This is a genomic window from Pseudorhodoferax sp. Leaf267 (genome assembly GCF_001422405.1).
Taxonomy (GTDB): Bacteria; Pseudomonadota; Gammaproteobacteria; order Burkholderiales; family Burkholderiaceae_C; genus Pseudorhodoferax.
In genome coordinates this window covers 282,737-338,612 of the sequence record NZ_LMMV01000024.1, presented here as the reverse complement: position 1 = coordinate 338,612, position 55,876 = coordinate 282,737, and the positions used below count along the sequence as shown (strand labels likewise).

Here is a 55,876-nt window from a genome sequence, read left to right as displayed (position 1 = left end):
CTTTCGGTGAAGGTGTCGGATCCGCGCATGCCGCATTGTCCTGCGCGCTACCGCTTGCGGATCAGGACACGCGGCAGGGACCTCGGTATTTCAGCAGCCTGCTAGGCCGAAGCGGCCCGGTGCCGCGACCGGGCGCGCCTACGGAGAAGGGCGCTTCTTGAACACGACGTGTCGCGCCAGCGCGTAGTTGACGACGAGGCCCGCCACGCTGCCGACAGCCACGCCCAGCAAGGGTGCCTGGCGGCTGGCGCTCCACTGCAGCACCAGCGAGTAGGCCAGGTAGTTCACCGCCCCGCCGCCCAGCATGGACAGCAGGTAGCGCAGGTATTCCCGCCCCACCGCAGCGCGGGATGTCGCCTCGGCCGCTCCGGCGGCGAAGGTGTGTCGCCGGTTCAGCACCCAGGTGAACGTGGCCGCGCACAGGAACGACAGCACGCGTGCGCCATACCAGCCCAGCACGAGCGCCAACGCATACAGCACGGCCACGTCGACCAGGAAACCGAGCGCGCCGACGATGCAGAACCTGGCGAACGCGCCGCCGGCCAGATTCATGGGCGCGCCCCGCCACGCGGCAGCGCCGGGACCGAGAGGTAGAACAGGCGCTTGGCTTCGCGCCGCCCCGTCGTGACCGTGTTCAGGATCGCGCCGCACACCAGCGACAGCATGGCGCACAGCATCATGCCGGTGGCCAGGATGGCAGTCGGCAGGCGCGGCACCAGTCCGGTCTGCGAATAGGTGATGGCCAGCGGCACGCTGATGCCGACGGCCAGCAACGCCGTGAGCGCGGCCACCATCGAGAAAAATGCAAGCGGGCGCTCGGCGATGAACAGTTTCATGATGGTCTTGAGGATGCGCCAGCCGTCGCGGTAGGTGGACAGCTTGCTCGTGGAGCCCTCGGGGCGCGCGCGGTAGGCCACCGGCGCCTCGGCATACGGCATGCGCAACTCCAGCGCGTGGACGGTCAGCTCGGTCTCGATCTCGAAGCCGTGCGAGATGGCCGGGAACGACTTGACGTAGCGCCGCGAGAACACGCGGTAGCCGGACAGCATGTCGGTGAACATGCCGCCGAAGATGCCGGCCACGGACTGCGTCAGCAGGCGGTTGCCCCAGCGGTGGCCGGGTCGGTAGGTCTGCGCATCCTGGTGGTCGTCGACACGGGTGCCGACCAGCATGTCCAGGCCTTCGTCGCACAGCATGGCAATGTGCTGCCGCAGGCCCGCCGGGTCGTAGGTCGCGTCGCCATCGACCATCACGTAGATGTCGGCTTCCACGTCCGCGAACATGCGGCGCACCACGTTGCCCTTGCCGCGCAGCTTGACGCCGTTGACCTGCGCGCCATGCGCGCGGGCCACGGCAGCGGTGTCATCGCTGGAGTTGTTGTCGAACACATGCAGGGCGGCATGCGGCAGCACGGACCGGATCTCGTCCAGCGTCTGCCCGATCGCCAGCGCTTCGTTGTAGCAGGGGATGACCACGGCGATGCGCACCGCGACCGGTGCATCGGGCTGGGCCGTGGGGCCTTGCGGCGAAAGCTGGAAGTCGGCAAGGGTCTTCATGGGGTGCGGGGTCGTCATGGTGTGTGTTCGGCCGCAGCGGCACAGAATTGGTAGGGCAGCTCCATGCGGCCGATCGCAGCCGCATGCACCCGGCAACTACCGGGCACGAGCCGCAGCCCGACCGCGCGCAGCTGCGCGTCGGCGCGCGTCTGCAGCACCTCGTTCGTGGCTTCGACGGCCTGCAGGTCCAGGGCCGTGCGCGCCGCGCACGTGCCGCGCCCGTCCAGCGCGACATCGAAGCCCCGGTACTGCAGCATGCGGGCCATGAGCCAGCCCGCCCAGCGGCACGCCGGTGCGGGCAACGCCGCCAGTTGGTGATCAATCTGCGCGAGCCGCACCGCATGCCACGGCGTTGCCGCCTGCGCCACCACGTATACCGGGCCCCGACGATCGGCCACCGTGCGCGCCACCTTCTGGTCGAAGGCCGCCGAGCGCGGGAAATTGCCAGAGACCCTCAGGATGGCCACCTCGGCCGGGAACCGCGGAAAGATCCAGGCAATCGGCTCGTCGCCCGCGGCCACCAGCACGCTGGCCGTGGCCGGGCTCTCGATGGGCGGCACCTCCACGCGCATGGCCTGCTCGCCCCATGCCGCACGCAGGCCGAAGTTCGACTGCACCACGCCCAGGCCCAGGCTCGCCAGCGCCAGCCCCACCGTCACAGCCAGCGCCCTGGCGCTCGACAGCCAGCGGCACAGGCAGCCCACCAGCAGCAGCGGCAGCAGGAGCTCGATGGCGATCATGTAGCGCCCGATGCTGAACACCTTGAGCCAGACCAGGTAGCTGGCGGCCACAAACAGCGCCAGCGCCGTGAACGCACGCTGCGGGCCCGGTGCGCCCGGCAACGGCGCGGCCGCCGGGCCAGGCCGCGCGCGCCGCAGCCAGCGCCATAGCAGGCTGCCACCCCAGGAGATGACCACGGCGTAAGCCGGCGCCCACAGGGCGTTGTACATGGGCGAATCGTGGATGCGGTGGGGCCGCAGGCTCATCCACAGCGGCCAGCCCAGCCGCTCCAGCAGGTTCACGGGCCCCCAGCGCGTGTCGATCACGGACGTTGCCGATGCCAGCGCCGACCCGAAGATGCTGTTGAACTGCGGAAACAGCGGATTGCCGAACGCCTGCCATAGCTGCCAGAACCACCAGCCTGTTGCCAACGCGAAGCTGGCCGCCGCACCCAGCGTGTAGCACGCCACGGCCAGCAGCCGGTGGCGCAAGCGGCCGCCAGCCACGGCAAGCAGCACCAGGCCCATCGCCACGGCAAAGGGCGCATTCGTGAGCTTGAGCCCGGCCCCTAGGCCCATGGCGATGCCGATCCACACACAGGACACCGGGAACACGGGGCGCTGCGGGCCCGCCGCCACGCCACGGCACAGCAGCGCCAAGGCCGCCAGTACGAAGACGGCGCTGCTGCTGTCGCCGGCCGACGTGCCCAGCTGGGCCACGAAGGCCACGCTGGCCGCGCCCAGCGCAGCCAGCAGGGCCGGCACCAGCACGCCGGGGCCGGCCAGCACGGTGCGCGCGATCAGGAACACCAGGGCCGCGCACAGCGCCTGGAAGCCGCCCACGGCGAAAGCCACCTGCCGAGGCGACAGCCGGGCCTGCAGCCAGTGCACGGGCAGATCGATGGCCGGGTTGAAGTAGGTCTGCATCTGCGCCGGCGCCAGGTCGAGCTGCAGCCGCCCCGCCAGCAGGGCATGGGGGTTGTAGACGTGGTAGTTGCGCGTGTCCCAGGTCGCGTCCGCGCCGAGGCCGACGGCGAGCCAGCCGAACACCAGCACGAAGCCCATGCAGACGGCAAATGCGCTCCCCGCGCGCGGCGTCATGGACGTGGCTCCGCTGCCGGCCGCAGGCGCTGCAACGCACGCGCGAGCCCGGCGCGCAAGGGGCGTTTGTGCATCTCGCACCAGTGCCCCAGGGTCAGCGCGACCGCGAACGGCGCCAGCACCACCAGCGCCATGGCGGCGGCGCTGTGCTCACCGCGCGCCAGCACGGCATGCAGCGCGTGCAGCACCGGCAGGTGGAACAGGTACAACGCCAGCGTGGAATCGGCTGCCCACTGCATGGGGTGCCGGATCCACTGGAACAGCCGGTCCAGCAAATGCGTGAAGCGCGGCGCGCCGAACAGATGGGCCGCGATGCAGCAGCCGACCAGGTACTGCCACGCCAGGCCGTCGGGCTCCAGACCCAGCACCCCGGCCTTGCCCAGCGACGACGCATCGGCGCGCAGCATCCACAGCAGCAACGCCAGGCCCCCGATGGCCGCCATGGCATCGAGCCAGGCGGGCCGCCGCAGCGTACGGGCGTGGTAGAGGGCCACGCCCAGCAGCCACACCGGCATCAGCAGCAGGATCCTGGGGCCGGCCACGAGCGCGGCCAGCAGCGTGAGCGCGAGCCGCGGCAGGCCCGAGAAGAACGCCCAGGCGCCGAACAGCACGTAGTACCAGAACTCGTAGGGGATGGACCAGTAGGCCCCGTTGCTGCCGAAATGCTGGTCGATGCCCCACGAAGCGTTGAGCATCAGGGCCGACAGGCCATAGGCAACCTGCGGATTTCCATCGGAGAACGCCCGCGCGCCGGCGTAGTGCGCTGCGTTGACGGCGGTGCCCACCACGTCGAGCACCAGCGTGAGCAGCATGGCCGGCAGGATCACCGAGTACAGCCGTGCCAGCCGGGCCATGGCGTAGTCCTGCACGGTCTTCTCGCGCGTGTGGCGCACGTACGCGATGATGAAGCCGGACAGCACGAAGAATGCCATGACGGCCTCGTTGCCCACGTACGAGAACGGCCACAGGTAGGCGCTCACCAGCGGGCTGTGCGCCAGATGGCTCAGGACCACGAGCACCGCGCAGGCGATGCGGACGAGGTCGAGGTAGGCGGAAAAATGCGGCGTCATGCGGTTCTGGTGGACGTCCGTCCACGCACCGGTGCCGCTTGCACGGGCCGTGCCAGCCGGCCGCTGTGCGCCGCGGCGATGGCCAGCCACTGCGGCTCGCCAGCCAATTGCAGCGCCGCGCGCAGTGCCCGCGGGGGCCGCTCGGCCGGCATCCGTACGAAGCCGATCGGCGTCAGCACCTCGGGCGCGGCCAGCGGGCGGGCCTGCAGTGCCCCCTCGCCCTGGAGCGTGCCGACCAGCGCACCGGGCATCACGCTGCACACCTCGCCGGCCAGGACGGCCAGCGCCAACGCGGTGATGGAATTGGTCTCGATGGCCGGGCGCACCGTGGCGCCGGCCTTGGCGAAGGCCTGGTCCACGATGCTGCGGTTGTGCATCTCGGGGGTCAGCAGGCACAAGGGCAGGTGCGCGGCATCGGCCCAGGGCATGGGCGGGCCGATCTGCAGGCTTGGGCCGGGCCGGCGCGCGCGCCGCAGCAGGAAGTAATGCTCGGTGTACTGCGGCAAGGCGGCCAGCCGCCCGCCACCGCCGGCCGGCGCCTGCAGCCGGTCCGTGTAGCCCAGCCCCAGATCCAGTGACAAGCCGTCCAGCCCGGCCTCGATCTCGGGCGAGCTCAGCGACCGCACCACCGGCACGATGCCCGGGTGCCGCGCCTGCAGCAGCGCCGCGAAACGCGCCAGGATGGGCATCGCGGTCGGCACGGCGGCCAGCTGCAGCCGGCCCTGCGGCGCGTCGGCCCCGCTATCGAGCTCCTGCTGCAGATGCTCGCGCTCGTGCAGCATGCGCCGCGCGCTGGCCAGCACCAGGGCGCCCTCGGGCGTGAGGCCGGCGTAGCTGCGGCCCCGCTTGACGATGGCCGTGCCGAGCTCGGCCTCCAGCGCGCGCAGCGCGTTCGACAGCGCCGGCTGCGTGATGTGGCAGGCCAGCGCCGCCCGGCCGAAATGCTGGTGCTCGTGCAGCGCGACGAGGTAGCGCAGCGAGGCCAGGTTCATCGGGCTACGTGTTCTTGGAAACCGTGATCGTCGGAAACTTGGACGAGAAGTCCTTGTTCTTCTGCGCAATGGCCACCGCCACCTGGCGTGCCACGGCCTTGTAGATGCCGGCGATCTCGCCCTCGGGGTCGGCCGCCACGCTGGGCGTTCCGCTGTCGGCCTGCTCGCGGATGGACAGGGCCAGCGGCAGCGCGCCCAGGTAATCCATCTTGTACTCGGCCGCCATCTTCTTGCCGCCGTCGGCGCCGAAGATGTGCTCGTGGTGGCCGCACTGGCTGCACACGTGCACGGCCATGTTCTCCACCAGGCCCAGGATGGGCACGCCGACCTTCTCGAACATCTTCACGGCCTTCTTGGCGTCGATGAGCGCGATGTCCTGCGGTGTGGTCACGATCACCGCGCCGGTCATGGGCACGCGCTGCGAGAGCGTGAGCTGGATGTCGCCGGTGCCGGGCGGCAGGTCGACGATCAGGTAGTCCAGCTCGGTCCAGTTGGTCTGGCGCAAGAGCTGCTCCAGCGCCTGCGTGGCCATGGGGCCGCGCCAGATCATGGCCTGGTCCTGGTCGACCAGCAGGCCGATGGACATGACCTGCACGCCGTGGCCCACCAGCGGGTCCATGGTCTTGCCGTCGGTGCTGGGGGGGCGGCCCGACACGCCCATCATCATGGGCTGGCTGGGGCCGTAGATGTCGGCGTCCAGCAGGCCCACGCGCGCACCCTCGGCGGCCAGCGCGAGCGCCAGGTTGGCCGAGGTGGTGCTCTTGCCCACGCCGCCCTTGCCCGAGGCCACGGCCACGATGTTCTTCACGCCCGGCAGCAGCTGCACGCCACGCTGCACGGCGTGGGCGCTGATCTTGCTGGCGATGTTGACCGACACGTTGGCCACGCCCGGCACGGCGCGCGCGGCCGCGATGAGCTGCTGGCGCAGCAGCGGCACCTGGCTTTTGGCGGGATAGCCCAGCTCGATGTCGAACGCGACGTCGCCGCCCTGCACCGCCAAGTTGCGCAGCGCCTTGGTCGAGACGAAATCCTTGCCCGTGTTCGGGTCGACCACTTCCTTGAGCGCCTGCAACAGCGCCTGCTCCGTCACTTGCATCTTGACTCCTTGGGAGCGCGCGAGTTTAGGGCACGGCCTGTTCCGCGGCAGGCGAAGGGTCCGGTCGCGGCACGGCCTGCAAGGCGCGCAGGGCGGCCACGAAGTCGTAGCCGGCCAGCGCCGCGCCGATCGACGCTGCCGCCTCGGGCCAGGCGGCCTGGATCTGGCCGGCATGGCGCTCCCAGTATCCGATGGCGTCCGCATCGTCCTGCGCCAGCAGCGCGGCCAGCCCGGCATGCACGGCGGCAAGGTCCGGCGGCGGCGCGGCCTCGGCCCCGGCGTCGGCCTGCGCGTCCGCCCCGGCCAGGGCGGCCTGCAGGGCGGCCAGCAGGGCGCCCAGCAGCGGCAAGACGGCCTGCAGCGCGGCGTCCTGCGTGGCGGCATCGGCCTGCGCGCGGACCGCGTCCTCCAGCGCGCCGGCGGCCTGCTGCAGCGCGCTGGCGCCGATGCTGCCGGCCAAGCCCTTCAGGGTATGGGCCAGGCGCTGCGCGCGCTCCGGGTCGCGGTGCAGGGCCTGGGCCAGCTGCGCGCCGGTGTCCTGCTGGCCCTGGGCGAAGCGCACGAGCATGCGGTGGTACAGCCCCTGCTTGCCGGCCATGCGGCGCAGGCCCAGGGCCAGGTCCAGCCCTTCGATGTGCGCTGGCAGCGGCACGCCCTGCGCGTCGGCGTCCGCGCGCACGGCCGAGGCGGCGTCCTGCGCCTGCGCCTGCGCGGGCGCGCGCGTCCACTTCAGCACGGCGGCCCACAGCTGCTCCGGCGCGACCGGCTTGGTCACCACGTCCACCATGCCGGCGGCGCGGCAACGGTCCAGGTCCTGCTGCATGGCGTTGGCCGTCATGGCCACGATGGGCAGGTCCATGCGCCGCAGCACGCGGCGGATCTCGATCGTGGCCTCCACGCCGCCCATCACGGGCATCTGCATGTCCATGAGCACCAGGTCGTAGTCCTGCGCCCGCACGCGGTCGACCGCCTCCTGCCCGTCATGGGCCACCTCGACGACCAGGCCCAGGCCTTCGAGCAGGCCCAGCGCCACCTCCTGGTTGAGTGCGTTGTCGTCCACCAGCAGGACGCGCGCGCCGGCCAGGCGCTGCAGCTGGCGCTCCAGGTCCGACGCATGGGCATGCGCGCCATCGGCCAGCGCAGCGTCCGCCTGGGCCTGGCGCAGCGTGGCGCGCACGGTGGACGCGTTCACGGGCTTGGCCAGGCGCTGCACGATGCCGATCGCCGCGGCGCCGGCCTGCAGGCCGTCGTCGCGGCCGGGCGTGGTCACCAGCACCAGGCGCGGCCCGGGCGGCGGCAGCTGCGCCTGCAGGGCGCCGGCTGTGGCCAGGCCGTCCATGCCTGGCATGTGCGCGTCCAGGAACACCCAGTCCAGCCGTGGCGCTGCCTGCGCCGCCTGCAGCGCCGCGGCACCGCTGTCCACGGCCTGGACCTGCATGCCGGACATCTGCAGCGCCTGCACCAGCACCTGGCGCGCCTGTGGGTTGTCGTCCACCACCAGCGCGCACTGGCCCTCGAAGCCGCCGGCCACAAACATCAGCTCCGGCGCGTCGCGCCAGCCCAGCGCGGCGGTGAACCAGAAGTCCGAGCCCTGCCCCGGCGTGGACGCCACGCCGACCTCGCCCTCCATCAGCTGCGCCAGGCTCTTGGCGATGACCAGGCCCAGGCCGGTGCCGCCGTACTTGCGCGTCGTGGACGCGTCGGCCTGCGAGAAGCTGCGGAACAGCCTGTCCATCTGCGCCTGCGTCATGCCGATGCCGGTGTCGTGCACGTCAAAGCGCAGCAGCACGCGGTCGGCCGCGCGCTCCAGCACGCGCAGCTGCAGCACGATGGTGCCGCGCTCCGTGAACTTGACGGCGTTGTTGCAGTAGTTGATGACGATCTGCCCCAGCCGCAGTGCATCGCCGGCCAGCAGCCAGGGCACGTCGGGCGCCACGTCGACGACCAGCTCCAGCCCCTTGGCCCAGGCCTTGTCCTGCACCAGCACGACCACGTTGTCCAGCAGGCCGGTCAACGCGAACTCGGTGCGCTCCAGCGTCAGCTTGCCGGCTTCGATCTTGGAGAAGTCCAGGATGTCGTTGACCAGCCCCAGCAGATGCTTGCCCGACTGCTCGATCTTGCGCACGTAGTTGAGCCGGCGCGGGTCGGTCTCGGTCTTGGCGGCCAGGTAGGCCATGCCGATGATGGCGTTCAGCGGCGTGCGGATCTCATGGCTCATGTTGGCCAGGAAGTCGGACTTGGCCTGGTTCGCCACGTCGGCCGCGGTCTTGGCCTCGCGCAGCTCCTCGGTCATCTGCAGCAGGTTGCGCTGCATGCGCGCCAGCCGGCCCATCACGCTGTCGCCGCTCGCGGCCGACGCTGCGACCGGCGCATGCAGCTGGCCTTCGGCCACGCGGCCGATGGCCTGCTGCACGTCGTCCAGGCTGCCGCCCATCACGCGCTCCAGGCGCTGCACGAATGCGTTGAAGCTGTGCGCCACCGCGTCGAACTCCACGGTGCGGCTGGCCGGCAGGCGGCGCGACAGGTCGGCGTCGGCCGCGGCGATCGCCTGCAGCGCATCGCGCACGCCGAACAGCGGGCGCAACACGATGACGCGCAGCCCCACGTACAGCGCGGCGATCAGCGTGAGGTTCAGCGCCAGCGTCAGCAGCACCAGGCGCACCAGCTCACGCCGCAGGCTGTCGCGGATCGGCGCGCGGCTGGCGTGGATCACCAGGCTGCCCAGGTTCTGCAGATTGCCTGCGTCGTCGAACTGCAGCGCGAAGCGCCGGCCGATGTCGGCGTCCAGCGGCGCGCCGGCCTGGGTCTGCACGCGGCCGTCGCGGTGCGCGCGCAGCACCAGCGCCTGGGCATCGTCCAGCACATCGATGGCCAGCACCTCGGGCGCGCCGAGTTCGGACACCACGGTCTTTTCGACCTGCAGGTTGTCGAAGCGCCACAGCACGGGCGGCAGGCTCACCGCCAGGCGCGCGGCGATGCCCTCGATCTGCCGGTCCAGCTGCTGCTGCAGCCGCTGGCCGCTGTCCAGGTAGCTGGCCAGCCCGAACAAACCGAGCACCAGCGAGGTGGTCAGCACGATCAACAGCACAAACTGGTTGCGCAGCGACCGCAGACCGAGCATGCGCGACGCCACGGGGCCTCTCTTCTACTTGTCGAACGGCACTTCGTTGCCGTACTTCTTGTAGATGGCCAGGAAGGCCGGGTCGCGGTGCAGGGTCTCCATCTGCTGGTCCCAGATCGTGCGCAGCGCCGCGCCCCTGGGCGTGTCGGCGAACGCCAGGAACAGGCCCAGGTGCATCACGAATTCCATGCGGTACCTGGCCATGTCGACCTTGGCATCGCGGATGTGGTCGGCCAGGTCGGACCTGGCGCCCACGAAGTAGTCGATGCGGTCGCGCTCCAGCATGCCGAAGGCGCTGGCGATGGTGTCGACCTCGGTCACCTGCATGGGCACCTGGATGTACCGGTCCAGCCCGAAGTCGCGCAACCAGGCCACCTTGCGGTGGGCCAGCGAGGCCTGGTCCTTGAACGGGTGGGCCGAACCCGCGCGGTAGACCACCATCTGCGCGTTGCGGTCGAAGTGCCACTTGGGGTAGAGCGGGAAATCCTTCTCGTGCAGGAAGGATGCCACCCAGGCGTCGGCCTTCCTGTCGCGCACCATGGAGACGGCGCGCGCGTAGGGCAGGATCTGCGTGCGCACCTGCACGCCGGCGCGGGCGTAGACGGCGCGGATCAGCTCGAAGTACAGGCCCGTGCCGTCCTTGCGCGTGAGGTCGTGCCAGGCGTCCGAGACCAGGCTGATGTCCTGCGGCCGCTCGGTGCGGCCCAGGGCCGGCGCAGGGACCGCCACGCCCACCGCCAGCGCGGCCAGCAAAGCGCGCCGCGCCTGCGAAATGGCGTTTGGCGTTGTCGTGCCCATGGGTCCCCCGGTCGCTGAAAACAACGGATCCATCCACTAGGAGTTGCCGCTCAATCGTAGCAAACACGTCCGAATCGGCCGCCGCAACCGGTGCCCAGGCTGCACAAATGTGCGGCTCTGCCGGCTTTTTGGTGCAAATCTAGAATCCCAGGCTCTTTCGCAAGCGCCCGCCCATGACCCAACGCAAACTCTTCGTCACCACCGCCCTGCCCTACGCCAACGGCAAGTTCCACATCGGCCACATCATGGAATACATCCAGGCCGACATCTGGGTGCGGTACCAGCGCATGCAGGGCGCGCAGGTGAACTTCGTCGGGGCCGACGATGCGCACGGCGCGCCGATCATGATCGCGGCCGAGAAAGCGGGCCAGACGCCCGAGGCCTTCGTGGGCGCCATCGCCGCGGGCCGCCAGCAGTACCTGGACGGCTTCCAGGTGCGCTTTGACAACTGGCATTCCACGCACAGCCCCGAGAACACCGAACTGGCCCAGGCCATCTACCGCGACCTGAAAGCCGCCGGCCTGATCGAGACGCGCACCATCGAGCAGTTCTTCGACCCCGAGAAGAACATGTTCCTGCCCGACCGGTATATCAAGGGCGAGTGCCCGCGCTGCCACAGCAAGGACCAATACGGCGACAACTGCGAGGTCTGCAGCGCCGTCTACGCGCCCACCGACCTGATCAACCCCTACTCGGCACTGACGGGGGCCAAGCCGGTGCTGAAGAACTCCGAGCACTACTTCTTCCAGCTCTCCAACCCGCGCTGCGTGGAGTTTTTGCAGGACTGGACGCAGAACGGCCAGCATGTGCAGCCCGAGGTGGCCAACAAGGTCAAGGAGTGGTTCGGCACGCGCACCAACCCCGACGGAAGCACCAGCGAAGGCCTGGGCGACTGGGACATCAGCCGAGACGCGCCCTACTTCGGCATCGAGATCCCCGACGCGCCGGGCAAGTATTTCTACGTGTGGCTGGACGCGCCTGTGGGCTACCTTGCCTCGCTGAAGAACCTGCTGGACAAGCGCGGCGAGGATTACGCCGCTTACATGGCCGACCCGGCGCTGGAGCAGGTGCACTTCATCGGCAAGGACATCGTCACCTTCCACACGCTGTTCTGGCCCGCCATGCTCAAGTTCAGCGGACGCAAGACGCCGGACAAGATCTGCGTGCACGGCTTCCTGACCGTCAACAACGGCGAGAAGATGAGCAAGAGCCGCGGCACCGGCCTGGACCCGCTCAAGTACCTGGACCTGGGCATGAACCCGGAATGGCTGCGCTACTACCTGGCGGCCAAGCTGAACGGGCGCAACGAGGACATCGACTTCAACCCCGATGACTTCATGGCGCGTGTGAACAGCGATTTGATCGGCAAGTTCGTCAACATCGCCTCGCGCGCGGCGGGGTTCATCGCCAAGCGCTTCGGCGGGCAGCTCGGCACGCCGGGCGCCGACGGGCAGGCGCTGGTCGCCACGCTGCAGGCCGAGGCCGGCGCGATCGCAGAGGCCTTCGAGAAGCGCGACACCGCGCGCGCGCTGCGCGAGGTGATGCTGCTGGCCGACCGCGTGAATGAATACGTGGACGCCAACAAGCCCTGGGAGCTGGCAAAGAAAGAAGGCGCCGACGCGCGCCTGCAGGACGTGTGCACGACCTGCATCGAAGCCTTCCGCCTGCTGGCGCTGTACCTGAAACCCGTGCTGCCATCGCTGGCCGCGCAGGTCGAGGCTTTCCTCAAGATCGAACCGCTGCAATGGCCTGATGCCAGCCGCCTGCTCAGCGCCGGCCACGGCATCGGCGCCTACCAGCACCTCATGCAACGCGTGGACGTGAAGCAGCTCGACGCCCTCTTCGAGCCGCCGGCCGCGGCCGAGCCGGAGCAGGCCCTGCCCGGTGGCGAAGCCATCGCCGAGACCATCGGGATCGACGACTTCTCCAAGATAGACCTGCGCATCGCCAGGATCGTGGCGTGCCAGAAGGTCGAGGGCTCGACCAAGCTGCTGCAGCTCACGCTGGACGTGGGCGAGGGCAAGACCCGCAACGTGTTCAGCGGCATCGCAAGCAGCTACCAGCCCGAGCAACTGGTTGGCAAGCTGACCGTGGTGGTGGCCAACCTGGCGCCGCGCAAGATGAAGTTCGGCCTCAGCGAAGGCATGGTGCTGGCCGCCAGCCATGCGGACGGCAAGGCCGACACCGGCATCTACGTGCTGGAGCCGTTCGCGGGTGCGCAGCCCGGCATGCGTGTGCGCTGAGTTCTTTACTCCCTCTCCCCCGGAGGGGCGAGGGAGTCAGGCATTCAGGGCCGGGCGCAAGGCCCGTGCCGCCGCCGAAACTCATACGGCCGCTCCGGCGCGGCCCCCGCGAACAAGCCACGCCGCGCCTGCCGCGCCTCGTCCTCCTCGCGCGCATAGGGCCCCTGGTCGCGGCGGTAGCGGTACGACCACGCATGGCCCTGGCGCACCATGGCACGCGCCACGTCCTCGCCACCCACCCACACCCGCGCGAGCAGCCGGCCGTAGTCGTCCACGCGCAGCACCCGCAGCTGCACCTGGCGATCCTTCAACTGCCGCTGCAGCGCTGCCTGCGCCGCCGGCCCATGGGCCTGGCAGCCCTCGGGCGCGTCGATGCCATGCAGGCGGACCCGGCGCGGCGCACCGCCGGTGGAAGGCCGCACCCACAGGGAATCTCCATCGCTGACATGCGTGACCACGCCCTGCCAGCGTTCGGGCCAGGACTTGCGCGGCATGGGTGTGTCGGCCAGTGCCGCCCCGCAGGCGAAGAAAACGGACGACAGCAGGCAACACAGACGCAGCAGCACGGGCATGGGGGGTGACAGAAGACGGAGTGGGAGAATCGCGCGGCCCGAGAGGAGCGGGCCTGCTGCCGATCATGCCCCAACCCCATGCCGCGCCCTGGCGTCGCCTGTTCCCCTTCCTGTCCTGGCCGCGGCCGGACCGCGCCACGCTGCAGGGCGAGGCCCTGGCCGGCCTGACGGTCGGGCTGATGATGATCCCGCAGGCCGTGGCCTACGCCGCGGTGGCCGGCATGCCGCTGGTGACCGGCATCTACGCCTCGCTGCTGCCGGCGCTGGTCGCGGTGCTGTTCTCGGCCTCCACGCGCCTGTCGGTCGGCCCGACGGCGCTCAGCGCGCTGCTGATCGGCGCCTCGCTGACCGGCATGGCCACGCCTGGCAGCCAGGAGTGGGTGAACCTGGCGGTCTGGCTGGCGCTGCTGTCCGGCCTGCTGCAGGTGGTGCTGGGCCTGGTGCGATTCGGCTGGCTGCTCAACGTGGTCAGCGCGCCGGTGCTGATGGGGTTCACGCAGGCCGCCGCCGTGCTGATCCTGCTGTCGCAGTTGCCGGACCTGCTGGGCCTGCGCGCGGGCCTGTTGCCCTGGCCGGGGATCGGCGCTGTGGACCATGTCGCCGCGCTGATGGGCCTGGCCGCGCTGGCGCTGCTGGTGCTGTCCAAGCGGCTGTCGCCGCGGCTGCCGGCCATCGTGCTGGTGGTGCTTGCAGCCTCGGGGCTGTCCTGGCTGGTCGGCTTCGAGGCGGCCGGCGGCAAGGTGGTGGGCGCGCTGCCGGCCGGCCTGCCGCTGCCCCACTGGCCCAACTGGCCGGGCTGGCCGGTGTTCGGCCAGCTGCTGGTGCCGGCGCTGGTGATCACGCTGATCAGCTTCCTGGAGACCGCCTCCAGCGCCAAGGTCGACAGCCAGCAGGGCGGCCAGCGCTGGGACCAGGACCAGGACCTGATCGGCCAGGGCCTGGCCAAGATCGCCTCGGGCCTGTCGGGCGCGTTCCCCACCAGCTCGTCGTTCTCGCGCTCGGCGCTGAACCTGTACGCCGGCGCGCGCACCGGCTGGGCGACGATCGTATCGGTCGTGGTGGTGCTGCTCGCGCTGCTGTGGCTCACGCCCATGCTGCACCATGTGCCGCAGTCGGTGCTGGCGGCCATCGTGGTGGCCGCCATCTACGGGCTGCTCAAGCCGGCCGCCTTCGTGCGGCTGTGGCGCGTCTCGCGCGTAGAGGCCGTCACGGCGGGCGTGACCTTCGGCATCACCGTGCTGTCGGCGCCCGCGCTCTACTGGGGCGTGATCGCCGGCCTGCTCATGAGCCTGTCGCACTTTCTGTACCAGCGGCTGCACCCGCGCATCATCGAGGTCGGCCTGCACCCGGACGGCAGCCTGCGCGACCGGCACCTGTGGCATCTGCCGCCGCTGGCGCCGCGGCTGTACGCACTGCGCCTGGACGGCGGGCTGGACTTCGCATCGTCCAGCGCCTTCGAGCGCGACGTGCTGGAACACCTGGCGGCCGATCCGCGGATCCGCCACGTCTGCATCTTCGCGCTGTCCATCAACCACATCGACGCCACCGGCGCCGAGATGTTCGGCCAGCTGCGCCGCAGCCTGCAGGCTCGCGGCATCTGCCTGCACATTTCGGGCCTGAAGCTGCCCGTGGAACAGGTGCTGCAGCGGGCCGGTGAACTCCCCACACCCGACAGCGGCCCGGTGGACGCCACGCAATTGCGCATGTACCGCACCGATGCCGAGGCCCTGGCCGCGTTCCAGCATCCGGCCATGCAGGCCGGCGCCTGAACAACGCCGCGAAAGCCCCGCTGATCGCGCGTTCGCGCTACACGCTGGACACGCTTTGAACTGTTCAGACTGTTAAACTTTCAACGAAGTTATTAGTTACAGATAAGTGACCAAACCGGCACCCTCCATCCTGGTCGATTTGCATGGCTTGCGTCTGGACGCTGCGCATGCATTGCTCGGTCCGGACAGCGACGGGCTGCGCTCCACGGTGCAGGACGATCCGGTGGCCTACCTGCAGGCGCTGATCGACGGGCTCAGCGAGCTGTCGCTGAAAGACCCGCTGACCGGCCTGTCGAACCGGCGTCTGCTGACGGCCGAGCTCGAAGGCGAGATCGACCGCGTGGCCCGCTCCGGCGAGGCTGCGCTGCTGCTGATGCTGGACATCGACCATTTCAAGTCGGTCAACGACACCTATGGCCACCTGGCCGGCGACCAGGTGCTGCAGGCCGTCGGCAAGGCGCTGGCCGGGTGCATCCGGCCGATGGACACGCTGGCGCGCTACGGCGGCGAGGAGTTCGCCATCGTGCTGCCCAGCTGCCAGCCAGCGTTCGGCCATGCCGTGGCCGAGCGCATTCGCCGCACCATCGAGTCCTCGCCGATCCGGGTCTCGCCGGCGGTGGACCTGCGCGTGACCGTCAGCATCGGCGGTGCGTTCGCGCTGCAGTGGATCCGGTCCACGACCGAGCTGTGGATCGACCGCGCCGACCACCAGCTCTACATCGCCAAGACGGCCGGCCGCAACCGGCTGTGCCTGGAAGACCAGCCGGTCAGCACCGTGAGCGCGGAGGAGAAGCATCTGTTGTTCGGACACCTGTCGGCCCCGGACCCGGCATGGATCGACATGAGTTCCGGCGCCATCCCTGGCGGCGCCGCATAGAGGTACACGATGAGCGACGTCTTCAAGGCCAACCCTGCCGCGCCGGTCACCGGCGCGCGGGTCATCGCCGTCACCAGCGGCAAGGGCGGAGTGGGCAAGACCTTCATCTCCGCCAACCTCGCGGCGGCGCTGGCCAAGCGCGGCCAGCGCGTCCTGGTGCTGGACGCCGACCTGGGCCTGGCCAACCTGGACGTGGTGCTGAACCTGCACCCCAAGATCACGCTGCACGATGTGTTCACGGGCAAGGCCACGATCGACGAGGCCATCGTCAAGGCGCCGGGCGGCTTCTCGGTGCTGCTGGCCGGCTCGGGCATGGTCGAGTACTCCCGGCTCACGCCCGAGGTGCGCGACGAGTTCCTGGACGTGATCCGCAGCCTGATCCCGCGCTACGACGTGCTGCTGCTGGACACCGGCGCCGGCATTTCCGACGTGGTGCTGTTCGCGGTCTCGCTGGCCTCCGAGGTGCTGGTCGTGGCCACGCCGGAGCCGACCTCGCTGACCGACGCCTACGCCGCGATCAAGGTGCTGGCCATGCAGCACAAGCGCCAGCATGTGCGCATGGTCATCAACCAGACCGTGCGCCCGGGCGACGGCCGCGCCATCACGATGCAGCTGCAGCAGGTGCTGGACCGCTTCGTCACCACCGACACCGGGCGCTCCGTGCGGCTGATCCATGTCGGCGACATCCCGGCCGACCCTGCCGTGCGCGAAGCCGTCATGCGGCGCCAGCTGCTCATGACCAACATGCCGGGCTGCCCGGCGGCGATGGCGGTCACCGAGCTGGCGCGCAAGCTGGACGAGTCCGTCATCTCGCGCGCCGACGTCGGCGTCTGATTCAGCCGCCCGGCCAGGGCGCCGTCACGATCCAGCCTTCCAGCCCGTCCATGCCCGCGGGCAGGCCGTAGCGCGGCGCGCCCTCCTCGTGCTGGCGCTGCGCCCAGCCGGCCTGCAGCAGGCACAGCACGGCGTCCAGCAGGTCGCCGCTGGCATCGGCCACGAGTGCATCGTGTTGGGCATGCGTGAGCTTGAGCCGCAGGCCCAGGCGCAGCGGCCCGAGCGGGCCGATGCCGCTTTCGAGTGCCGCGAGCAGGTCCTTGCGCGCGATCAGGCGCTCGGGGGTCTGGCCGGGCCTGGCATCGCTCTTGTAGCTGCGCCGCCCGCCCAGCGCCTCGCGCGCGAGCAGGCCGGGGTAGCCCTCCAGCGCCACGCGCGTGCGGTCGGCATGCGCATCCGGCGACAGGCCCGGCAGGTAGACGCCCGCCTCCAGCAGCAGCGGCACGCCGGCATGCAGCATCCAGGCCACGGGCGGGTTGACCCATTTCATCGAAGGGCTGGAGCCGGCGGGCCCATCGGTGGCGCGGTGCGCGAACTTGCCGCCCGCCGGCCGCGCCGCGCAGAACGCGACGAAGCGTGCGCGCAGCTCCTCGCGGTCCAGGCTGGCGTAGTGCCGCATGCAGGCTTCCCAGTCGGTCGGCCAGCCCTGCGCCAGCACCAGTTCGCGCGGCAGGCCGAACGGCAGGTCGAAGACACCAAGCCACTCGCCCGGCTGCGCAAGCCAGCGGCCGAAGGCTGGCAGCGTCTCCAAGCGCTCCAGGCGCTGCAGCACCACCCGTTCTCCGTGCAGCGCGCCCAGGGCCAGCACGACCGGCTTGCGGCGGTTGGGGGCGCTGCTGAAGTCGCAGCCGAGCAGGAGGCCGGGGGCGGTCATGCGACCGGCCGGGTTCAGCGGGTCCAGCAGCTGGTGGCCGATTCGCTTGCGCTGGCGCCCTCCACCCCGCGCAGGCCGGTGTGGGTGAGGGTCAGCTTGCCGCACTTGTCGGCCGCCTGAGCACCGGCAGGCGTCGCGGTCAACAGGAACGTGGCCCCGTCGGTCGACGCCACGGTGATGCTGTATCGGCCCGACGGCATGGTCTTCAGGGTCGTGGGGAAATCCGCCTGCAGGGGATACCGCCCGGTGGCCGTCGCGGCACGCTCCATCCACTGCGCGCCCTGCAACAGCAAGGCCCGCGCGTCGGAGCGGTGGCCGCGCCGCACGTACTCGTTGTACTGCGGCAGCGCGATGGCCGACAGGATGCCGATGACCGCCACGACGATCATGACTTCGATCAGCGTGAAGCCCTTGGCCATGCGGTTCATGCCTTGCGTCTTTCCTGGTGCGCGCGCGTGCTTCATTGGAGTTGGCGCCAGTTCGGGCGCAGCGGGAGTTCAGGCAGCCGGTTCAGTTCGTCCTTGCGGCCATCGGAGCCCGTGACGATGGTCTTGCTCTTGTTCGTCACGCGGCCCTCCTTGGACGATGCCGTCATGCGCGAGACGCCCTGGTCCGCCGACAGGCTGAAGGCCCCGTCCCCATTCTGGTCCAGGATCTGCACGCTGGGCCGCTTGCCATCGTTGATGTTCAGGAAGGTGCGGTAGCTCCGCTGGTCGCTCGGCGGCGGCGAGCAGCTCTCATCGGCCGACGTGCTGCCGCCCGAGGCCGGGACTTCCGTGATCAGCTCGATGTTGTTGCTCTCGTCGTAAAAGCGCATCTGCGCGAGCAGGCGTTCGCCGCTCTCGGGCAGGTTCATGTACCAGCCCTTCTTGGCGCTATCGCCGGTGTAGGGCACATCGTTCTGGCTGACGGTCCAGAACGTCCGCGCGGCGCTGGTGCCGACGCCGGCGATCTGCGTGCCAACGATCTGCTGTACCAGGTTGGTCACGCCCGTGCCCACGCGCGCGGCAGCCGCCGCATCCGCGTTGTCGAGCACCACCTTGCCGCTGACCAGCTTGTACCGCGTGGTGTCCAGGATGGAATAGATGCTCTGCACGGCGGTGTTGGAGCGGTCGGCCTCGGTCAGGTTGCGGCCCGTGCCGAACGCCACCATGAGGCCGCCCGCACCGCGCGTGTTGGCGCGTACCAGCGGCGGCGCCGTGATCGGCTGCGGCGTGACGGTGCCGCCAGGGCTGGTGTAGGTCGCGGTGTACAGCGGCAGCCAGCTGGACGGCGCCGTGCCAAACGCCGGCTTCCAGTCGCTCGTCGTAGCCGAGGCCACGTTGAACTTCCACAGGTTGCCCTTCAAATCGCCGGCATAGACCACGTCGGGCGTGCCGTCGCCGTTGATGTCCACCAGGCGCGGGGCCGACAGGCCGTTGGCCGTGGCATTGGCGCCGGTCGTCGCGGCCGAGATCTTCAGCAGCTCCTTGGCGCCGTCCAGGTACTGGATCAACAGCACCGGACGCCCGTTCGTGCTGTTGACCCCGTTGCCCATGACCACGGCCCAGCGGCCGTCGTTCATGCGCGTGATCTGCGTGGTCTTTTGCGGATTGTTGTCCTCCAGCACCGGGCCGACCATGATGTGGCCGATGTCCGCGTCCTCGGTGGTCGAGCCGATGGCGCTGGTCTTGTCCATGACCACGAGCTGCGCCGCATTGGTCTTCAGGAAGTTGGACGGCACGGCACTGGCGTCGGTGGCCGTGCTGCCCGGGGTGGTCACATCCAGCACGAAATAGCCCTTGCCGCCTGCACCCAGCGTGCCGACCAGCTGGGTGCGCCACTCTGCCGGGGCGCCGGCACTGGGCGGCACGAACACGTCGCCGCTGAAGGGCGAGCCATCCACGAAGTAGCGGTGTTCGTAGTCGGGCTTGGTGAGCAAGGCCAGGTTGGAGATCACGCCCTTGGGCACATAGGCGATCTTCTCGCTGCCGTCCACGCCCGAGAAACCATGCAGCATGCCGTCGTTGCCGCCCACGTAGACCATGGGCAGCCGCGCCTTGTGCTTCTGCGCGAACGTGAGGTAGCCGGGCAGGCCGTAGCCGCTGACCGGCTGGGCGATGTACCACACGGCCGAGTTCACGATGTCGCCCTGGCGCGAGGCGCGCTGGCGGAAGATGCCCGAGGCGGCCGGCAGTTCCAGGGAGCGATCGCCACGGAGGTAGTTGAGCCGTCCCTGCCCCAGCTCGTTGCTCGCCCCGGCTGTGCTGGTGGTCTCCTTGATGGCATCCTTTTGCGCCGTGCTGAGGTAGGTCTCGTCGCCGGCCCATTCGAACGATTTTGGGCCGCCGCCCGTGGCCTTGTCGCTGAAGGTCAGGATCAGGCGGTTGGCGATGCCGGTCGCGTTCAGCGCGTCCAGCTTGTCGGCCGTCGTGCGGTTGGTCGTGCCCCAGCCGGCGTAGGGCGTCGCCGCGCCCGTGCCCTGCGCCAGGGTGTCGGCGCGTACGTAGCCGCGCCAGCCGTCGGCTTCGTAGCCGGCCACGTACTGCGCAACGTCGGAGCGGTTGACCGAACTGGACGCGTTGACGAAATTGGTCACCGGGCTCGAGTTGTCGATCGCGATCTGGGCAAAGATGGAGCTGAACGCCTTGACCAGGCTGTCTTTGTCGGTCGTGACGATGAAGCGGCCCCGGCTGTTGATCGCCATGTGCCACAGCTCCGTCTTGCGGGCCTCTCCGTTGTTGTTGTTGGGGTTGTTGCCTTCGTCCAGCGCAATGTTCCGCCTGATCGGGTCGGGCCATGTCTTCACGCCCGTGGCCAGCAGATCCAGATCACCGCCAAAGTTGTCGTTGCCGGTCTCATCCCGCGCAGGGAACGCGGCGTAGTACGGGTTGCCCGACGTCTCCCAATCACCCGCATCGCCGAAGCCGATGGTGTAGGTCGTCATGTGCTGCCACGTCGCCGGGTTGTTGCGGGGGTTCCAGTAAGGCTCAAGCTCCACCGTGCGCGGCGGCGTGCCGACCGTCTTGATGGTGCTGGTCAGCGGCTTCAAATCGTTGGCCAGGAGCGGCGCCAGGTCCGTGGCCCAGTAATAGAAGGCCAGGTCGGACAGCGTGCTCAGAGGTACCGCTTTGCCCCCGCTCGTGAAATACGTGTTGTAGTTGGTGCCGGGCAAGACGGTGGGCGCCGAGTACACACCGCGGTAGATCTGGGCGTAGGGCTTGGTCGCGTCGTAGACCGTCTTGCCGTCCCCCAGCGTGACCGTGGTTCCATCCGCGTCGGCATTCCCGGGCGCTTTCGGCCGGGCCACATCCGTGCCGTGCGTCGAGAAACTGAAATTCCACCCGCCATCGGTCATCAACACGTTGTAGGACCTGCGGCAGGTCAGCATCGGCAGGGCAGTCTCGCCAGGCACCTTGGCCCACGGGCTCTCCTTGTCGGTAACCGAGCCGTTGGCCAGGTAGTCGCCTGCCGCAATGAACGCTTGGTGCGTCGGCGTGGAGCCGTCCGCGCTGAGCCTGGAGTTGACGGCCTTTGGTGCACCGGGTGCACCGATCCAGTTCAGGAAATTGGTCCGGTGCGTTTCGTCCAGCACGCGAATCCGGTTCTTGCCTGCACACCCCCCGCCCGAGGTCGCAGAAATGTCGCGGCAGTTGTTCAAGGTGTTCCACGCCAGGCGCATCGAACCATCGGGAATGTTCGCACTGCCCTCGAAGATCTGGCGCAGGGCGGTTTTGAGCTGGAACATGCGCGACGTGTTCTTTGTCTCGTCCTGCTTCGTGCCGCCCCCGTCGTAGTAGCCCATGCTGCCCGAATCGTCGAGCGTGATGATCACGTTCGGTGCCGGCTGGCGGTAGGCCGTGCCGGCGGGAAACTGCGCCAGCGGCGCCGTTGCAGGTTGCGCCTCGGCCATCTGCGGTGCGCCGATCGCACCGATCAGCAGGCTGAGCAGCGTGCGCGTCGTGTTGAGTGTCTTGGCCATGGCTGTACCCGTTCAATCCCTGAGCTTCTGGCGTGCAAGCGTCGACTGGAGCACCGCCTGCGTCCTCGGCTTCTGCCCGCGGGCCACTGCCGTGATGCGGTAGACGACGCCGGGGTTCAGGTTCAGGTCCAGCTTGGCCTTGCCTGCCAGCACTGCCCCTCCCACGCTGGTGTCGTAGGGCATGACCTCGATCCAGTACCACGCGCCCCGCCCGGCTGCGGTGTCTTTCAGGATCGGGTTGCTGGCCGTGCCCACCATGGCGCCCGTGTAGTCGCCATAGCGCGCGCCGTCCGCCGTCATGGCAGTCAACAACGCATCGTCGGCCCAGAAATCCTGCCGGCCGGTGCGCTTTTGGCAGATGCCCTGGATGCAGCGCGTCGCCGACGCATTCAGCTGCACCAGCAGATTGCCCAGGTCCTTGGTTTCCTCGATGAAGGCGACGGTGCTGCCGGTGCGGCAGCGCACGGGCTTGCTGGCATCGGGCAGGCAGGCCGTGCCATCCGGCCGCTCGCCGCGGATGTCGAACTCCGCGTCCTGGATCATGGCCTGCGCCGCCTCGAAGGCCCGCAGATAGTCAGCGTCATTGCCGACGATGCTCTCGTTCACCAGCGAGGAGCGGAACGACCACAGGGCCAGCAGCGAGGACAGCAGCACGACCACCATCACGATGAGCAGAGAGATGCCGCGTTGGCGACGCCGTGAGTCCGTCCTTGCGCACACGCCGGGCCTCATCGCGGCACCCCCTGACTGCGGATCTGGAAGACATTGCGGAACACCATGCGCATGCGGTTGCCCATGGCAGCCTCGGCGTCGCCGGCCTTCCAGCTGCAGTTGCGGTAGGTGGCGCCAGCCGTCTGCACGGATTCTTCGCCCACGATCTCGAAGCACACCTCCACAGCCACCACGGCCGGCCAGTTGGTGCCGACGTTGGCCGCGGTCGCATAGCGCATGGTCGGGCCCGCCTGCTGCAGGAAGTAGCGCACCTGGAAATCTGCCACGTTGCTGATGATGGTCGCGCCCTGGCCCTTGTCGCCCGCGACGCCGGTGCACTTGAGGTCGCCGGTTGCAGCGCCCGTGGCCTTGTCGAGCCAGAAGCTGCTTTGGATCACGGTGGCCGAGGGCTGCTGGCCCAGGCAGTTGCGCAGCAGGGACTGCGGCGACGCCTGCCCCACGTCTTCGGTGTAGTTCTGGTAACCGATGCTGAGTTCGACCGTGCTGTCACCGCCCAGCGTGCCCGCGGCCCGGTTGAAGTCGGTCTCGAACGCCACGGGCTCGGCCGGATCGATGGCCGTCGGCTCGGTCGCCTGGCCAAACGCCAGGTTGAGCCGGATGGAGCCGGCCTGCCGGAGCTGCTGGCCGATGGTGCGCAACGCAAACGCCGCCTGCTGCTGCATCTGGCTGGCGTCGCTGACCGTGCCCGAGACGCTGCGCGACACCACCAGGGCGCCCAGTGCCACGGCAATGGTCATGAGCCCGATGCTCAGGCCGACCAGCAGCTCGATCAGCGTGAGGCCGGCCTGCCGGCGCGCGGCGCTCACGGGCACAGCCCCTGCGCGTTGTTGCCGCCGGCGGCGCAACGCGCCGTGGGCTGGATGTATTGCAGGTGGCAGATGCGGTCAGTTGGGCAGCCGACGGCTACCGGGCCCGCAGAGGAAGCCGCCGACGCCGCAGGCACGGCGAAGATCGCGCGGTAGTTGGTGTCGCTGTCGGTCGCGGCCACGCGCTCGTTCTCCCGCCAGCTGATCATGACGCCGAGCTGCCGGCGGTTGGCGGCGTCGGTCTCATCGGCCACCAGAAAGACGCTTGCGTCGCCGAGCGGCATGGTCGAGCGGACGTTACGCTTCCAGCGCGCGATGTCGTACAGGGCCAGGTTGACTGCCGTGCAGCCGGCGGCCAGTGCACAGTCCTGCGGCACGCTGCTGGCCTCTGGGCCCCAGCCGACCACATAGTTCGCCAGAACATCCGTCCCCAGCGCGTTCGGGTTGACCTTGATGCGCTCGCTGAGGTCCTCCGTCAGCCGGATGGCCTGCGCGCGGCGCACCGCCGTCTGCGTGTCGGCCAGCGTGCGCAGTTGCACGCCGAGGATGCCCAGGATGCCCAGCGCCACGATGACGATGGAGATCATCGATTCGAGCAGCGTGATGCCGCGCTGTGCACGGCGCGGGTTCAGCTGCATGTGGCGACGCCCGGCTTGGCCTTGGCGCGCCCGCCGGGCGCCATGCACAACGCGGTCACCGTATCGGCGCCGGTGCGCGCCGGCTTGACGGTGAACCCCAGGGCGCCGCTCTGCAGCTCGCCCCAGCGCGTCATCTGGAAGGAATCGCCCGAGGTGTTTGCGTTGTTCTTGACCGTGATGGAACCGAATGCAGGCGTGGAGCGCAGCGTCGTCTCGCCCACTTCCTGGGTGCCGTTGCCGTTGGTGTCGTCGAACACCAGCCAGCCGCAGCTCCAGTCGCTTTTGTCGTCGGGCAGCAGGCAGGGCGGGGTGTCCACGGTGCGCTTGCGCACCGTGATGTTGCCGCCGCGCCGGATGGCCTCAGAGCGGGCGTAGGTGTAGGTGGACGTCAGCTCCTCGACGGCCTGGCGCACGCGCCAGCGCTCGAGGATGGGGGTCAGGTTCGCCGAGGCAAGCGCGGCCAGCACCGCAAGGATGGCAACGACCACCATCAACTCGATGGTTGTGAATCCCTGGTGGTGAAAGCGGTGTGCGCGGCACGGCGAAAACATGTCTGCGCGCATGCTAAGCGTGGCGCGATCCCATGCAAGAGGCAGTCGCCCGAGCGGCTGTCGGCTTGCGATGAACGGTAGGCCACGGCGCCTGCCGGCCCAGTCGCCCGCTGGCGGCAGGTGAAATGGCAGCACCACGAGGCGGCGTTCATGCCCCGGTAGTAGGATGGCCCGCCCCCGAACAGCCGGCGCCGCAGGGCGCCGCGCACCACAAGACACTGGAGTTTCCGGCATGCCCCACGCATTCGCACGCACGCGCAAGACCTTCACCACCGCCTCCGGCAAGACCGGTCACTTCTATTCGCTGCCCGCCCTGGCCAGGGAGTTCCCCAACGTGCAGCGGCTGCCCGTCTCCATGCGCATCGTGCTCGAATCGGTGTTGCGCAATTGCGATGGCAAGCGCGTGGGCGAGGAGCATGTCCAGCAGCTGGCGAACTGGGCGCCCAACGCCGAGCGCAGCGACGAGATCCCGTTCGTGGTCTCGCGCGTGGTGCTGCAGGACTTTACCGGCGTGCCGCTACTGGCCGACCTGGCCGCCATGCGCAGCGTGGCCGCCAAGCTCGGCAAGCCGGTGGGCCGCATCGAGCCGCTGGTGCCGGTGGACCTGGTGGTGGACCACTCCATCATGGTCGACTACTACGGCACCAAGAACGCGCTGGACCTGAACATGAAGCTCGAGTTCCAGCGCAACCGCGAGCGCTACGAGTTCATGAAGTGGGGCATGCAGGCCTTCAGCACCTTCGGCGTGGTCCCACCGGGCTTCGGCATCGTGCACCAGGTGAACCTGGAGTACCTGGCGCGCGGCGTGCACAAGGCGCGGGACGGCAGGGACGACGTCTACTACCCCGACAGCCTGGTCGGCACGGACAGCCACACGACCATGATCAACGGCATCGGCGTGGTGGCCTGGGGCGTGGGCGGTATCGAGGCCGAGGCCGCCATGCTGGGCCAACCGGTCTACTTCCTCACGCCCGACGTGGTGGGCTTCGAGCTGACGGGCCGCCTGCGCGAAGGCGTGACGGCGACCGACCTCGTGCTCTCTGTGACCGAGATCCTGCGCCGGCACAAGGTGGTGGGCAAGTTCGTCGAGTTCTTCGGCGAGGGCACCCGCACGCTGGCCCTGCCCGACCGCGCCACCATCGGCAACATGGCGCCCGAGTACGGCGCCACCATGGGCTTCTTCCCGGTGGACGAGAAGACCATCGAGTACTTCAAGGGCACGGGCCGCACCAAGGCTGAGATCGAGGCGTTCGAGGCCTACTTCCGCGCGCAGGGCCTGTTCGGCGTGCCGCTGGCCGGCGAGATCGACTACTCGCAGGTGGTCAAGCTCGACCTGGGCGACGTGACGCCCAGCCTGGCAGGTCCCAAGCGCCCGCAGGACCGGATTGAGCTCGGTCAAGTCTCCAGCCAGTTCGCCAGCCTGTTCTCCAAGCCCATCGGCGAAAACGGCTTCAACCAGCAGGCCGCCGTGCTGCACACGCGCCACCAAGTGCGCGCGACCGACGACCCGATGCTGGACAAGGTGCCGCAGAACCCGCCCACGCCCAGCGGCGCCGAGCGCCCCGTCATGGAGATGGAAGGCAACAAGCCGACGCTGGCGGCCGCGCAGCACGAGATCGCCGTGGTGCCGAAGAAGGTGCCGGAGATCAGCATCGGCAACGGCGACGTGCTGATCGCCGCCATTACCAGCTGCACCAACACCTCCAACCCCAGCGTGCTGCTGGCCGCCGGCCTGCTGGCCAAGAAGGCGGTGGAGGCCGGGCTGAAGGTCCAGCCGCACATCAAGACCTCGCTGGCGCCCGGCTCGCGCATCGTCACCGAGTACCTGACCGAAACCGGCCTCATGCCCTACCTGGCCAAGCTGGGCTTCGCGCTGGCCGGCTACGGCTGCACCACCTGCATCGGCAATGCCGGCGACCTGACGCCCGAGCTCAACGAGGTCATCACCAAGAACGACCTGGTCTGCGCGGCCGTGCTGTCGGGCAACCGCAATTTCGAGGCCCGGATCCACCCGAACCTGAAGGCCAACTTCCTGGCCAGCCCGCCGCTGGTGGTGGCCTATGCGATCGCCGGCACGGTGCTCAAGGACCTGATGACCGAGCCCGTGGGCAAGGGCAAGGGCGGCAAGGACGTCTACCTGGGCGACATCTGGCCGACCAGCGACGAGATCCATGCGCTCATGAAGTACGCCATGAACGCCAAGGCTTTCCGGGAGAACTACGCCAAGGTGAAGACCGACCCGGGCAAGCTCTGGGAGAAGATCAAGGGCGTGACCGGCGACGCCTACACGTGGCCCGCCAGCACCTACATCGCCGAGCCGCCGTTCTTCGCCGACTTCGCACTCGAGCCGCCCGCCAGCGACGAGGCCGTTGCCGTGCGCGGGGCGCGCATCATGGCCTTGTTCGGCGACTCGATCACGACCGACCACATCTCGCCGGCCGGCTCGATCAAGGCCAGCTCCCCCGCCGGCCGCTGGCTGCAGGAGAACGGCGTGCTCAAGGCCGACTTCAACAGCTACGGCGCACGCCGCGGCAACCACGACGTGATGATGCGCGGCACCTTCGCCAATGTGCGCATCAAAAACCTCATGATCCCGCCCGGTGCCGACGGCTCGCGCGAGGAAGGCGGCGTCACGCTGTACCGCCCCGAGGACGGCGGCACGGCCGAGAAGATGTTCATCTACGACGCGGCCATGCGCTACATCGCCGAAGGACGGCCCACCGTGATCTTCGCGGGCGAGGAATACGGCACCGGCTCCAGCCGCGACTGGGCGGCCAAGGGCACGCAGCTCCTGGGCATCAAGGCCGTGGTGGCCAAGAGCTTCGAGCGCATCCACCGCAGCAACCTGGTGGGCATGGGCGTGCTGCCGCTGCAGTTCAAGCACGGCGACAGCTGGGAGTCGCTGGGCCTGACGGGTGACGAGACCATTGATGTGATTCCCTCGCCCGACCTGGCGCCGCGCAGCGATGCCAGGCTGGTGATCACGCGCGCCGACGGCAGCCAGCAGGAGGTGGGCCTCACGCTGCGCATCGACACGCCGATCGAGGTCGACTACTACCGGCACGGCGGCATCCTGCCGTATGTGCTGCGCCAGCTGCTGGAGTGATCACGCCGTGGCCGTGCCGATCGAGATCGCCGAATCCGAGGTCGAGATCACGGCCATTCGCGCGCAGGGGGCAGGCGGGCAAAACGTCAACAAGGTGTCCAGCGCCATCCACCTGCGCTTCGACATCCCGGCTTCCTCGCTGCCAGAAGGTGTGAAGGAGCGGCTGCTCGCGCTGCGCGACAGCCGCATCACGCAGGCCGGCGTGCTGGTGCTCAAGGCCCAGCAGCACCGCACGCAGGACATGAACCGGCTCGACGCCTTCACGCGGCTGCACGAGCTGGTGAACAGCGTGGCCGAGCCGCCCAAGACGCGCCGCCCGACCAAGCCGACCTACGGCTCGCGCCAGCGCCGGCTGGAGGGCAAGAGCCAGCGCTCGGAGACCAAGGCCTTGCGCGGCCGGGTGACCGACTGAACGAGACTGCACAAGGACCGCACATGATCGACCACCTGGACCACCTGGTGCTGACCACGGCGCACGAAGAGGCCTGCATCCGCTTCTACACCGAGGTGCTGGGCATGCGCCTGGAATCCTTCGTCGGCGGCACGCCGCCAGTGGAGCGCCGGGCCTTCCAGTTCGGTCAGCAGAAGATCAACCTGCATGTGAAGGGCCGCGAGTTCGAGCCCAAGGCCCACACGCCGGTGCCGGGCGCGCTGGACCTGTGCTTCATCGCCGACAGGCCGCTGGACGCCGTGATCGCCCACCTGCAGGCGCAGCAGGTGGCCATCATCGAAGGGCCGGTGATGCGCACCGGCGCGACCGGGCGCATCCGCTCGGTCTATGTGCGCGACCCCGACCTGAACCTGATCGAGATCTCCGAGGCCGCGCACTGAGCGGCCTCGCAGGGCCTGTATCAAGGCACCGGGCAGGCCGGGGTCTGCGCGGCGATCACGGCGCGCAGCTGCCGCGTCGTTGTGCCGTCGTCCATCCCCAGGGTGTTGCGCGTGTAGGTGCAGCCATAGGTCGGTGCGGCCACGGTGGCAGCGGTCAGCACGTCGTCGCCCGCGGGCTTCACGCCGTTCTGCTCCCAGTTGATCATCGCGTCGAAGGCCTCGACCTGCTCGGCCACGGTGAAGTCGCAATGCGAGGCGCCGCGGATCGCGCGCTGCACCAGCCAGCGGTCGTTGCCCTCGGCCACCACGCGGCGCTTGTAGATCTGCTGCATGCTGAATGGCACGTACAGGTCGCCCAGCGTGTGCAGCGTGACGACGGGGATGCCGATCTCGCCATTGGCCTTGGGGATCCAGCGCAGGCCGTCGCGGCGCTCGCGGTTCGCGTCGGCGTCGGCGGTCTTCTTCTGCACCGCGGCGTTCAGCGCGGCCGAGCCGGCCGCGTCGCCGGTGATCGTGTAGGTGAAGCGGTTGGTGTCGATCACGCTCTTGTTCAGGATGCCGTTGACCGTGCCGTCACCACCGAACACGCCCCACACCGGGCTGAACGAGCCGCCCACCGCCACCCCCAGGTCGAACAGCGGCCGGTCGCCACCGGTGAGGTTCTCGACAACGGACAGGAACCTGGCGCCGGTCGCCGTGGGCGCGCTCGGGAAGGTGGTGAACAGTGTGGTCGTGACCTGACCCCGGATTGCCGCCCAGTTCGTGAACGGATTGTTCGGCACGCCGGCCAGCACCTGGGCTGCCAGCTGTGCGCCCGCAAAGTAGTCGAACAGCTCGGTGTCGCCCATCACGCCGCACATGGGCACGGCCCCGTTGTAACGCACCTTGTGGTTGGCGTCTTCCAGCGCCTCCTTTTCGATCGCAGCGGCCGTGATGTGCCCGCCCATCGAGTGGCCGGTGATGTACAGCCGCGTGGGCGCCGCCAAAGTGCGGCCGTTGGCGGTGGCGATCTTGTTGAACTCGAGCGCCAGCGCATTGGTGTCCTCCACGCCCACGCGCACGTCATAGAAGTTCTTGCTGTAGCTGGAGGCGGCCCAGGCGTAGCCGTTCTGGATCAGGTGCCGGCGGATCGCCGGGTTGGTGATGCTCAGCGTGTTGCCTTCGCCGGCATAGCCATGCGCGTACATCACGAGCTTGCCGTTCCAGTTGGCAGGCACCTCGACGCGGTAGGCCGCGCCACCCAGCACGCCGGCCCAGCGGCTGGTGGTGGTGGTGTCCACCGTGTCGCCCGGCGCTGCCGCCAGCGCATCGAAGGTGGTGGCCGTCGGGTTGGCCGGCACGAAGCTGGTGCGGCTGTCCTGCAGCCGGGTTTCCTCGGGGGTGTTGTCGTCGTCGCCACCGCCGCCGCAGGCGGCGAGGGTAAGGCCGGTGGCCAGGGCCAGGAACGTCGAACGCGTCATGTGCATGGGGTTGTCTCCGTTGGAATGTCGGCGTCTTTGCAGGGGTGCGCCGCGGCAGAGCCTACGCGCGAAGGCGCCCCGTCTCGTCAGAATTAACCCCGAGCCTGCGTCATCATGCAGCGTTTGACGGCCGCACAGGCCAGTCGCATACTGGCCGCGCAGCGCCGGGCGCAGGCACACGGAGCGGGCCTGGCCCACAGGACCTACCGCGCGAAACCGCCCTTGCAACCCAAGGATCCCGACATGACCGGCACGAGCTTCAAGGCACTGAGCATCCACCATCTCGCCTCACGCGCCGCCCTGACGCGGCCCGAGCCCGCGCAGATGGTCACGCAGGCATCGCCGGCGCTGGCCGTGATGACGGATTTCGAACAGACGCACCCGGTCACGATCACGCCCGAGGCCAGCCTGTTCGCGGCCAACGAAGCCATGCTCGCGCACCGCGTGCGCCTGCTGTTCGTGACTGGCGAGGACGGCATGCTGGTGGGCATCGTGAGCACGCAGGACACGCTGGGCGAGCGGCCGATGCAGTTGCGCCACCAGGGCAAGGGCAATGTCTTCGACCTGACGGTGGGCGACCTCATGCATCCGCTGACCGAGCTGGGCGTGCTGGACCTGGCCGATGTGCGCCATGCGAACGTCGGCGACATGGTGGCCACGCTCAAGCGCACGGGGCGCCACCACCTGCTGGTGCGCACGCAGGACGCAGCAGGCCAGCCGCCGCGCATCCGCGGCATGTTCTCGGCCACGCAGATCGGGCGCCAGCTGGGCACCGCGGTCGAGACTTTCGAGACGCCCCAGACCTTCGCGCAGATCGAGGCCGCGCTGGCGGGCTGACGGCCCCGCTAGCGGCCGACAGCGCTCACGATCGTCGCCACGATCTCGGCCGGCTCCACGGGCTTGGCCACATGGGCGCGGTAGCCGGCGCGCAGCGCACGCACGCGGTCGTCCGCACTGGCGAAGGCGGTCAGGGCGATGGCCGGCAGCGCCGCACCCTGGGCGCGCGCGCGGCGCAGCAACTCGTAGCCATCGACGCCGGGCATGCCGATGTCGGACACCAGCACGTCGGGCCGCTGCTCGGCGATGGCCTGCAGTGCAGCCTCGGCGCCGTCGGCCAGCAGGACCTGGGCGCCATAGTCGGTCAGCAGCAGCTGCAGCAGTTCGCGCGCATCGGCCTCGTCGTCCACCACCAGCACGCGCAAGCCGGCCAACTCCGCGCTGGCCGCCGTGGGCACTGTGTGCGCCAGGTCCACCGCGGCGCCCGAAACGGTCTGTGCCGGCAGGCGCACGAGGAAATCGCTGCCTGCGCCCTCGCCCGCGCTGCGCGCGTGCACCGTGCCGCCATGCAGCTCCACGAGCTGGCGCACGATGGCCAGCCCCAGGCCCAGACCACCGAAGCGGCGCGTGATCGAGCCGTCGCCCTGGCGGAAGCGGTCGAAGATCAGCGATAGGAGTTCGGGCCGGATGCCGATGCCGGTGTCGCTCACGCCGATCTCGATCGAGCCGTCCACCAGCGCCATGCGCACCTGCACCGCGCCGCCGCGCGGCGTGAACTTGACCGCGTTCGACAACAGGTTCCAGACCACCTGCTGCAGCCGCACGGGGTCGCCTGCCACGCGCCCGGCCGCGGCATCGAGCACGCATTGCAGGCCCACGCCCTTGACCTGCGCGGTGGGGCGGATGGTCTCGACGGCCGCCTCGACGAAGGCCCGCGGGTCCAGCGGCTGCATCTGCAGTTCCAGCTTGCCCGAAGTGATGCGGCTCATGTCCAGCAGGTCTTCGATGAGCTGGGTCTGGGCCCGCGCATTGCGCTCGATCACGTCGATGCCCTTGCGCAGGTCGGCATCGGGCGTGGGGTACTTGCGCCGCAGGATGTGCACCCAGCCCAGGATGGCCGACAGCGGCGTGCGCAACTCGTGCGACAGCGTGGCCAGGAACTCGTCCTTCAGGGCGCTGGCGCGCTGCACGTCGGCGTACAGCCGCGCGTTGTCGATGGCGATGCCGGCCTGCCCGGCAATGCCCATGGCCAGGCGCTCGGCCCGTTCGTCGAATACGCCGACATCGGGATGGCCGAAGAACAGGCCGCCGAACACCTCGCCCGTGCGCGAGCTCACGGCCACGGCCAGGTAGCTGCGCACCGGCAGGTGGCCGGGTGGCATGCCATGGTGCGGGCCCCACTGGCCGTAGCGCGGGTCTTGCGTGATGTCGTCGCTGCGGATCAGCGGGCCGCCCTTGAAGGTGGGGCCGAACAGTGCGGTGGGGCGCGGGTGACCGAAGCGCTCGAAGGCTGCCTGGGGCGCACCCGACAGCGCGTAGAGCAGGTAGGCCTCGCCCTGCTCGTCCGTGCCGTTGTAGAAGAAGGCGCCGAAGCGGGCCTGGGTAAGCTGTGTGGCGGCGTCGGTCACGCGCTGCAGCAGGGTGTCGATGTCCAGCTCGGCGGCCAGCGCGGCGCCGGTCTGGTTGAGCAGCTCGAGCATCTGGGTCTCGTTGCGCGCGCGCTCGTCGGCGGCGCGGCGTTCGGTGATGTCGCGCACGACGCCGATCATGCCGGTCAGCGTGCCGTCGCGCGCGAACGTGGGTTTGCCCTGCACCGCCACCCAGCGCTGGCCATCGGGCCGCGGGACGCGGTACTCGATGTCGTACAGCCCGCCGGTCTGGGCGGCCCACAGCGCGGCCAGCCGCGCCGGCTCGCGGTCGTCCCGGTGCAGCAGCCGGCGCATGGCGGAGCGGGTCCAGCTGCTGCCGGGCGCAAGGCCGTACAGCCGCGCGGCCACGTCGCTCAGCGTCATCTGGTCGGTCGCGGCATCCCAGCTCCAGTCGCCCAGGTTGCCAGCGGCCAGCGCCAGGCTCAGCCGCTGGTTGGCGTCGCGCAGGGCGCCTTCGGCGCGCAGGCGCTCCAGCGACTCCCAGCAGCGAGCGACCACGCTCTGCACGAGCCGGATCTCCTGCTCCTGCCAGGTGCGGGGCTGGGCCTGGTGCACGGCCATCCCCGCGACGAACCGGCCGTCGCGGTGCAGCGGCACGCAGACCACGGACTGGATGCGCGTGGCGCGGTAGGCCGACAGGTCGGAGCCGGCGGTGCGCGGGTCATGGTCGACGTCGTGGTTGATGTAGACACGGTCGGCTCGCATGAGGTCGCGCACGACGGTGCCGAAGTCGCTGAAGGCATAGCGGCCCACGATGCTCGGCACGCCGTCGTTGTAGTCGCCGAACAGCTCGAAGTGGTCCTGGTCGGCCTCGACATGGGCATAGGCACAGCGGCTGGCACCCAGGTGTTGGCCCAGCAACTGCGCCGTCAAACGCATCACCTCACCAGGGGCTGAGATGGACTTCACGCGCTCGGCCAGTTGGTCCAGGAAGTCCGAGGTCCGCCGATTGGCGCCAGCGCGTGGAGGGTTCGCAGGGGATCGGGACATGGCAATGCGCGCGTTGAGAGCGTGGGCAGTGTAGTGGCCGTGCGCAGCGGCCCTAGCGGGCTTTTCCGGGGCTGCGAACCCGCGTTCAGCCCAGGTCGATCCAGCGCCCGTCGGCGGCGTGGCTCTTCAATACCGCGTCGATGAAGCGGTGGCCGGACACGCCGTCCTCCACTGTCGCCACATCCAGCGCCAGCGCATCGGCCGCGCGGCCCTCTGTGCGCGCCAGGATCAGCTCGGCCGCGTCGCTGTAGACCTGGGCGAAGGCTTCCAGGTAGCCCTCGGGATGGCCGGCCGGCACACGCGTGGCGTGCTGCGCAGCGGCGCTGCCGGCCCGGCCGCGCGTGAGCTTCTGCGCGGCCCCGGCGAGCGGCGTGAACCAGAGTTCGTTGGGATGTTCCTGGTCGAACGCGATGGAGGCCTCGGTGCCGAACACCCGCAGGCGCAGCGCGTTCTCGCAGCCGGCCGCGACCTGGCTGGCCCACAGCAGGCCGCGTGCGCCGTTGGCATAGCGCAGCATCATCTGCACGTGGTCGTCCAGCACGCGGCCGGGCACGAAGCTCGTGAGCTCGGCGGCCAGCTGGCGGGGCACCATGCCGGTGACGAAGCAGGCGAGCTGGTAGGCATGCGTGCCGATGTCGCCCAGGCAGCCGGCCGGGCCGGCCTGGGCCGGGTCGGCGCGCCAGGCGGCCTGCTTGTTGCCGGTCTGCTCTTCGGCGCGGGTCAGCCAGTCTTGCTGGTACTCGGCCTGCACGAGGCGTATCTCGCCCAGTGCGCCGCTGGCCACCAGGTGCCGCGCGTGGCGCACCATGGGGTAGCCAGCGTAGGGATGGGTCAGCGCGAACACGCGGTCGTGCTGCCTGGCCAGGCGCGCGAGTTCTTCTCCCTCGGCCAGCGACACGGCAAGCGGCTTGTCGCAGATCACATGCAGGCCGGCCTGCAGCGCGGCGCTGGCCATGGGGGCATGCAGGTGGTTGGGCGTGACGATGGCCACGACCTCGGCGCCATCTGGCCGGGCGGCCTCGGCGCGGATGAGTTCGCGCCAGTCGGCGTAGCTGCGATCAAAGGGTAAGTTGATGGCGGCGGCGCTCGTGGCGGCGCGTTCCGGGTTGGACGACAGCGCGGCGGCCACCAGTTCGTAGCGGTCGTCCAGCCGCGCGGCGATGCGGTGCACGGCGCCGATGAAGGCGCCCTCGCCGCCGCCGAGCATGGCCAGTCGCAAACGGCGCGTCATCGGTCGATTCCCATCAGCTGGCGCACGGAAGCGCGGTCCACGCCGCTGCCGGCGAAGTCGTCGAACGCGCGCTCGGCCACGCGGATGATGTGGCGGCGGATGAACTCCGCGCCCTCGCGCGCGCCGTCTTCGGGATGCTTGAGCGCGCATTCCCATTCGAGCACGGCCCAGCCTTCAAAGTCGTACTGGGCCATCTTGGAGAAGATCGCGCCGAAGTCCACCTGCCCGTCGCCCAGCGAGCGGAAGCGCCCGGCCCGGTCGACCCAGCCCGAGTAGCCGCCGTACACGCCTTGCCGGCCTGTGGGCCGGAACTCGGCGTCCTTCACGTGGAAGGCCTTGATGCGCGGGTGGTAAATGTCGATGAAGGCCAGGTAATCGAGCTGCTGCAGCACGAAGTGGCTGGGGTCGTAGAGGATGTTGGCGCGCTGGTGGTTGCCCACCGATTCCAGGAAGCGCTCGAACGTCACGCCGTCGTGCAGGTCTTCGCCGGGGTGCAGCTCGAAGGCCGCGTCCACGCCGTGCTGGTCGAACTTGTCGAGGATGGGGCGCCAGCGCTTGGCCAGTTCGGCGAAGGCTTCTTCGACGAGGCCGGCCGGGCGCTGCGGCCACGGGTAGAGATAAGGCCAGGCCAGCGCGCCCGAGAACGTGGCGCTGGCCTTCAGCCCCAGCCGCTCGGAGGCCTCGGCCGCCAGGTGCATCTGGCGCACGGCCCACTCCGTGCGCGCGGCCGGCTTGCCGCGCACGGCCTCGGGCGCGAAGCCGTCGAACAGGCTGTCGTAGGCCGGGTGCACGGCGACGAGCTGGCCCTGCAGGTGCGTCGACAGCTCGGTGATCTGCAGGCCGTGGGCTTTGAGCGTGCCGGCCACTTCATCGCAATAGGTCTGGCTGCCTGCCGCCCTTTCCAGGTCGATGATGTGCGGCGCCGTGGGCAGCTGCACGCCCTCGTAGCCCAGGCCCGCGGCCCAGGTGCCCAGGTGGTCCAGCGTGTCGAACGGCGCGGCATCGCCCAGGAACTGGGCCAGGAAGATGGCGGGGCCTTGGATGGTTTTCATGCGGAGGTCCGGTGTTGCGGGGCTTGCTCCCTCTCCCACTGGGAGAGGGCTGAGGTGAGGGCTGGCGGCCGCGGCACCCCCCTCACCCCAACCCTCTCCCCCAAGGGGGCGAGGGAGCAAGAGACTCAGAACGGCGAGTTCGGGTGGTAGAACTCCTTGGCGTTGTCCTTGGTGATCAGCACCGACGGAATGATGGTCGTCGCCGGCAGCTTCTCGCCCTTGAGCCGCGCCTCGGCCGTCAGCTTGATCGCGTCGTAGATGAATTTGGGCGAGTAGCTCACATCGGCCGCGATGCGTGGGTCCTTGCCGTCCATGATGGTCTTGACCATGCCCTTGGCGCCCGCGCCGCCGAACACCACCTTGATGTCGTTGCGCTTGGCCTGGTCGATGGCCTTGAGCACGCCCACGGCCATGTCGTCGTCCGCCGCCCAGATCGCGTCGATCTGCTTGAAGCGCGTCAAGTAGTCCTGCGTGACCTTGAAGGCGTCGTCGCGGTTCCAGTTGGCGTATTTGGCGTCCAGCAGCTTGATGTCGGGGTGGTTCTTCAGCACCGCGTTGAAGGCGTCCATGCGCTCGTTGTCCAGCGTGGTCGCAATGCCGCGCAGCGCCACCACGTTGCCCTTGCCGCCCAGCGCCTTGACGATGTACTCGGCCGGGATCTTGCCGAAGGCCGTGTTGTCGCCGGCCACATAGGCGTCCTGCGCGCTGGTGTCCGTGAGGCCGCGGTCGACCACGGTCACGTAGGCGCCCTTGGCCTTGACCTGGGCGACCGGCTTGGTCAACGCGGCCGATTCGAACGGGAAGACGACCAGCGCATTGATCTTGGAGACGGTGGACAGGTCCTGCAGCTGGTTGGCCTGCTCGGGCGCGTTGGCTGCCGTCTTGATCGTGATCTTCAGGTCCTTGTGCGTCTTCTCGAGTTCCTTCTTGGCCTCGTTGGCCCAGTAGTTGATGCCGCCCATGAAGCTGTGGGTGGCGGCCGGGATGGACACGCCGAGGTGCACCTTCTCGGCGGCCAGGGCGGGCAGGGCGAAGGTGGCGGCGGCGATGGCCGTCAGGGTGAGGCGTCTGGAAATCATGCGAAGTCTCCTTGGGTTGGTTGGGAAAAACTCAACGGCGGCCACGTTGAAGAAAGGCCACGACGATGATCACGAAGCCCTGCACCGCCGCGTTCAGGTAGACGCTGATGATGCTGGTCAGGTTCAGGATGTTGCTGATGACGGAGAGCAGCACGGCGCCGACCACGGTGCCGGTGATGCTGCCCGCGCCGCCCTTGAGCGCGGTGCCGCCCACGATCACGGCGGCGATGGCCTCGAGCTCCCACAAGAGCCCCGTGGTCGGCGAGGCCGAGCCCAGGCGCGGCACGTACAGCAGCGTGGCGATGCCCACGCAGATGCCCAGCAGCATGTAGGTCTGGATCTTCACGCGGTCCACCGCCACGGCGGCGTAACGGGCCACCTGTTCGTTCGAGCCGATGGCCTGCACGTAGCGGCCGTAGGCCGTGCGGTTCAGGATCACGCCGCCGACAATGGCGACCAGCAGGAACACCCACACCGGCACGGGCACACCGATGAAGCTCGCGTAGTAGACCGGCGCGTACAGGTCCGACAGGTCGTTGTCCAGCGTGATCGCGCCGCCATCGGCCGCCCAGGTCAGGTAGGCGCGGAAGATGCCCAGCGTGCCCAGCGTCACGATGAAGGGCTCGATACGGCCCTTGGTGATGAGCAGGCCATGCGCCAGGCCGAAGGCCGCGCCCAGCACCACCGCCAGCGTGGCGCCCAGCACCACGGCCAGCATGGGCGAGCCGGTCAGCGGCCCCATGGCGTTGATGAACATGATCACGCAGCCCGCGATCAAAGCGGCCATGGAGCCCACCGACAGGTCGATGCCGCCCGAGATGATCACGAAGCACATGCCCACCGCGATGATGCCGATGAAGGCCGTGCGCGTGAGCACGTTCATGGCGTTGTCGTAGGTGGCGAAGTCGCTGTTGAGCGCCGTGCCCGCGATGCACAGCAGCACCAGGCCCAACACCGGGCCCCAGCCCTGCAGCCAGCGGCTGCGGCGCGCGGCGGTGGCGGCGTGCCGGCTGTCCGCAGAGGCCGGGGTGGTGGCGGGGGATTCAGTGGTCGACATGGAAATCCTTCTTTGTGTAGAACAGCGCATCGCCAGCCACGGCGTCTAAGGCCGCGGAGCAGGCCATGCCAGTGCACCCGCGGACCTGGCTCTGCCAGGCCGCTGGGTGCGCCCCCCTCGCGCAGCGGAGGGGGGTTGGCGGAGCGCGCAGCGCGCAGACTGGGGGGTTCATCATTCCGCGGCACCCGTGGCATGGGCGATCAAGGTTTCTTCGGAGAGGCCATCGGCATCGAGCATGGCGACGAGCCGGCCGGCGCGCATCACGGCCACGCGGTGCGCCAGGCCGATCAGCTCCATGAGTTCGGACGAGACCACGATCACCGCCAGGCCGCCGCGCGCGAGGCGCTGCACCAGCTCGTAGATCTCGCGCTTGGCGCCCACGTCCACGCCGCGCGTGGGCTCGTCCAGCACCACCACGCGCGGGGCCGGGTGCAGCACGCGGGCCAGCGCCAGCTTCTGCTGGTTGCCGCCGGACAGGGCCGAGGCCGGCACGTCGAGCGAACCGGTGCGGATGCCGAACTCGCGCACGGCCTCGGCCAGCGCGGCGCGTTCGTCGGCCGGCTTGAGCCAGGGCCTGGCGTAGCGGCTGAGGGCCATCAGCGTCAAGTTCTCGCGCAGGCCCATGTGCACGTGCAGGCCCTTGCCCTTGCGGTCTTCGCTGAGGTAGGTCAGGCCATCGTCGGCCGCGGCGCGCGGGTTGGGCCAGCCGCCGTCGCCGGGCACGGCACGCTCGGCGATGAAGACCTGGCCCTGCGCCGGGCGCAGGCCCAGCAGGCCTTCGAACAGCTCGGTGCGGCCCGCGCCCACCAGGCCGGCGAAACCCAGGATCTCGCCGGGCCGCACTTCGAACCCGACGTCGTTGGCCCAGCCAGGCACCGTGACGCCCTGCACGCGCAGGGACGGCGCGCCGGTGGTGGGGCGGGCATCGCGCGCGGGGTAGAGGTCGGCGATCTCGCGGCCGACCATGAGGTTGGCCATGGCGTGGCGCGTGAGGCCTTGCGTGCTCTGCTGCGTGATGAAGCGGCCGTCTCGCATCACGACCACCTCGTCGGTCACGCGCTCCACTTCGTCGAGCTTGTGCGAGATGTAGACGATGGTCACGCCATCGGCACGCAGCTGGGCGATGAGGGCGAACAGCCGCTCGGTCTCGCTGGCCGTCAGCGTGGCCGTGGGCTCGTCCATGATGAGCAACCGGGCCTTGCGCGCGATGGCCTTGGCGATTTCCACGAGCTGCTTCTCGGCCACGATCAGCTCGCGCAGGCGCGTGGCGGGCGGCACGTCCAGGCCGACCTCGGCGAGCGCGGCGGCGGCCTCGCGGTCCATGGCGGCATCGTCGAGGAACCAGCCCTTGCGGCGCTCATGGCCCAGGAACATGTTCTGCGCCACCGTGAGGTCGTCCGCCAGGTTGAACTCCTGGTGGATCAGCACGATGCCCAGCGCCTCGGCGTCGCGCGGGCCGTTGAACCGCCGCTCCTGCCCGTTGATGCGCAGCACGCCACCGGTGGGCGCCTCGTGGCCGGCCAGGATCTTCATGAGCGTGGACTTGCCCGCACCGTTCTCGCCCAAGAGTCCCACCACGCGGCCGGGCGCCAGCGTGAAGTGCACGCCGTGCAGCACCTGCACGGGGCCGAAGGATTTGTCGATGTGGTCGAAGACGACGCCGACGCCTTCTGCTGCAACTGTCATGGAGCTACCCCCCGGGCACGCAAGGTTTCACACAAGGCCAGCGCACCCGCGCCGACCACCCCGCCCTGCCCGGCCAACGGCGCGTATTGCACCTCCAGGTGGCGCGTCGACAGGGCTAACGAGCGCTGGTAGACGCTTTGGCGCACGGCGGCCAGGAACAAAGGCCCGATCAGCGTCACGCCTCCGCCCAGGAACACATGCGAGGGGTTGAAGAAGTTGACGACGGAGGCCAGCATCTGGCCGATCAGGTGGCCGGCGCGCTGGATGATGCGGTTGGCGGCGGCATCGCCCGCGCGGCTGGCCGCAGCCACGGCCTCGGCATCGAGCGCGCCGCGCTCGGCCAGCACGGCCGCCAGCGCCGGGCTCTCGCCCGCCTCCGCCGCGGCAGTCGCCTGCCGCACGATGGCCGGCGCGGCGGCCATGGCCTCCACGCAGCCGCGGTTGCCGCAGTGGCAGCGCTCGCCCTCGGTGTCCACGCAGATGTGGCCCACATCGCCAGCCGAACCCGTGGCGCCGCGGTACACGCTGCCGTGGCACACGATGCCGCAGCCGATGCCGGTGCCGACCTTGATCACGATGAAGTTGGGCAGCCCGCGCTTGAGGCGCCAGAGCTCGCCCAGCGCCATGAGGTTCACGTCGTTGTCCACGAACACCGGCGCGCGGTACTCGTCGCGCAGGAAGTCGCGGATGGAGAACTGGTCCCAGTCGGGCATCAGCGGCGGGCTCACAAGCTGGCCGGCCTCGAAGTTCACCGGCCCGGGCACGCCCACTCCGATGCCCAGCACCTGCGCCGGCTTGCCCTTGCAGCGCGCCAGCAGCTCGCGCATCAGCGCAGCCGCGCGCGCCAGCACCACGCCGGGGCCCTGGCGGCGCACGTCGATGGCCTCGCTGTGTTCGGCCAGCAGCGTGAGGTCGGGCCGCAGCACGGCGACCGTGAGGCTGGTGACGCCGATGTCCACGCCCAGCAGCAGGCCCAGGCCATGGTGCAGGCGCAGGGTTTCGGCGGGGCGGCCGCCTTGGGAAGGTTGGGGGCCGGCTTCTTCCAGCAGGCCCTGGTCGATGAGCCCGGCGATCAGCGCCTTGCCCTTGCTGGGCGAGAAGCCCATGGGCGACGCCAGATCGTGGCGCGAGCTGTTCGGCGCCCAGAAGGCCGCTTCCAGCACACGCATTTCGTCGGCGGTGATGCTCTGCCAAGGCGTCAAGCCCGTGTCTCCTGCTGGTTGTTGTTTGGAACGCAGGCGGATACTATGTCGCAGGCTTTGGCCTCACAAGACCCAAGTTAGGTCTAAATTTGACCAAACGGGGAAGGCAGGCTTCGGGGCGCCTCCACCTTCGGTTTTACAACGCGCCACATATGGACTTTAGGAAAATTACAATGGTTGCATAATTTCCATAAATTCCCTACATTCATCGCATGGACGCCGTCAAAAACCCGTTTGCCCCTGGCGCTGGTTCGCCACCTCCAGAACTTGCTGGACGTGATGAGCTACGCGAAGCCGTGCGTGTCGCCATTGAACGAACGCGGGCCGGCAAGTCCGCACGCAGTCTGATGCTTGTTGGCTTGCGCGGCGTCGGAAAGACCGTTCTGCTCGACCGAATGCGCGACGACGCCGAGGCTTCTGGCGTACACACCATCCGCATCGAGGCCCCTGAGGAGCGCTCGTTGCCCGCCCTGCTGGCGCCGCAACTGCGTGTTGCACTGCTGCGGCTGAGCAAGCTGGCGCAGGCCAAGGATCTGGCCGTGCGCGGCCTGCGCGCACTGGCCGGATTCGCCAAGGGTTTGAAGATCACATACGCGGACATCGAGGTCGGTCTCGACTACGAGGGCGAGGCCGGCCTTGCCGACAACGGCGACCTCGAACACGATCTGCAGGAGTTGCTGGAAAGCGCTGGCGCTGCGGCCAGGGCGGCTGGCACGGCACTGGTGATCTTCGTGGACGAACTCCAGTACGTGGCCGAGCCCCAACTGGCCGCGCTCATCACTGCCATGCACCGCTGCGCACAGCGCCGCGTGCCGGTGCTGCTCGTCGGCGCGGGCCTGCCGCAACTGCGCGGGCGTATGGGCGATGCGAAATCCTATGCCGAGCGCCTGTTCGAATTTCCCGAGATCGGGCCGCTCAGCGCTGACGCTGCAACGCTCGCCATCACCAAGCCGATCGAAGCGGAGGGCGCCGCAATCACCGCCGATGCCGTCGAGAGAATCCTGGCCGACACACGCTGCTACCCCTACTTCCTGCAGGAATGGGGCCAGCGGAGCTGGGAGGCCGCAGATGCCTCCCCCATCGAGGAAAGCGATGTAGACCTTGCGACCACAACGGCTGTGGCGGCCCTCGACGAGAGCTTCTTCCGTGTACGCTTTGACCGGCTGACACCACAGGAAAAGCGCTACCTGCGGGCCATGTCCGAGCTTGGCCCTGGCCCCCATCGGTCTGGTGCAATCGCCGAATGCCTGAAGCGCGAAGTCAGCGCACTGGGACCGGTGCGCAGCGCATTGATTGCCAAGGGCATGGTCTGGAGCCCCAGCCACGGCGACACAGCTTTCACCGTACCGCTGTTTGACGAGTTCATGCGGCGGATCATGCCTGGGGAAGATTGGCGGCCGTGAGGGAATCCGCGCTGCGAGGCCCGCTGTGCACCAACCGGGGCAGCGCCATCGACGCTTCGCCCAAATCGACAGCGGGACCAACGAACGCCGCCTGATCGCTCCAACAACCGCTCAGCTCAGACACCTCGGCGCCGGAAAGTCGATGACGCTCTTGATCAGCGCCCGCATCTCGGTGATCAAGGGCCGGGCATCGTCGCGCCGCCATTGCACCGTGTACTGCAAGGGCGCCAGCGCCCCGCCGCGCGACAGGATGCGCACGGTGCCGCGCGCCTGCAGCGCCTCGGCCCAGCCCTGCGGCATGTAGGTAAAGCCCAGGCCCTCGGCCACCATGCCGACCACCGCGCCCCAGCTGTTGCAGCTGAGCCGGCGCTGCACGGCCAGGCCGTGGCGGCTCAGCCAGTCGTCCAGCGTACGCGTGGCGCCCGAGCCCACGGGCAAGGCGATCAGCAGCTGCTCGCGCACCAGGCGCTGCGGGTGGTCGGTGCCAGCGCGCGCGATGAAGGCATCGCTGGCGGCCCAGACGAAGCGCACCTGGGCCACGTTCTCGAAGGCCAGGCTGCTGCGCGAGGACGGGCCGGCGATCACCACGCAGTCGAGCTCGCCGCCTTCGATGCGCTGCTCCAGCACCTGGCCGATGTCGGCATGCGGCTCCAGCTGCAGCGCGGGGTGCAGCTCGGCCACCTTGTGCACCAGCCTGGGCAGCCAGGTCAGGCCGCTCAATTCGCCGAAGCCCAGCCGGCAGCGGCCCTGCAGGCCCACCGTGCGGCCCGCCGCTTGCTGCAGCTGCGCCGCGCCATGCAGCAGCTCGCGGATGCGCGGCAGCAGTTGCTCGCCCTGCGTCGTCAGCTCTGCGGCGCGGCCACTGCGGTCGAACAGTTGCACGCCCAGTGAGGCCTCCAGCTCGGCGATGCGCTTGGACAGCGAGGACACGGACACATGCACCCGCTCGGCCGCGACCGTGAAGTTCAGGCAGGTGGCGGCCCAGTAGAAGGCTTCGAGTTGCTTGAGGGTCATGCCGTCATTGTCGTTAAAGCGAAATCGAACGTTCTCTTTATTTCGCTTTTTCTTCAACGAGGGGCTGGCTACAGTGGCCCGCCATGTCCAGCGTCGCCCTGCCCTCCGCTCCCGCCACCGCCATGCCGGCACCATTGCCGCGCGCCCTGCGCGGGGTGCTGTCGCTGGACGACTTCGAACGCCTGGCCCAGCGCCACCTGCCGCGCCCGATCTGGGCCTACGTGAGCGGCGCGGTGGAAGACAACCACTCCCTGGCCGAGAACCGCCGTGCCTTCGCCGACCTGGCCTTTCGCCCGCGCGTGCTGGCCGGCGTGGCGCAGCGCGACCTGTCGTTCGCGCTGTTCGGCCGGCGCTACGCCGCGCCCATCGGCCTGGCGCCCATGGGCATCTCGGCCCTGTCGGCCTACCGCGGCGACATCGTGCTGGCGCAGGCCGCGCAGCAGGCGAATGTGCCGGCCATCATGAGCGGCTCGTCGCTGATCCGGCTCGAAGAGGTGATGGCCGCCGCGCCGCAGACCTGGTTCCAGGCCTACCTGCCGGGCGACCAGGCGCAGATCGACGCGCTGCTGGCCCGCGTGCAGGCGGCCGGCGTGCAGACGCTGGTGATCACGGTGGACACGCCCGTCGGCGCGAACCGCGAGAACAACGTGCGGGCCGGCTTCTCCACGCCGCTCAAGCCCAGCCTGTCGCTGGCCTGGCAGGGCATGAGCCACCCGCGCTGGCTGCTGGGCACCTTCGTGCGCACGCTGCTGCGCCACGGCATGCCGCACTTCGAGAACAACTACGCCACGCGCGGCGCACCCATCCTCTCGGCCAACGTGCTGCGCGACTTCTCGGACCGCGCGCACCTGAACTGGACGCACCTGGCCGCCATCCGCCGGCGCTGGCCGGGCACGCTGGTCATCAAGGGCATCCTCACGCCCGAGGACGCCGTGATCGCGCGCGACCACGGTGCCGACGGCCTCATCGTCTCCAACCATGGCGGCCGCCAGCTCGACGGCGTGGTCGCGCCACTGCGCGTGCTGCCCGCCATCGTGCGCGCCGTGCCCGGCCTGCCCGTGATGCTGGACAGCGGCGTGCGCCGCGGCACCGACGCCGTGAAGGCGCTGGCGCTGGGCGCGCGCTGCGTGTTCGTGGGCCGGCCATTCAACTACGCGGCCTCGGTCGCCGGCCTGGCCGGCGTGGCACATGCCATCGGCCTGCTGCGCGACGAGGTTTCGCGCGACATGGCCATGCTGGGCCTGACGCGGCTGGACCAGATCACCCCCGCGTGCATCCGCCCCGTGGCGGACCCGCGCGACTACTTCCCCTCCACGGAGACACACGCATGAGCAAGATCCAGGGCTTTCACCTCCACCCGCGCCCGGCGCCCACGGTCAGCGATGCACTGCTGGCGCGCTACCAGGGCTTCCAGGTTGCCAACGTGAGCGATGCGATGAGCCGCACCACCGGCACCTCGGCGCTGCGGCCGTTCCACCAGCGCAGCGGCGCGATGGCCGGCCGCGCGCTGACCGTGCGCACACGCCCCGGCGACAACCTGTTGGTGCACCAGGCCATCGACACCTGCCAGAGCGGCGACGTGATCGTGGTCGATGCGGGCGGCGTGGGGCCGAACGCCATCATTGGCGAGATCATGCTGGCGCTGCTGATCGCGCGCGGCGCGGCCGGCATCGTGATCGACGGCCTGATTCGCGACAGCGACACGATTGCGCAGCACACCCTGCCGGTCTACGCGCGCGGCGTGTCGCACCGCGGCCCGTACAAAGACGGCCCGGGCGAGCTGCATGTGCCGGTCAGCATCGACGGCATGGTGGTGCGGCCCGGCGACATCGTGATCGGCGACGGCGACGGGCTGCTGGCGATCGCGCCCGAGGAGGCCGAAGACATCGCGGCACGCGTCGAGGCCATCCAGCGCGTGGAGGCCGATGCGCTGCAGGCGATCGCCGAAGGCCGCGCCGACCGCAGCTGGGTGATGCGCACGCTGCGCGAGAAGGGCGTTGTGTGATCCGGGTCGTCCGCTTCAACTACTGGCTGGATCCGGCCTTCGACCGCATCGTCGGCGAAGCCCCCGGCGTCACGCTGCAGACCTGCGCCATGCAGGGCGACGACAACGCCGCCTGGACCGCGCTGGCCCAAGCCCAGGTGCTGCAGATCACGGCGGCCAAGGACGAGCTGCCGCGCCACTGGTTCGTCACCGCCGAGCTGCTGGCGCGCTGCCCGCAGCTGCTGGCCGTGTCCTCCAGCGGATCGGGCTGCGACACCATCGACATCGAGGCCTGCACGCGGGCCGGCGTACTCGTCATGAACCAGGCCGGCGGCAATGCCGACTCGGTGGCCGAGATGGCGCTGGGCCTGATGCTGGCCGTGCTGCGCCGCATCCCCGAATCCAACAGCCTGCTCCATGGCAGCGCGCGCAGCTTCAGCCGAGAAGACCTCATGGGCCACGAGCTGCGCGGCCGCACGCTGGGACTGGTGGGCGTGGGCGAAGCCGGCCGCCGCGCCGCCGCGCTGGGCCGCGCCTTCGGCATGCAGGTGATCGGTGTGGACCCGGCGCTGGACGCCGACACCATGGCCGCGCGCGGCGCCGAGGCCGTGCGCTTCGACGAACTGCTGCGCCGCGCCGACATCGTCTCGCTGCACTGCCCGCGCGACGCCAGCACGCTGGGCCTCATGAACGTTGCCGCTTTCGCCGCCATGCGGCCGGGCAGCATTTTCGTGAGCACGGCGCGCGGCGGCATCCATGACGAGGCCGCCCTGCATGCCGCCCTGGCCAGCGGCCACCTGGGCGGCGCCGGGCTCGACGTGTGGGACCAGGAACCACCGCCGCCTGACCACCCGCTGCTGCAGTTGCCCAACGTCGTCGCCACCTTCCACACGGCCGGCGTCACGCACGAGGCGCGGCGCAACAACGCCACGCTGGCCGCCACGCAGATCGTGAAGCTGCTGGCCGATGGCGAGCAGCCCGCGCGGCTCGTGAACCCGGCCGTGTGGCCGCACGCACGCGAACGCATTGCTGCAGCACGGGCACGCTGAGAACGAACACAAAAGGAGACAAGCATGAACAAGACCTTGACCCGCCGCGCGCTCTGCGCCGGCATCGCCGCCACCGCCTTCGCGTTGCCGGCCGCCGCGCAGCCCGATGCCTACCCCAGCAAGCCCATCGAGCTCATCGTGGCCTACGGCCCCGGCGGCGGCACCGACCTGGTCGCGCGCCTGCTGGCCCGCCACCTGGAGAAGCAGCTCGGCGGCAGCGTCGTGGTGCTGAACCGCCCCGGCGCGGGTGGCGGCATCGGCTTCGGCGAACTGGCGCGCGCCAAGCCAGACGGCTACACCATCGGCTTCATCAACACGCCCAACGTGCTGACCATCCCGATCGAGCGCAAGAGCACCTTCCACTGGAGCCAGTACGACCTGCTGGGCAACCTAGTGGACGACCCGGGTGGCTTCGCGATCCATAACAGCAACGCCATCACCACGCTGGCTGGCCTGGCGGCCTTCGCCAAGGCTAACCCCGGCGCCGTGACCGTGGGCACGACCGGCACCGGCTCGGACGACCACCTGGCCATGCTGCTGTTCGAGCGCGCCACCGGCACGAAGCTGACGCACGTGCCCTACAAGGGCGCAGGCGAGGTGCGCGCTGCCGCCACGGGCCAGCAGATCGTGATCGGCGCCATCAACGTGGGCGAGGTGCTGGCCTACCAGAAAGGCGGCACGCCCATCCGCCTGCTGGGCCAGGCAGCCGCCACGCGCTCGGCGCTGGCGCCCACGGTGCCGACCTTCAGGGAACAGGGCATCGACATCGAGCTGGCGTCGCTGCGCGGCCTGGCCGCCCCCAAGGGCCTGCCCGAGGCGGTGCGCAAGAAGCTGGTCGATGCCGTGGCCGCCATCGCGGCCGACAAGGAGTTCAAGCAGCAGGCCGATGCCATGTACGCGCCGCTACGCTACCTGGCACCCGCGGCCTACGCGACCGAACTCGAACGCACCGAAGCCGGCTTTCGCAAGCTCTGGGGCGAGCTGCCCTGGCAGGACAAGCCCTGACCTCACTCCCCTCCTTTCTTCAACCATGCCCATGCTCTCCCGCCGCCACTTCACCGCACTCACTCTGGCCATCGCCGCCCTGCCCGCCGCGGCGCAACAGCTCCCCGCAGGCCCCATCACGCTGGTGGTCGGCTGGCCCGCAGGCGGCCCGTCCGACAACGTGGCGCGGCTCACCGCGCAGCGCATGGCCGAGGCGCTGGGCCAGTCCATCGTGATCGACAACAAGGGCGGCGCAGGCGGCAACATCGGCAGCGACGCCGTGTCGCGCGCGCGGGCCGATGGCAGCACCATCATGCTGGCCACCGCCACCTCGCACGGCCTCAATTCCGCGCTGTACGCCAAGCTCAACCACGACCCGGTCAAGGACTTCGCGCCCGTCGGCATGATCACCACCTCGCCCAGCGTGATGCTGGTGCCGACCGATTCGCCGTTCCGCTCGGTGGCCGATGTGCTCAAGGCCGCCAAGGCCGATCCCGGCAAGCTCAATTACGGTTCTGGCGGCGTGGGCTCCAGCCAGCACCTGGCCGGCGCCAGCTTCAAACGCATCGCGGGCGTGGACATCGCGCACATTCCGTTCAAGGGCACGGCCCCGGCCATGACCGACCTCATGGCCGGCCGCGTGGACTTCGTGCTGACCACGGGCGCCATGTCCTTCATCCGCTCGGGCAAGCTGCGCCCGCTGGCGGTGGCCGCGCGCCAGCGGCTCCCGGCCCTGCCCGACGTGCCCACCTTCGACGAGGCCGGCGTCAAGGGCTTCTACACCGACTCGTGGTACGGCCTGGTGGCTCCGGCCGGCACGCCGCGCCCCGCGCTCGACAAGCTGAACGCGGCGCTGGCCACGGCCCTGCGCAACCCCGACGTGCAAAAGCAGTTCCTCGACCAGGGCTCGCTGCCGGTCAAGCCGATGGGCGTGGACGAGTTCTGGAAGTTCGTCGTCGACCAGATGCCGGCCGCGGCCGAGCAGGTGCGCATCTCGGGCGCCAAGGCAGAGTGAGAGCGCCGTGACGGCGCAGCGATGACGGCGGGTGTCAAACCCGCGCCGCGCCGCAGCCCGCATGTTGGGCGGTGGTGACGCGGCACCGCCGATACCATCGCGCATGAGCACACATTACGAATCGCTGCCGCTGGCGCAGGACTATCACGATGCCTTCGCGGTGCCTGCGCCCGATGCGCCCGCCCCCCGCGACATGTGGCCGCGCAAGCAGGGCCTGTGCATTCGCTCCGCATCCACCACCGTGGCAGCAGCAGTCGCTGGCGAGCCAGCAGCCGCGCCCACGCGCACGCTGGTGGCTGCGCAGTGGGGCCTGGTGCCGCACTGGGTCAAGTCTGCGTCCGACGGCCAGCTGCGCGCCACCAAACTCGTCAACGCACGCTCGGAGCTCGCCTCCACCGCCCGCGCCTTCCGCGACGCCTGGCTGCAAGGCCAGCGCTGCATCGTGCCGATGACGGCCTTCTTCGAGGACGACCTGCGCAACGGCAAGACCGTGCCCACGCGCATCAGCCGTGTCGACGGCCAGCCCATGGGCGTGGCCGGCCTGTGGGCGCTGTGGACAGGGCCCGACGGCAACACCCTGACCAGCTACACGCTGCTCACCGTCAACGCCGACAGCCACGCCCTGCTGCGCCGCTACAAGCCGCATGGCAGCGAGGCGCGCATGCCGGTCATCCTGAACGAAGGTGCGTACGACGCCTGGCTCAACGCGCGCGTCGAGAAGGCCCACGAATTCATGCGCCATTACCCGTCCAGCGGGCTCACCGCGAACCCGGTGGAGCGCAAAGCCGACAAGGTGCCCAAGCGGCTGTAGCGCGCCGGTCTGCGCGCGAATCGGTGGGCTCGGCGGACATCCGCACAAACCCCTATCGCGCCGCAATGAAACCGGTTTCATACTTGGGGCGTGAATTACCAATTCCAGTTCGACGCCGTCTTTGCGGCCTGGCCCCTGCTGCTCAAGGGCACGTGGATCACCGTGCAGCTCTCGCTCACGGCCACCGTGCTCGGCCTCGTCGTCGCGGTGCTCGGTGCCTGGGGCAAGACCAGCGGCCCGGCGTGGCTACGCTTGCTCATCCAGGCCTACATCGAGCTGATCCGCAACACGCCCTTCCTGGTCCAGCTGTTCTTCTTTTTCTTCGCGCTGCCGGCCTTCGGCCTGCGCTGGTCGCCCTACCAGGCCGCGCTGACGGCCATGGTGGTGAACCTGGGCGCCTATGCCACCGAGATCATCCGCGCCGGCATCGAGTCCATCCCCAAAGGCCAGATCGAGGCCGGCCGCGCGCTGAACCTCAAGGGCTGGGAGATCTTCCGCTTCGTCATCATCAAGCCCGCGCTCAAGGCGATCTACCCGGCGCTCACCAGCCAGTTCATCCTGCTGATGCTGACCTCGGCCGTGGTCTCGGTGATCTCGGCGGACGACCTCACCTCGGTGGCCGCCACGCTGCAGTCGCAGACCTTCCGCAGCTTCGAGATCTACATCGTCGTGACGTTGATCTACCTGGGGCTGGCGCTGTCGTTCTCGGCGCTCTTCAAGCTGATCCACCGCCAGTTCCTCAACTACCCCGACAAGCGCTGAGCCGGAGTCCACGACATGCGTACCTTCGGCCTCCCAGAGTTCCTGTTCATCCTCGAAGCCGCCAAGTGGACCTTGGCGCTGTCGGCCATCGCCTTCATCGGCGGCGCCGTGCTGGGCCTGTTCGTCGCGCTGGCGCGCACCAGCGAGAGCCGCGCGGCGCAGGGGCTGGCCACTGCCTTCATCCAGGTCTTCCAGGGCACGCCGCTGCTGCTGCAGCTGTTCCTGATCTTCTTCGGCTTCCCGGTCATGGGCCTGGACATCAACCCCTGGGTGGCGGCCAGCATCGCGCTGACGCTGAACACCGCCGCCTTCCTGGCCGAGATCTGGCGCGGCTGCATCCAGGCCGTGCCGGGCGGGCAGCGCGAGGCGGCGCTGGCGCTGAACCTGTCGTACCTGGACCGCATGCGCGACGTGATCCTGCCGCAAGCTGGTCGGATCGCGCTGGCGCCCACGGTGGGCTACCTGGTGCAGGTGATCAAGGGCACGTCGCTGGCGGCCATCATCGGCTTTGCCGAGATCACGCGCGCCGGCCAGATCATCAACAACGCCACTTTCCAGCCGCTGCATGTGTTCACCACCGTGGCCGCCATCTACTTCGTGATCTGCTGGCCGCTGTCGCTGCTGGCCACCCGCATGGAAAAGCGCCGTGCGGCCACCCTCGCCCGCTGACCTCTCAACCCCCCGGAGACCTCCACCATGACCACCACCCGCCGCGCCGCCCTGGCGCTGACCCTCGCCGCTGCCTTCGCATTGCCCGCTGCCGCACAGAGCATTGCCGACATCAAGAAGAAGGGCGAGATCACCATCGGCATGCTGGTGGACTTCCCGCCCTACGGCACGACCAACGCGCAGAACCAGCCCGACGGCTACGACGCCGACGTGGCCAAGCTGCTGGCCAAGGACCTGGGTGTGAAGGCCAACATCGTGCCCGTCACCGGCCCAAACCGCATCCCGTTCCTGCTGACCAACAAGGTCGACGTGCTGGTCGCCTCGCTGGCCATCACGCCCGAGCGTGCCAAGCAGGTCGACTTCTCGTCGCCCTACGCGGCCGCCACCATCGTGCTGTACGGCGTGAGCAAGGTGCAATTGAAGGAGCCGGCCGACCTCAAGGGCAAGCGGGTCGGCGTGGCCCGCGCCAGCACGCAGGACGTGGCGCTGACCGCCGTCGCACCCGAGGGCACCGAGATCCGCCGCTTCGACGACGACGCCTCTGCCATGCAGGCGCTGATGTCGGGCCAGGTCGATGCCATTGGCTGCTCCACGACGGTGGCCGCGCAGATCGCCAAGCGCGCACCGGCTGGCACGTACGAGAACAAGTTCAATCTGCGCCAGCAGGTAATGGGCGTGGCGTTGCGACCGGGGCAGGCTGAGCTGAAGAAGACGCTGGATGACTTTGTTGATCGCAACAAGAAGAACGGCGAACTCGGCAAGCTGTATCAAAAGTGGCTGGGGACGGATTTCCCCACGATGCCGAACTCCTGATGTCGCAGGTCCACACCCTCGGCGCCCCCATCATCGAGATGGCCGGCGTCAACAAGTGGTACGGCCAGTTCCAGGTGCTGACCGGCATCGACCTGTCGGTGCGCGCTGGCGAACGCATCGTGGTCTGCGGCCCGTCGGGCTCGGGCAAGTCCACCCTCATCCGCTGTATCAACCGGCTGGAGACCGTGCAGCAGGGCAAGATCGTCGTGGACGGCATCGAGCTCACGGCGGGCGGCAAGAACGTGGACGCCGTGCGGGCCGAAGTCGGCATGGTGTTCCAGCAGTTCAACCTGTTTCCGCACCTCACCATCCTGCAGAACTGCACGCTGGCGCCCATGCGCTCGCGCGGCATGACGCAGAAGGAGGCCGAAGAGGTGGCCATGCAGTACCTCACGCGCGTGCGCATCCCCGAGCAGGCCAACAAGTACCCCAGCCAACTTTCGGGCGGCCAGCAGCAGCGCGTGGCGATTGCGCGCGCGCTGTGCATGAGCCCGAAGATCATGCTGTTCGACGAGCCCACTTCTGCGCTGGACCCGGAGATGGTCAAGGAGGTGCTGGACACCATGATCGGCCTGGCCGAAGACGGCATGACCATGCTGTGCGTCACGCACGAGATGGGCTTTGCGCGCAGCGTGGCCGACCGCGTGATCTTCATGGCCGAAGGGCGCATCGTCGAGCAGGCGCCGCCCGAGCAGTTCTTCAAGGCGCCACAGCACGAGAAGACCCGACAATTCCTGGGCCAGATCTTGAGCTCACACGCATGACCTCCACGACTCACCACGCCTTCGACGTCGCCCTGTTCGGCGAAGCCATGATGTTGCTGGTCGCCGACCGGCCCGGCCCCCTGGAAGACGCCACCGGCTTCCTCAAACGCACGGCCGGCGCTGAGACCAACGTGGCCATCGGCCTGGCACGCCTGGGCTTCAAGGTGGGCTGGGCCAGCCGCCTGGGCAGCGACAGCATGGCGCGCTACCTGTTGGCCGCCATGCGCGGCGAGGGCATCGACTGCTCGCACGTGGTGTGCGATGCGGCGCAGACCACGGGCTTTCAGTTCAAGGAACGCGTGACGGACGGCCGCGACCCGCTGGTCGAGTCGCACCGCAAGGGCTCGGCCGCCAGCCGCATGTCGCCTGCCGATATCGACGAGCCCTGGCTGCGCAGCGCGCGCCACCTGCACGCGACCGGCGTGTTCCCGGCCATCTCGGCCACCACGCTGCCCACCGCCATCCGCACCATGGAGATCGCACGCGAGGCCGGCCGCACGGTGTCGTTCGACACCAACCTGCGGCCCGGCCTGTGGGGCAGCACGGACTTGATGCGCAGCACCATCAACGCACTGGCCGCGCGCGCCGACTGGGTGCTGCCCGGCATCGAGGAAGGCGAGATCCTGACCGGCGAGACGCAGCCCGAGCGCGTGGCCGCGTTTTACCGCGCACAGGGCGCCAAGCTGGTCGTCGTGAAGCTGGGCGCCGACGGTGCTTACTACGACAGCGACACGCAAGGCACGGGCCGCGTGCCGGGCTATCCGGTCGAGAAGGTCATCGACACGGTGGGCGCGGGCGACGGCTTCGCGGCCGGCGTGATCAGCGCTTTGCTGGAGGGCAAGAGCGTGCCCGAGGCCGTGCGCCGCGGCGCGTGGATCGGCGCACGTGCGGTGCAGGTGCTGGGCGACACCGAAGGCCTGCCGACGCGGGCGCAACTGGACGAGGCCGGGCTATGAAGAAGAACATCCTCGTCTTTCGCGCGCTGCCGGCTGACCAGCTCGCCCGCCTGCAGGCCGTGCACCAGGTGACCGTGGCCGACCCCAAGAACGACCTCGCCGCCTTCGACGCCGCTCTGCCCCAGGCGCACGCGCTGATCGGCTCCAGCCACCCGGTGGACGCCGCGCTGCTGGACCGCGCACCGCAGCTGCAGGTGATCTCCAGCGTCTCCGTCGGCGTGGACAACTACGCGCTGCCCGAGCTGGAGCGCCGCGGCATCGTGCTGTGCCACACGCCCGGCGTGCTCGACGAGACCGTGGCCGACACCGTGTTCGCGCTGCTCATGGCAACCAGCCGCCGCGTGGTGGAGCTCGCCACGCTGGTGCGAGAAGGCCAGTGGAAAAAGAATGTCGGCGAAGACCTGTTCGGCTGGGACGTGCACCACAAGACGCTGGGCCTGCTCGGCTTCGGCCGCATCGGCCAGGCCATCGCGCGCCGCGCCGCGCTGGGCTTCGGCATGCCGGTGCTGTACCACGCACGCCGGCCGGTAGACCTGGCCACGCAGGCGCCCGATCTCGTGGGCCGCGCCACGCACACGCCGCTGGCCGAACTGCTGCCGCGCGCCGACTTCGTGGTCGCCATGCTGCCGCTGTCGCCCGCCACGCGCGGCATGCTGGGTGCCGAGGTGTTCGCGCAGATGAAGCCCGGCAGCATCTTCATCAACGGGGGCCGTGGCGCCACCGTCGACGAGGCCGCGCTGCTGGCCGCGCTGGATGCCGGCCCCCTGCGCGCCGCCGGCCTGGACGTGTTCGCCAAGGAGCCGCTGCCGCAGGACTCGCCCCTGCGCACCCACCCGCGCGTCACGCCGCTGCCGCACATCGGCTCGGCCACGGCCGAGACGCGCCACGCCATGGCCGCGCTGGCCGTCACCAACCTGCTGCAGGCACTGGCGGGCGAGACGCCGACGGCACGTTACGACAAGGGCAGCGTGTGAGCGCAGCGCCGGGCCGCCCCACCATCTCCGACGTGGCCGCCGCAGCCGGCGTCTCCAAGGCCACGGTCTCGCGCTTCTTCAACCACCGCGAGCGCCTGCTGAGCCCCGACATCGCGGCCCGTGTCGAGGCCGCCATCGCCCAGCTCGGCTATGCGCCCAGCCCCATGGCCCAGGCCCTGAGCCACGGCCGTTCGCGCCTGATCGGCCTGGTCGTGGCCGACATCGCCAACCCCTACTCGGTGGCCGTGCTGCGCGGCGCCGAGCAGGCCTGCCGCGAAGCGGGCTACCTCGTGATGCTGTTCAACCTGGGCAACGAGCCCGGGCGCGAACGCGAGGCCATCGCCGCGCTGGCCGGCTACCAGGTCGATGGCTTCATCCTCAACACGCTGGGCCGCGGCAGCGGCGTGCCCGACGCCATCGCGGCCCAGGGCAAGCCCGTGGTGCTGGTGGACCGTCGCCACGCCGGCATGGCGGCCGACTTCGTGGCGCTGGACAACGCCGGCGCCATGGCCCAGGTCTGCGAGCACCTGACGGCCGGCGGCTGGAAGGAGCTGCTCTACGTGACCGAGCCCGTCGCCGGCGTCAGCACCCGGCGCGAGCGCGCCACGGCCTTCGGCGCCTGCCTGCGCGCACCGACGGCCGGCCAGGTCTTCGAAAGCGCGGACGGCGCCGACGCGGCCCTGCTCGCCGCGCTGGTCGCCCTGCGCAAGCGCGCGGGCACGCGGTGCCGGGCCGCGGTGGTGGCCGGCAATGCCGTGGTCACGCTGCGCGTCGCCCATGCCATGCGCCAGCTCGGATGGCAGTTCGGCACCGAGCTGGGCTTCGTCGGCTTCGACGACCCCGACTGGGCCTCGCTGATCGGCCCCGGCCTGTCGGCGATCGCCCAGCCCACCGACGCCATCGGCCAGGGCGCGGCGCGCTGCCTGATCGAGCGGCTGCAGGGGCACGAGGGGCCGGCTCGGCAGCTGCGGCTGCCGGGGCTGCTGGTGGTGCGGGGGTCGTCGGCAGCCGCTTGAGGCGCAGCGCGCTGCGGTGCTCATCCCCTCACCGCCCGCGCCGCCGCCAACCCCTCCTGCAGCACCGCAATCAGCTGCTCGGCCACCAGCTTCACCACCGAGCCCGGCGGCCGGGCCGAATCCACCGCCACGCTGATGCCCTGCGGCTCGGCGCTGCGGTCGCGGATGGGCACGAACACCAGCCGGCCGTCGGCCAGCTCGGCCGCGGCATCGAGCTCGGACGTGAACACCACATGCTGGCCCGCCATCGCGAGCTGCTTCACAAGCTGCAGTGAATTGCTCTCCACGAAGCGGCGCGGCGCCTGGAACAGCCAGCTGTACTGCGCCTCCAGGTAGCGGCGGATCGTCAACGCCCGGCTTTGCAGCGCCACCGGGTGCTGCGTGGCCTCCTGGAAACTCACGCTGGCGGACTGCGCCAAGGCATGCCCCGGCGCCACCACGCAGCCCAATGGCAGCTCGGCCTTCCACAGCACCAGCAGTTCGCGCCGCGGCGCCAGGTTGAAGATGGCGGCCAAGTCGGCCTTGCCGCCCATGAGCGCTACCTCGGCGTCGTCGGGCGTGGCCAGTTCGATGGACAGGCTCACCAGCGGATGCTGCGCGCTCAGTTGCCCCACCAGCCGCGGCAGCACGCTGGTGGACAGGCTGTCCATCGCCACCAGCGACACATGGCCCTGGTGCACGCCCTGGATGCGCCGCACCTCGGCCACCAGGCGGCGCTCGTCCTGCCCCCAGCGCCGCACCAGCGCGATGAGCGCCTCGCCCGAGGCCGTGAGCTGCATGCCGCGCGGCAGCCGCTCGAACAGCGGCACGCCGAACTCGTCCTCCAGCTGCAGGATCTGGCGGTTGATCGCCGACGCGGCCACGTGCAGCTCGCGCGCGGCCTTCTGGATCGAGCCGGAACGTGCGACCTGGTCGGCATAGCGCAGGCTGGCGGGAACGAGCGAATGGCGCATGGAGGGGCTCCGGGCAGTTGCGGCGCATCGTACTGATTTTGCGCATGCAACGGTGCCAATTCTGTGATGGACGGCAACACACCGCCTGCCTACGATGCAGCCCATGACATCAATGCTGACCCTGGAATCCCTCAACACCTGCCCGCCGGACGCGTTCGTCGCGGCGCTGGCCGAGATCTGGGAACACGCCCCCTGGGTGCCCGAGCGCGTGGTGCAGCAGCGCCCGTTCGCCAGCGTGGCCGCTCTGCACGGCGCCATGGTCGCGGTGGTCGCCGCGCT

The 55,876-nt window shown here is 69.6% G+C and carries 49 protein-coding genes (1 of these 49 only partly in view); 23 read left to right on the top strand and 26 right to left on the bottom strand.

Annotated features, from left to right (window positions below):
* Positions 1–138: 138 nt before the first annotated feature.
* Genes ASF43_RS25140 through ASF43_RS25105 form a run of 8 tightly spaced genes read right to left on the bottom strand, consistent with a single transcriptional unit; the run spans position 139 to position 10,453 of the window.
* Positions 139–552 (bottom strand): GtrA family protein, encoded by a 414-nt coding sequence (locus ASF43_RS25140; RefSeq protein WP_056187438.1) that lies wholly within the window; start codon positions 550–552, stop codon positions 139–141.
* Entirely contained in the window at positions 549–1,574 is a 1,026-nt protein-coding gene (locus ASF43_RS25135; RefSeq protein ID WP_235578360.1) for a glycosyltransferase family 2 protein, read from the bottom strand. Before ASF43_RS25135 ends, ASF43_RS25140 begins: the two co-directional genes overlap by 4 nt.
* A complete protein-coding gene (locus tag ASF43_RS25130) occupies positions 1,571–3,376 on the bottom strand; it encodes a glycosyltransferase 87 family protein (protein WP_156373512.1) in 1,806 nt (601 codons plus the stop codon). The genes ASF43_RS25135 and ASF43_RS25130 overlap by 4 nt, the downstream gene beginning before the upstream one ends.
* On the bottom strand, positions 3,373–4,446 hold the full coding sequence (locus ASF43_RS25125) for an acyltransferase (protein WP_056187432.1): 1,074 nt from the start codon (positions 4,444–4,446) through the stop codon (positions 3,373–3,375). The genes ASF43_RS25130 and ASF43_RS25125 overlap by 4 nt, the downstream gene beginning before the upstream one ends.
* Positions 4,443–5,438 carry a LysR family transcriptional regulator gene (locus ASF43_RS25120; protein WP_056187429.1) on the bottom strand — a complete coding sequence of 332 codons (996 nt, stop codon included), beginning with the start codon at positions 5,436–5,438 and terminating at the stop codon, positions 4,443–4,445. Before ASF43_RS25120 ends, ASF43_RS25125 begins: the two co-directional genes overlap by 4 nt.
* Positions 5,439–5,442: 4 nt before the next feature.
* Positions 5,443–6,534, bottom strand: a complete 1,092-nt coding sequence (gene apbC / locus ASF43_RS25115) for an iron-sulfur cluster carrier protein ApbC (RefSeq protein ID WP_056187426.1) — start codon at positions 6,532–6,534, stop codon at positions 5,443–5,445.
* 25 nt (positions 6,535–6,559) lie between these two features.
* Complete coding sequence (locus ASF43_RS25110; RefSeq protein ID WP_156373511.1) at positions 6,560–9,655, bottom strand: response regulator; 3,096 nt, start codon at positions 9,653–9,655, stop codon at positions 6,560–6,562.
* 24 nt (positions 9,656–9,679) lie between these two features.
* Positions 9,680–10,453, bottom strand: coding sequence for an ABC transporter substrate-binding protein (locus ASF43_RS25105; RefSeq protein ID WP_056187420.1), 774 nt, complete (start codon positions 10,451–10,453; stop codon positions 9,680–9,682).
* A gap of 173 nt (positions 10,454–10,626) precedes the next feature.
* Here ASF43_RS25105 and metG point away from each other — a divergent pair, with 173 nt between their 5' ends.
* Entirely contained in the window at positions 10,627–12,696 is a 2,070-nt protein-coding gene (gene metG / locus ASF43_RS25100) for a methionine--tRNA ligase (protein WP_056187416.1), read from the top strand.
* A gap of 44 nt (positions 12,697–12,740) precedes the next feature.
* Here metG and ASF43_RS25095 read toward each other — a convergent pair whose 3' ends face one another.
* Positions 12,741–13,268 carry a thermonuclease family protein gene (locus tag ASF43_RS25095; protein ID WP_235578359.1) on the bottom strand — a complete coding sequence of 176 codons (528 nt, stop codon included), beginning with the start codon at positions 13,266–13,268 and terminating at the stop codon, positions 12,741–12,743.
* Positions 13,269–13,333: 65 nt separating this feature from the next.
* Here ASF43_RS25095 and ASF43_RS25090 point away from each other — a divergent pair, with 65 nt between their 5' ends.
* The 3 genes from ASF43_RS25090 (at position 13,334) to ASF43_RS25080 (ending at position 16,748) form a co-directional block, all read left to right on the top strand.
* Positions 13,334–15,037 carry a SulP family inorganic anion transporter gene (locus tag ASF43_RS25090; protein WP_056187413.1) on the top strand — a complete coding sequence of 568 codons (1,704 nt, stop codon included), beginning with the start codon at positions 13,334–13,336 and terminating at the stop codon, positions 15,035–15,037.
* 106 nt (positions 15,038–15,143) lie between these two features.
* Entirely contained in the window at positions 15,144–15,914 is a 771-nt protein-coding gene (locus tag ASF43_RS25085; RefSeq protein ID WP_082498156.1) for a GGDEF domain-containing protein, read from the top strand.
* 9 nt (positions 15,915–15,923) lie between these two features.
* Positions 15,924–16,748, top strand: a complete 825-nt coding sequence (locus tag ASF43_RS25080; protein WP_056187410.1) for a MinD/ParA family protein — start codon at positions 15,924–15,926, stop codon at positions 16,746–16,748.
* A 1-nt stretch (position 16,749) separates the two neighbouring features.
* Here ASF43_RS25080 and ASF43_RS25075 read toward each other — a convergent pair whose 3' ends face one another.
* Genes ASF43_RS25075 through ASF43_RS30165 form a run of 7 tightly spaced genes read right to left on the bottom strand, consistent with a single transcriptional unit; the run spans position 16,750 to position 24,448 of the window.
* Complete coding sequence (locus tag ASF43_RS25075; protein WP_056187407.1) at positions 16,750–17,622, bottom strand: DUF429 domain-containing protein; 873 nt, start codon at positions 17,620–17,622, stop codon at positions 16,750–16,752.
* 14 nt (positions 17,623–17,636) lie between these two features.
* Entirely contained in the window at positions 17,637–18,050 is a 414-nt protein-coding gene (locus tag ASF43_RS25070) for a type IV pilin protein (protein ID WP_056187404.1), read from the bottom strand.
* A gap of 32 nt (positions 18,051–18,082) precedes the next feature.
* Positions 18,083–21,583 (bottom strand): PilC/PilY family type IV pilus protein, encoded by a 3,501-nt coding sequence (locus tag ASF43_RS25065; RefSeq protein WP_056187402.1) that lies wholly within the window; start codon positions 21,581–21,583, stop codon positions 18,083–18,085.
* A gap of 12 nt (positions 21,584–21,595) precedes the next feature.
* Positions 21,596–22,315, bottom strand: a complete 720-nt coding sequence (locus ASF43_RS25060) for a PilX N-terminal domain-containing pilus assembly protein (RefSeq protein ID WP_056187399.1) — start codon at positions 22,313–22,315, stop codon at positions 21,596–21,598.
* The gene (locus ASF43_RS25055; RefSeq protein WP_200932608.1) at positions 22,312–23,121 is read right to left on the bottom strand and encodes a PilW family protein; all 810 of its coding nucleotides are present in this window, start codon (positions 23,119–23,121) and stop codon (positions 22,312–22,314) included. Before ASF43_RS25055 ends, ASF43_RS25060 begins: the two co-directional genes overlap by 4 nt.
* Entirely contained in the window at positions 23,118–23,759 is a 642-nt protein-coding gene (gene pilV, locus ASF43_RS25050) for a type IV pilus modification protein PilV (RefSeq protein ID WP_056187394.1), read from the bottom strand. Before pilV ends, ASF43_RS25055 begins: the two co-directional genes overlap by 4 nt.
* Positions 23,750–24,448 (bottom strand): GspH/FimT family protein, encoded by a 699-nt coding sequence (locus tag ASF43_RS30165; RefSeq protein WP_162241855.1) that lies wholly within the window; start codon positions 24,446–24,448, stop codon positions 23,750–23,752. The genes pilV and ASF43_RS30165 overlap by 10 nt, the downstream gene beginning before the upstream one ends.
* Positions 24,449–24,542: 94 nt before the next feature.
* On the opposite strand from ASF43_RS30165, the gene ASF43_RS25040 reads away from it, so the two are divergent.
* From ASF43_RS25040 to ASF43_RS25030, 3 genes are read left to right on the top strand one after another with little or no spacing between them, the layout of a single operon-like run.
* Positions 24,543–27,416, top strand: a complete 2,874-nt coding sequence (locus tag ASF43_RS25040; protein ID WP_056187390.1) for an aconitate hydratase — start codon at positions 24,543–24,545, stop codon at positions 27,414–27,416.
* Positions 27,391–27,828: an alternative ribosome rescue aminoacyl-tRNA hydrolase ArfB gene (arfB, locus tag ASF43_RS25035; RefSeq protein WP_056187386.1), complete on the top strand. Its 438-nt coding sequence runs from the start codon at positions 27,391–27,393 to the stop codon at positions 27,826–27,828. Before ASF43_RS25040 ends, arfB begins: the two co-directional genes overlap by 26 nt.
* Before the next feature lie 23 nt (positions 27,829–27,851).
* Entirely contained in the window at positions 27,852–28,247 is a 396-nt protein-coding gene (locus ASF43_RS25030) for a VOC family protein (RefSeq protein WP_056187382.1), read from the top strand.
* Between the two features lie 20 nt (positions 28,248–28,267).
* On the opposite strand, the gene ASF43_RS25025 is transcribed toward ASF43_RS25030, so the two are convergent.
* On the bottom strand, positions 28,268–29,713 hold the full coding sequence (locus ASF43_RS25025; RefSeq protein ID WP_056187381.1) for a S9 family peptidase: 1,446 nt from the start codon (positions 29,711–29,713) through the stop codon (positions 28,268–28,270).
* Between the two features lie 237 nt (positions 29,714–29,950).
* Between ASF43_RS25025 and ASF43_RS25020 the strand changes: the two genes are divergently transcribed.
* The gene (locus ASF43_RS25020; protein WP_056187378.1) at positions 29,951–30,544 is read left to right on the top strand and encodes a CBS domain-containing protein; all 594 of its coding nucleotides are present in this window, start codon (positions 29,951–29,953) and stop codon (positions 30,542–30,544) included.
* Between the two features lie 8 nt (positions 30,545–30,552).
* Here the strand turns inward: ASF43_RS25020 and ASF43_RS25015 are convergent, their stop codons facing one another.
* From ASF43_RS25015 to ASF43_RS24985, 7 genes are all read right to left on the bottom strand, one after another.
* Positions 30,553–33,123 carry a GAF domain-containing hybrid sensor histidine kinase/response regulator gene (locus ASF43_RS25015; RefSeq protein ID WP_082498154.1) on the bottom strand — a complete coding sequence of 857 codons (2,571 nt, stop codon included), beginning with the start codon at positions 33,121–33,123 and terminating at the stop codon, positions 30,553–30,555.
* A gap of 85 nt (positions 33,124–33,208) precedes the next feature.
* Positions 33,209–34,354, bottom strand: a complete 1,146-nt coding sequence (locus tag ASF43_RS25010) for a Gfo/Idh/MocA family protein (RefSeq protein ID WP_056187372.1) — start codon at positions 34,352–34,354, stop codon at positions 33,209–33,211.
* The gene (locus ASF43_RS25005; protein ID WP_056187369.1) at positions 34,351–35,406 is read right to left on the bottom strand and encodes a sugar phosphate isomerase/epimerase; all 1,056 of its coding nucleotides are present in this window, start codon (positions 35,404–35,406) and stop codon (positions 34,351–34,353) included. The genes ASF43_RS25010 and ASF43_RS25005 overlap by 4 nt, the downstream gene beginning before the upstream one ends.
* 125 nt (positions 35,407–35,531) lie before the next feature.
* Positions 35,532–36,485 (bottom strand): substrate-binding domain-containing protein, encoded by a 954-nt coding sequence (locus ASF43_RS25000; RefSeq protein WP_056187366.1) that lies wholly within the window; start codon positions 36,483–36,485, stop codon positions 35,532–35,534.
* 31 nt (positions 36,486–36,516) lie between these two features.
* A complete protein-coding gene (locus ASF43_RS24995) occupies positions 36,517–37,542 on the bottom strand; it encodes an ABC transporter permease (protein WP_056187363.1) in 1,026 nt (341 codons plus the stop codon).
* 171 nt (positions 37,543–37,713) lie between these two features.
* On the bottom strand, positions 37,714–39,228 hold the full coding sequence (locus tag ASF43_RS24990) for a sugar ABC transporter ATP-binding protein (RefSeq protein WP_056187362.1): 1,515 nt from the start codon (positions 39,226–39,228) through the stop codon (positions 37,714–37,716).
* Positions 39,225–40,397: an ROK family protein gene (locus tag ASF43_RS24985; RefSeq protein WP_056187494.1), complete on the bottom strand. Its 1,173-nt coding sequence runs from the start codon at positions 40,395–40,397 to the stop codon at positions 39,225–39,227. Before ASF43_RS24985 ends, ASF43_RS24990 begins: the two co-directional genes overlap by 4 nt.
* Positions 40,398–40,642: 245 nt before the next feature.
* Between ASF43_RS24985 and ASF43_RS24980 the strand changes: the two genes are divergently transcribed.
* Entirely contained in the window at positions 40,643–41,833 is a 1,191-nt protein-coding gene (locus ASF43_RS24980) for an ATP-binding protein (RefSeq protein WP_056187358.1), read from the top strand.
* Positions 41,834–41,944: 111 nt separating this feature from the next.
* Here the strand turns inward: ASF43_RS24980 and ASF43_RS24975 are convergent, their stop codons facing one another.
* Entirely contained in the window at positions 41,945–42,847 is a 903-nt protein-coding gene (locus ASF43_RS24975; RefSeq protein ID WP_056187355.1) for a LysR family transcriptional regulator, read from the bottom strand.
* A gap of 83 nt (positions 42,848–42,930) precedes the next feature.
* Between ASF43_RS24975 and ASF43_RS24970 the strand changes: the two genes are divergently transcribed.
* The 13 genes from ASF43_RS24970 to ASF43_RS24910 all read left to right on the top strand — a co-directional run bounded on the left by ASF43_RS24970 (position 42,931) and on the right by ASF43_RS24910 (position 54,644).
* Positions 42,931–44,178 (top strand): alpha-hydroxy acid oxidase, encoded by a 1,248-nt coding sequence (locus ASF43_RS24970; protein ID WP_056187353.1) that lies wholly within the window; start codon positions 42,931–42,933, stop codon positions 44,176–44,178.
* Complete coding sequence (locus tag ASF43_RS24965) at positions 44,175–44,852, top strand: RraA family protein (protein ID WP_056187349.1); 678 nt, start codon at positions 44,175–44,177, stop codon at positions 44,850–44,852. The genes ASF43_RS24970 and ASF43_RS24965 overlap by 4 nt, the downstream gene beginning before the upstream one ends.
* A complete protein-coding gene (locus ASF43_RS24960) occupies positions 44,849–45,880 on the top strand; it encodes a hydroxyacid dehydrogenase (RefSeq protein WP_056187346.1) in 1,032 nt (343 codons plus the stop codon). The genes ASF43_RS24965 and ASF43_RS24960 overlap by 4 nt, the downstream gene beginning before the upstream one ends.
* 24 nt (positions 45,881–45,904) lie before the next feature.
* On the top strand, positions 45,905–46,885 hold the full coding sequence (locus ASF43_RS24955; RefSeq protein WP_056187343.1) for a tripartite tricarboxylate transporter substrate binding protein: 981 nt from the start codon (positions 45,905–45,907) through the stop codon (positions 46,883–46,885).
* 25 nt (positions 46,886–46,910) lie between these two features.
* Positions 46,911–47,879, top strand: coding sequence for a tripartite tricarboxylate transporter substrate binding protein (locus ASF43_RS24950; protein WP_056187341.1), 969 nt, complete (start codon positions 46,911–46,913; stop codon positions 47,877–47,879).
* A gap of 103 nt (positions 47,880–47,982) precedes the next feature.
* Positions 47,983–48,690, top strand: a complete 708-nt coding sequence (locus tag ASF43_RS24945) for an SOS response-associated peptidase (protein WP_056187338.1) — start codon at positions 47,983–47,985, stop codon at positions 48,688–48,690.
* A gap of 90 nt (positions 48,691–48,780) precedes the next feature.
* Complete coding sequence (locus ASF43_RS24940) at positions 48,781–49,452, top strand: amino acid ABC transporter permease (RefSeq protein ID WP_056187336.1); 672 nt, start codon at positions 48,781–48,783, stop codon at positions 49,450–49,452.
* 15 nt (positions 49,453–49,467) lie between these two features.
* Positions 49,468–50,121 carry an amino acid ABC transporter permease gene (locus ASF43_RS24935; protein ID WP_056187333.1) on the top strand — a complete coding sequence of 218 codons (654 nt, stop codon included), beginning with the start codon at positions 49,468–49,470 and terminating at the stop codon, positions 50,119–50,121.
* A 27-nt stretch (positions 50,122–50,148) separates the two neighbouring features.
* Positions 50,149–50,934: a transporter substrate-binding domain-containing protein gene (locus tag ASF43_RS24930; RefSeq protein WP_056187330.1), complete on the top strand. Its 786-nt coding sequence runs from the start codon at positions 50,149–50,151 to the stop codon at positions 50,932–50,934.
* A complete protein-coding gene (locus ASF43_RS24925; protein ID WP_056187327.1) occupies positions 50,934–51,698 on the top strand; it encodes an amino acid ABC transporter ATP-binding protein in 765 nt (254 codons plus the stop codon). The genes ASF43_RS24930 and ASF43_RS24925 overlap by 1 nt, the downstream gene beginning before the upstream one ends.
* The gene (locus ASF43_RS24920) at positions 51,695–52,654 is read left to right on the top strand and encodes a sugar kinase (protein ID WP_056187323.1); all 960 of its coding nucleotides are present in this window, start codon (positions 51,695–51,697) and stop codon (positions 52,652–52,654) included. Before ASF43_RS24925 ends, ASF43_RS24920 begins: the two co-directional genes overlap by 4 nt.
* Positions 52,651–53,628 (top strand): D-glycerate dehydrogenase, encoded by a 978-nt coding sequence (locus ASF43_RS24915; protein ID WP_056187320.1) that lies wholly within the window; start codon positions 52,651–52,653, stop codon positions 53,626–53,628. Before ASF43_RS24920 ends, ASF43_RS24915 begins: the two co-directional genes overlap by 4 nt.
* The gene (locus ASF43_RS24910) at positions 53,625–54,644 is read left to right on the top strand and encodes a LacI family DNA-binding transcriptional regulator (RefSeq protein WP_056187317.1); all 1,020 of its coding nucleotides are present in this window, start codon (positions 53,625–53,627) and stop codon (positions 54,642–54,644) included. The genes ASF43_RS24915 and ASF43_RS24910 overlap by 4 nt, the downstream gene beginning before the upstream one ends.
* Positions 54,645–54,664: 20 nt before the next feature.
* On the opposite strand, the gene ASF43_RS24905 is transcribed toward ASF43_RS24910, so the two are convergent.
* Positions 54,665–55,597 (bottom strand): LysR family transcriptional regulator, encoded by a 933-nt coding sequence (locus tag ASF43_RS24905; protein ID WP_056187310.1) that lies wholly within the window; start codon positions 55,595–55,597, stop codon positions 54,665–54,667.
* Positions 55,598–55,700: 103 nt separating this feature from the next.
* Here ASF43_RS24905 and uraD point away from each other — a divergent pair, with 103 nt between their 5' ends.
* Positions 55,701–55,876: the beginning of a 2-oxo-4-hydroxy-4-carboxy-5-ureidoimidazoline decarboxylase gene (gene uraD / locus ASF43_RS24900; protein WP_200932607.1), read on the top strand. It continues 367 nt past the right edge of the window; 176 of the gene's 543 nt are visible here — the first part of the coding sequence; it begins with the start codon at positions 55,701–55,703; its stop codon lies off the right edge, out of view.

What these genes read in the sequence shown, in the direction of transcription:
- ASF43_RS25140 (WP_056187438.1), bottom strand. Translation starts at nt 552, where the DNA reads ATGAATCTGGCCGGCGGCGCGTTCGCCAGGTTCTGCATCGTCGGCGCG.
- ASF43_RS25135 (WP_235578360.1), bottom strand. Translation starts at nt 1,574, where the DNA reads ATGACGACCCCGCACCCCATGAAGACCCTTGCCGACTTCCAGCTTTCG.
- ASF43_RS25130 (WP_156373512.1), bottom strand. Translation starts at nt 3,376, where the DNA reads ATGACGCCGCGCGCGGGGAGCGCATTTGCCGTCTGCATGGGCTTCGTG.
- ASF43_RS25125 (WP_056187432.1), bottom strand. Translation starts at nt 4,446, where the DNA reads ATGACGCCGCATTTTTCCGCCTACCTCGACCTCGTCCGCATCGCCTGC.
- ASF43_RS25120 (WP_056187429.1), bottom strand. Translation starts at nt 5,438, where the DNA reads ATGAACCTGGCCTCGCTGCGCTACCTCGTCGCGCTGCACGAGCACCAG.
- apbC (WP_056187426.1), bottom strand. Translation starts at nt 6,534, where the DNA reads ATGCAAGTGACGGAGCAGGCGCTGTTGCAGGCGCTCAAGGAAGTGGTC.
- ASF43_RS25110 (WP_156373511.1), bottom strand. Translation starts at nt 9,655, where the DNA reads ATGCTCGGTCTGCGGTCGCTGCGCAACCAGTTTGTGCTGTTGATCGTG.
- ASF43_RS25105 (WP_056187420.1), bottom strand. Translation starts at nt 10,453, where the DNA reads ATGGGCACGACAACGCCAAACGCCATTTCGCAGGCGCGGCGCGCTTTG.
- metG (WP_056187416.1), top strand. Translation starts at nt 10,627, where the DNA reads ATGACCCAACGCAAACTCTTCGTCACCACCGCCCTGCCCTACGCCAAC.
- ASF43_RS25095 (WP_235578359.1), bottom strand. Translation starts at nt 13,268, where the DNA reads ATGCCCGTGCTGCTGCGTCTGTGTTGCCTGCTGTCGTCCGTTTTCTTC.
- ASF43_RS25090 (WP_056187413.1), top strand. Translation starts at nt 13,334, where the DNA reads ATGCCCCAACCCCATGCCGCGCCCTGGCGTCGCCTGTTCCCCTTCCTG.
- ASF43_RS25080 (WP_056187410.1), top strand. Translation starts at nt 15,924, where the DNA reads ATGAGCGACGTCTTCAAGGCCAACCCTGCCGCGCCGGTCACCGGCGCG.
- ASF43_RS25075 (WP_056187407.1), bottom strand. Translation starts at nt 17,622, where the DNA reads ATGACCGCCCCCGGCCTCCTGCTCGGCTGCGACTTCAGCAGCGCCCCC.
- ASF43_RS25070 (WP_056187404.1), bottom strand. Translation starts at nt 18,050, where the DNA reads ATGAACCGCATGGCCAAGGGCTTCACGCTGATCGAAGTCATGATCGTC.
- ASF43_RS25065 (WP_056187402.1), bottom strand. Translation starts at nt 21,583, where the DNA reads ATGGCCAAGACACTCAACACGACGCGCACGCTGCTCAGCCTGCTGATC.
- ASF43_RS25060 (WP_056187399.1), bottom strand. Translation starts at nt 22,315, where the DNA reads ATGAGGCCCGGCGTGTGCGCAAGGACGGACTCACGGCGTCGCCAACGC.
- pilV (WP_056187394.1), bottom strand. Translation starts at nt 23,759, where the DNA reads ATGCAGCTGAACCCGCGCCGTGCACAGCGCGGCATCACGCTGCTCGAA.
- ASF43_RS25040 (WP_056187390.1), top strand. Translation starts at nt 24,543, where the DNA reads ATGCCCCACGCATTCGCACGCACGCGCAAGACCTTCACCACCGCCTCC.
- arfB (WP_056187386.1), top strand. Translation starts at nt 27,391, where the DNA reads ATGTGCTGCGCCAGCTGCTGGAGTGATCACGCCGTGGCCGTGCCGATC.
- ASF43_RS25030 (WP_056187382.1), top strand. Translation starts at nt 27,852, where the DNA reads ATGATCGACCACCTGGACCACCTGGTGCTGACCACGGCGCACGAAGAG.
- ASF43_RS25025 (WP_056187381.1), bottom strand. Translation starts at nt 29,713, where the DNA reads ATGCACATGACGCGTTCGACGTTCCTGGCCCTGGCCACCGGCCTTACC.
- ASF43_RS25020 (WP_056187378.1), top strand. Translation starts at nt 29,951, where the DNA reads ATGACCGGCACGAGCTTCAAGGCACTGAGCATCCACCATCTCGCCTCA.
- ASF43_RS25015 (WP_082498154.1), bottom strand. Translation starts at nt 33,123, where the DNA reads ATGTCCCGATCCCCTGCGAACCCTCCACGCGCTGGCGCCAATCGGCGG.
- ASF43_RS25010 (WP_056187372.1), bottom strand. Translation starts at nt 34,354, where the DNA reads ATGACGCGCCGTTTGCGACTGGCCATGCTCGGCGGCGGCGAGGGCGCC.
- ASF43_RS25005 (WP_056187369.1), bottom strand. Translation starts at nt 35,406, where the DNA reads ATGAAAACCATCCAAGGCCCCGCCATCTTCCTGGCCCAGTTCCTGGGC.
- ASF43_RS25000 (WP_056187366.1), bottom strand. Translation starts at nt 36,485, where the DNA reads ATGATTTCCAGACGCCTCACCCTGACGGCCATCGCCGCCGCCACCTTC.
- ASF43_RS24995 (WP_056187363.1), bottom strand. Translation starts at nt 37,542, where the DNA reads ATGTCGACCACTGAATCCCCCGCCACCACCCCGGCCTCTGCGGACAGC.
- ASF43_RS24990 (WP_056187362.1), bottom strand. Translation starts at nt 39,228, where the DNA reads ATGACAGTTGCAGCAGAAGGCGTCGGCGTCGTCTTCGACCACATCGAC.
- ASF43_RS24985 (WP_056187494.1), bottom strand. Translation starts at nt 40,397, where the DNA reads ATGCGTGTGCTGGAAGCGGCCTTCTGGGCGCCGAACAGCTCGCGCCAC.
- ASF43_RS24980 (WP_056187358.1), top strand. Translation starts at nt 40,643, where the DNA reads ATGGACGCCGTCAAAAACCCGTTTGCCCCTGGCGCTGGTTCGCCACCT.
- ASF43_RS24975 (WP_056187355.1), bottom strand. Translation starts at nt 42,847, where the DNA reads ATGACCCTCAAGCAACTCGAAGCCTTCTACTGGGCCGCCACCTGCCTG.
- ASF43_RS24970 (WP_056187353.1), top strand. Translation starts at nt 42,931, where the DNA reads ATGTCCAGCGTCGCCCTGCCCTCCGCTCCCGCCACCGCCATGCCGGCA.
- ASF43_RS24965 (WP_056187349.1), top strand. Translation starts at nt 44,175, where the DNA reads ATGAGCAAGATCCAGGGCTTTCACCTCCACCCGCGCCCGGCGCCCACG.
- ASF43_RS24955 (WP_056187343.1), top strand. Translation starts at nt 45,905, where the DNA reads ATGAACAAGACCTTGACCCGCCGCGCGCTCTGCGCCGGCATCGCCGCC.
- ASF43_RS24950 (WP_056187341.1), top strand. Translation starts at nt 46,911, where the DNA reads ATGCCCATGCTCTCCCGCCGCCACTTCACCGCACTCACTCTGGCCATC.
- ASF43_RS24945 (WP_056187338.1), top strand. Translation starts at nt 47,983, where the DNA reads ATGAGCACACATTACGAATCGCTGCCGCTGGCGCAGGACTATCACGAT.
- ASF43_RS24935 (WP_056187333.1), top strand. Translation starts at nt 49,468, where the DNA reads ATGCGTACCTTCGGCCTCCCAGAGTTCCTGTTCATCCTCGAAGCCGCC.
- ASF43_RS24930 (WP_056187330.1), top strand. Translation starts at nt 50,149, where the DNA reads ATGACCACCACCCGCCGCGCCGCCCTGGCGCTGACCCTCGCCGCTGCC.
- ASF43_RS24925 (WP_056187327.1), top strand. Translation starts at nt 50,934, where the DNA reads ATGTCGCAGGTCCACACCCTCGGCGCCCCCATCATCGAGATGGCCGGC.
- ASF43_RS24920 (WP_056187323.1), top strand. Translation starts at nt 51,695, where the DNA reads ATGACCTCCACGACTCACCACGCCTTCGACGTCGCCCTGTTCGGCGAA.
- ASF43_RS24915 (WP_056187320.1), top strand. Translation starts at nt 52,651, where the DNA reads ATGAAGAAGAACATCCTCGTCTTTCGCGCGCTGCCGGCTGACCAGCTC.
- ASF43_RS24905 (WP_056187310.1), bottom strand. Translation starts at nt 55,597, where the DNA reads ATGCGCCATTCGCTCGTTCCCGCCAGCCTGCGCTATGCCGACCAGGTC.